The organism is Citrobacter sp. Cpa228, assembly GCF_030333085.1.
In the GTDB taxonomy this organism is placed as follows: Bacteria; Pseudomonadota; Gammaproteobacteria; order Enterobacterales; family Enterobacteriaceae; genus Citrobacter; species Citrobacter pasteurii.
The window spans coordinates 1-57,671 of the sequence record NZ_JAOWGQ010000032.1 but is presented as its reverse complement, the minus strand read 5'-3'; the positions used below and the strand labels follow the sequence as shown (position 1 = coordinate 57,671).

Genomic DNA, 57,671 nt, shown 5'->3' with positions numbered 1-57,671 from the left:
GGCAATGCAGCAATCAGAACCAGCATCATGATACGCGATGTTTGGCGCTGGTTATGGGTATAAGGGGAGCTAGCTATTCTGAATACCATTTATTCCTCGTTTACAACCTGCTGCTGTGCGGCTTTCTTGGCCTGAGCGCGTGCAATAGCGGCCGCAACGGCAGCTTTGCGCGGATCAACCGGTTCGACAGATTCCGTGGTGGCTTGTTGCTCAAGCTTGCGGGCTTTGGCGCGGGCAATAGCGGCTTCGACGGCGACTTTGCGTGGGTCAATCGGCTCGGCGGGTTCTGTGGCGGCTTGTTGTTCAAGCTTGCGGGCTTTGGCGCGGGCAATAGCGGCTTCGACGGCGGCTTTGCGTGGATCCGTACCCGCGCTGCTGCCTTCATCTTTTGACGAATTTTCACTGCGTGCGGCGCGAGCCTGCGCTTTTCGCGCTTCACGTGCGGCAATCACTGCGCTGTTGTCAGGTTGTTCACCCGCCTGGATTACAACCGGCTGCATAGCCTGGGCCTGTTTCTCTTTCACGCGAGCCAGCGCGGCGGCGATGGCATCATGATCTTTCGCTGCAGGCTGTACAACTGCGCTTTTATGCCGTTCAAGACGTGCCGCTTTTTCACGCTCCAGTCGGGCTTGTCGGGCCTCAAAACGGGCTTTTGCTTCCGCAGCGCGTTTTTCTTCCTGACTGATGGCATAAATCTCAGCCTTTTCCTGGCGGAAGTACTGCACCAGAGGAATATTGCTTGGGCATACCCATGCACATGCGCCGCATTCAATGCAGTCAGCAATGTTGTGGGTTGTCGCTTTATCATGCTGTTGGCCTTTACTGAACCAGTAAAGTTGTTGCGGCAGAAGATCGGCAGGGCAGGCATCGGCACAGGCGCTACAGCGAATACAGCCTTTTTCTTCCTGCGGTTCCCCCATTTCACTGGCAGAGGGCGCAAGCAGGCAGTTGCTGATCTTCACAATAGGGACATCCAGCCAGGGCAGGGTAAAGCCCATCAGCGGACCGCCCATGATCACCATCTGGTCAGTAGCAGGACAGAAACCTGCATCGTTGAGCAGGTGACGAACAGGTGTACCCAATCGCGCCCAAACGTTGCCCGGGCGGCTGACTGCTTCGCCCGTTAACGTGACCACACGCTCGGTGATTGGCTCGCCATCAATAACGGCCCGCTTGACAGCATAGGCAGTCCCCACGTTTTGCATCAGCACCCCGATATCGGAGGAACGTCCACCGTGAGGAACCTGCTTGCCGGTCAGGATTTGCGTAAGTTGTTTGGCGCCGCCTGACGGGTATTTCGTGGGGATGACTCGTAAGCTGATATCGTGAGAATCAGCCAACACTGCGCGCAGCATGGAGATAGCCTGCGGTTTGTTATCTTCAATACCCAGCAGGACTTCGCGCGGTTGAAGAATATGTGCAAGTATGCGGATACCTTCGACCACCTGGGCCGCGCAATCTTGCATTAAGCGGTCATCGGCGGTGATGTAGGGTTCACATTCAGCGGCGTTGATGATCAGTGTTTCAATTTTATCACCGCCACCCTGCAATTTGACGCCAGTTGGAAAACCTGCGCCGCCGAGTCCGGCAACACCGAATTGGTGAATACGGGCTATGAGCTCCTCGCGGCTGCGGGCACGATAATTTGCCCAGCCGTCACGCTCAATCCAGCGATCTTCGCCGTCCGCATCAATGATGACGCTAAGTTCAGCTAAAGCCGAAGGATGCGCGGTAGAGTGCGGGGCAATGGCAACAACGGTGCCGGAGGTCGGGGCGTGTACGGGCAACATTCTGCCGCGCCCACGGGTTAGCGCCTGACCACGCAGCACGGTGTCGCCCACATTGACACACAGTTCACCTTCAGCGCCAATATGCTGCTTCAACGGAATAATAAAGCGCGGAGCCAGCGGAACCTGCCGCAGCGGTGTCCCGTTAGACTGGGTTTTCATTTCAGGTGGGTGAATGCCGCCATCAAAGTCCCAGATTTTATTTTTTCTGAATGCGGAGAATAACTTAAGCATGTTGTTCCACAGGAATGATGCGCACAGGAATAGTGTTTAAATCCCACTTCCAGCTGTCAGGTGTCTCGGCTACCGGGCGTAATTCGATACATTGGGTCGGGCACGGATCAACGCACAAATTGCATCCGGTGCACAGATCGCTCATCACCGTGTGCATGGCACGCGTAGCGCCCACGATGGCATCGACCGGGCAGGCCTGAATGCATTTTGTGCAGCCGATACAGTTATTTTCATCAATCACCGCCAGCATACGAACGGGGGTAGCGTCCTGCTCATCACCATCAATAGGTTGCGGATCGACGTTCAACAGGGTCGCAATTTTTAGCATCACCGCTTCGCCACCAGGGGCGCATCGGTTGATTTTTTCGCCCTGACAGCCAATAGCTTCAGCATAAGGACGGCAGCCCGGATAACCGCACTGCCCACACTGGCTTTGCGGGAGAATTTCATCAATTTTCTCCACAACTGGATCATCCTCGACGGCAAATCGACGAGAGGCATAACCCAAAATAGCGCCGAATGCCAGACCCAGCAGACTCACTGCGGCAACGGCAATCCAGATAGCATTCATTACAACTTCACCAAACCACTAAAGCCCATAAAGGCCAAAGACATTAAACCAGCGGTAATCAGCGCAATTGCATTACCGCGGAACGGGGCAGGAACGTCTGCCACGGCGAGGCGTTCGCGAATTGCGGCGAACAGAACCATCACCAGTGAGAAGCCGACGGCGGCAGAAAAACCGTACAGCGCCGACTGTAAAAAATTATGCCCGAGGTTGATGTTCAGCAACGCTACACCTAATACCGCACAGTTAGTGGTGATCAGCGGTAAGAAGATCCCCAGCAGGCGATACAGCGCAGGGCTGGTTTTGCGTACAACCATCTCGGTAAATTGCACCACCACGGCGATGACCAGAATGAAGGCCAGCGTGCGCAGATAGATGAGATCGAGCGGGATGAGGATCCAGGTGTCAATCAGCCATGCGCAAATGGATGCCAGCGTCATTACAAAGGTCGTGGCGAGGCCCATACCCATTGCGGTTTCCAGTTTTTTGGAAACGCCCATAAAGGGGCATAAGCCCAGAAACTTGACCAGTACAAAGTTATTGACCAGTACAGTTCCGACAAACAGCAGCAGGTAATCAGTCATTTTTCGGCCTGAAATAAAAAAGCCGCCTATTATCTGACAATCTACAACAGGCGACAACAGGTTAACTGTAGGGTTATTACGGATTCACAAACGTCGTCTTAACGCGTTGCGAGCGTTTGAAATAGGGTACCAGCAACGCAGCCGCCAACAAAGGGAACAGCAGCTGACGCACGGCAAACGCATCCGGAACAGGTGAGAATGCAAACGCTTTAATTGCCAGTAACACCGAGATCAGCAGCCATATAATATAGTGTTTTGGCACACAGGCTCTGCGTTTGAAAAACGCGATGGTCAGCCACAGCGTGTAGTACCACATGGCGATAGCGGTAATAAAGGAGACGCCCCATAGCAGCAAATTCGTCGTACTTTGCTCGCTCAGCGTGTGGAATGTCTGCGGTGTGGCCAACGCAGTGACATACAGCAGTAACGCCAGCGAAGCACTTAACAACGCGACTAACAGCCAGGCCAATGGCCCGAGTAGCCAGCCTCCGATACGTTGTGCCGGTGTTGTAGTCATTTCATCTCCAGGTTTACGCGCGCGAACAGACATGCCGTTCATTTTGGGGCAATTATTATAAAGCTTTTAACGCCAGGCGCTACTTTCTTGTTTATTGCACGTAATGCCAGACGGACTTGGGCACCTGACCGACATCGAACAGGCGGCCTCCCGAAATGAGCTCAGCACGGCGGTGGTCTGCAGCGCGATACATATTGATAATGTCGCTATCGTCAGTAAGTGTGTAGTTAAGATGATCGAACAATTTTTCCAGACTTTCTAGAGAACTGATTTTGCGGAATTTTAATAAGTAATCCTGAACAGTCATAAAAGGCAATCCATATTAATAAAATAATACTAACGGAGTAGTAAATATTAAAAAACAACCAACGTTGTACAGGTAAACGCGAATTTGCGCGCAAATGTAAGAAGAGTTTTCAACCCTGTGGGAAACCTGGCGCTATTCTCGCCTGCGGAAAGGGTAACGCGCTTCACGATCGCAGGCAATACGCGCTGGAGCGGGATGCGGCATAATTCGCTTTTTTTTGACAAAAATTGATCTTTTACAGCCCTACCCAGCAACTATCGCGGAGTTAACTGCCAGGCTATAACGGGCTGCGTATATTTATTTTTTCTGTACTGCAGCGACGGGTTCCGGTGGTTGGTAGTTGTCAATATGATTGGCAACACCCAACAGGATCACGGAGACCACGAGAACAATCCAACCTGTTAACTCAATAAGACGATTCATTACTGACGACATTTGCTTTGATTTATCCATAAACACAGGTAGCAAATGTTACTTATCAATAAATAATACAGCAAGAGCATTGGGAACGATTTCGATGACTTTTTAGCGGCAAGTTAACTCTAAGTGGCATATGTTTGACTTAAGTTAAGCAACAACCTTTGTAGCGCAAAGGTTATTAAACTATTGTGGCGCTACTATCTATGGTGTGAAATAGGCCAGATCTGAATTGAGAGGCAAAAACATGAGTGACAACATCCGCGTTGGGCTAATCGGTTACGGTTATGCCAGTAAAACTTTCCATGCCCCCCTGATCGTGGGCACTCCGGGTCTGGAACTGGTAGCGGTGTCCAGTAGTGATGAAACAAAAGTGAAGGCGGACTGGCCTTCGGTGGCGGTTGTTACTGAGCCTAAACACCTGTTTAACGATCCGAGTATCGACCTGATTGTGATCCCTACACCCAATGATACACACTTTCCGCTGGCGAAAGCGGCGCTGGAAGCAGGTAAGCATGTGGTTGTTGATAAGCCTTTCACTGTGACACTGTCACAAGCACGCGAACTGGATGCGCTGGCCAGAAGCGTAGGGCGCCTGCTTTCTGTCTTCCATAACCGTCGCTGGGACAGCGATTTTCTGACGCTGAAAGCCTTGCTGGCTGATGGCGCGTTGGGTGAGGTGGCTTATTTTGAATCTCATTTCGATCGCTTCCGCCCGCAGGTCCGTGACCGCTGGCGTGAACAGGGTGGCCCGGGGAGTGGTATCTGGTATGACTTAGGGCCGCATCTTTTAGATCAGGCAATTAACCTGTTTGGCTTGCCCGTGAGCCTGACAGTCGATCTGGCGCAGCTCCGCCCGGGGGCGCAGTCGACAGATTACTTCCATGCCATCCTGACGTATCCGCAGCGTCGCGTGATTCTGCACGGAACGATGCTGGCAGCCGCAGAGTCTGCTCGTTATATCGTTCATGGATCGCGTGGCAGCTATGTGAAGTATGGTCTGGATCCACAAGAGGAACGTCTTAAAAATGGTGAGCGCCTGCCGCAGGAAGACTGGGGTTATGACATGCGTGATGGTGTACTGACACGCATTGAAGGTGATGAGCAGGTGGAAGAAACCTGGTTAACCGTTCCAGGCAATTATCCGGCTTACTATGCGGGTATCCGTGATGCGCTGAATGGTAACGGCGAGAACCCGGTTCCAGCCAGACAAGCCATTCAAATCATGGAACTGATTGAGCTGGGCATTGAATCGGCGAAACACCGATCGACGCTGTGCCTTGCCTGATAATGTCAATGTCGGATGTCGAGGCATCTTATCTGGCCAACAATGCAATGTCGGCCAGATAAGCGTTAGCGCCATCCGGCAATAAAGCCATTACGCTGCGGCGACTTTCTCACGCAGTGCTTGTTTCTCTTCATTGCTCAGGAACGCCATTTCCAGACCATTGATTTGCGCCTGGCGAATCTGTTCACGCGTCAATCCTGCAGCCGGGGCGGCTACGGTGTACTCGTGAATAATATCCACGCCCTGAACCGCCGGATCGTCCGTATTCAGACTCGCCAGCACACCATGCTCAAGGAACGTTTTCAGCGGATGCGTCGTCAGTGAGGCGACGGTACTGGTTTGAATATTCGATGTCAGGCAGGATTCAATGCCGATACGCTGCTCGGCGAGAAAATCCATCAGGGCGCGATCGTCGACGGCTTTTACGCCGTGGCCAATACGCTCTGCTCCCAGTTCTCTGATCGCTTGCCAGATGCTTTCCGGACCTGCCGCTTCACCTGCATGAACTGTGATATGCCAGCCAGCGTCGCGTGCACGGTTGAAATGGGACAGGAACAAACTGCCTGGGAAACCGAGTTCATCGCCGGCTAAATCCAGTGCTGTGATGTGATCACGGTGCGCTAACAGTGCATCCAGTTCCTGCAGACAGGCAGCTTCGCCGAAAGTACGGCTCATGATTCCAATTAAACGGGCTTCAACGCCGAAAGTCTTACAGCCTTCGCGTACGCCTGCAATAACGGCTTCAACCACACCTGCAACGGGGAGTTGATGCGCCATAGCCATGTAGCCTGGAGAAAAGCGTAGTTCAACGTAATGCAGACCATTACGTGCGGCATCCTCAATATTCTCAAATGCGACGCGACGGCAGGCATCCAGCGATGCCAGCACTTTGACACCCCAGTCAAGCTTTGACAAAAAACTGACCAAATCAGGTTCAGTTGACGTTACCTGCACGTGAGGGATCAGCGTTTCAAGTGTTTGAGCAGGAAGCGTTAAATTAAACTGACGACCAAGATCCAGGATCGTTTGGGCACGGATGTTCCCATCAAGGTGGCGATGGACGTCGGTTAAAGGAAGGGAAGTATCAATCATGGTCGCACTCATGTTTTTAGGTAAAGTGCGCCGTATTATAAGAATAAATCGGGATAAAAATCTATGTTGCGCAATGATTAATTTCATTGCGCAACTTTAGTTAGCGCAGAGAGCGCAGGGCGTTAATTAATCCCTGAACGCCTTTCTCAAGTTTTGAACGGGGACATCCGGTATTCAGGCGCACAAAACCGTACCCTTCCTCTCCGTAAGTCGATCCCGGCATGATCGCCACTTTTTGCTGATGGATAAGCGCATTTTGTAACGCCTGGTCATCAACCTTGAGCGGACGTAAGTCTATCCAGGCCAGATAGGTGGATTGTGGGATCTGCCAGTTAAGTTCAGGGAACGCAGTATTAAGTTCATCAGCAACGTAATGCAGATTGCCGGCAAGATAATCCCGTAAGGCATCCAACCAACGCTCACCTTGCTGATAGGCGGCAATATGTGCGGTGAGTGCCAGCACCGCAGGAGACGACAGTCCGTCGCGTCCCTTTAGCGCACGGAGATAATCGTTGCGGCTATTGGCGTCTTCGATGATCCCATACGCGCCGGTTAATGCCGGGATATTGAAACTCTTGGAACCGGATGTGAGCAGCGCCCAGCTGTCGCGCGCGACGTTACTCCACGGAATGTGCGGCTGTTCTCCCCATACCATATCCATATGGATTTCATCGGAAATGACGTTGACACCATGTCGCTGGCATAAGTCAGCCATGGTTTCCAGTTCCTCGTGCGTCCACACTTTGCCCGTTGGATTTTGTGGGCTACACAGCAGAAGAATTTTACTCTCTGGCCGTGACAGAGCGGCCTCCAGCTTTGCCATGTCGCAATACCAACCGTCGCTCCGCTTTTCCAGACCGACGGGAAGCACTGTGCGCTGGTTGCCTTCGATGGCCTTGTAGAATGCATCGTAAGCTGGCGTATGGACAACGACCGCGTCGCCCGCAGACGACCACTGGCGGATGAGTTCTGAGACCATATAGATAACGGAGGGGCCATATACCAGCGATTGAGGATCGATCCGGGTATTGTGACGAGTTTGAAACCAGTGGCTAATGGCCGCCAGAAATTCGTCATTTTTCCAGCGGCTGTATCCTAATACACCGTGTGACAGGCGCTGGGTCAGCGCCTCCAGAATGCAAGGGGCCGTAGCAAAATCCATATCAGAGATGGTGAACGGCAGCAGATCGGCAGTGCCAAAACGGTCAGCGACATAATCCCACTGGGTGCACCATGTTCCCTGCCTGTTCACAACCTTTGAAAAATCAAACATGTTGTTGTCCTCACGCCTGTACTGTATTCATCAGAACCGCGATTTCGTCTTTCACTGACTGGACCTGCGGGCCAATAACGACCTGAAGGTTATGTTGATTGAGCTGTACCACGCCAATGGCCCGGTTGTCTTTCAGTGCCTGGACATTTACGCGTGACATATCTTTGACCGACAAACGCAAACGCGTAATGCAGTTATCCAGACTAACGATATTCTCCGCGCCACCCAATGCCGCCAGAATTGCCGGGACATTGTAGCCAGATTTACCGGGTGTGCCTGCCATCACTTTCTCAATATTGCTGGCAACATCGACATCACGGCCCGGGGTCTTCAGATTAAAGCGGGTGATCGCGAAGCGGAAGATAACGTAGTACACCGCAAACCAGATGGCCGCGACAACAGGGACCAGGTACCACTTGGTGGACAACCCGTGCAGGATCCCGAACACCACGAAGTCAATCAGGTTACCGTCTGTGTTCACTGAAGTGTAATAGGTATAATTGATATTTGCCGATGTACACTGTGAACAATCAGGTTACTGCAATGTTGAAAATTACAGCTCCCACTCAACTGTGTATGCCGGAAGGAAGCCAAAGACAAGATTGTAAATCCCTTTGAATTTCTCCGTTGTTACCAACACCCCACACAATCATCATCCCTCTTTTATCAAGGCATGATTTCCGTTGCCCCCTTTCACTCCTTCTGATATGATAATGAGTTATTATAAATATTTCCGTAAACTTTGTTCCGTAGTATTTCTCTCCTCGAAAACATCCCCAACGTCAGATGCAAGGCGGCTTTGCACTATCGCGAATGCCATCGTTTTACCGTGGTTTTAGGTAGTAACTATGTAGGAGGTGTGATCTCTTTCTGAGTACAAAAAGGTTAATTTAACAATGATGCAACAATCACAAACCCTATTTGAATCGTCGATTTTATCGGCAACAAGTTTTCGTACCGTCTACCATGAACACGGACGTTACAAAACAATTAATGGCAACTCCTTTGTTCATGATGGTCATGAATACAGGATTAACACAAGAATCGGCTCTGGTGTTCGTCATGACATACTTATTTCAACAATCAACGAACTGAACGCAATCCTGAAGCTCTACAGTCGAGTGTTCCTGACCCGTTTTGATCTCCACCTCCCTGAGTTCACTTCTGTTGAAGCAGGTAACAAATACATACGCAACCTGTTCAAACGATTACGTGCTCGCCTGGAGTCAGGGAACAACGGTTTATCGGAACCTATTATCGATTTTGCGTACGGTTGGGTTTGCGAACAGGAAAAGGCATCACAGCCCCATTACCATTGCTGGATTGCACTTCCACATCGTTCGGTAAGGTGGTTTGGAACTCCTGAAAGAGGGATCGCTGGTATTATTACGGAAATCTGGATGAAACTGACAGGTGGTAAAGCAACGCTGGTAAACTTGTCTAAAGCTACGAAGGACTATCCCGATCACTACGTCATTCATCGTGAATATCCTTCATCACTTGAAGGTCCGATATTCTGGCTATCTTACCTGGCAAAAGAACGCGGTAAGTTGCAAACAGGGAAGGGAACACGCATGTACTCAACATCGAAATTGAGTAGTAAAGCACTGAATTCGTAAATGTCGCACAGGAAGCCCGTAGGGCGTTTTTCTTTCCAGGGCGCGCAATCCCATTACCCATATCATAAAAATCGCTTGCAGCCTCGCACAGGGCGTTTTAAAGCATGATTTGTACCTGATTAACTGTATGCTTCGATCAGTGGCTTGATAGCTCACCGGTAATTGCTTTGCTTAGAGAATCATACATTACTTCAAGATTCCGAGCGAAGCGAGGGACACGAACGTAGTGAGTGTCTAACTACATAACTACACTTTTAAATTTTTATATTTTATATATAGAGAAAAATGTAGTTTTTTGACTATTTCTTAACCAGTGTTCACTGTCCGTCTTCGCTTCGCTTGACGGAACTCGCTTCGCTCGTAATTCAGGACATAACTTCAAAAGTTGAAGTGAGTGTTTATGTTTTCACAAGTGGCAGAACGTTTTGTTCAATGATCATTGTCCGGTCAGAATCGAAGAAAAAGTATTAGATTTGGCCTGACACTGCTTTGGCGCAGATCCTCTCCCAATTTGACACTCCGCCCCGTGCCAGAAGCGGAAGTTGAACAACCATCTGAGCGATCAAAATATAACAATATTTTGATGGTGCAGCGGGTATCACTACCTTAAAACATGATATGTAAGAGGGATTGATTGCTGCCAGGAACCCAGACGGGATTTATCGTTGATGGAGCCAACTTGAGATATCCATTATGAAGAGAGCAATAGCGCACAAAAATGATCGTCTGCCAGCGCCGAGAATAAATCACTTTACCCCTGAAGCGAGGCAGCGTGTTATCAATGGACTTGTTGCGACGGCTAAAGCTGACTTTGTATCCTTAGTTTACTGGCTGAAAACAGGTAAACAGAATGGTGAACCTATTCCGTTAGATAAATGCGAAAGTCTTCGAACCGCTATTCTTAATCTTGGAACCCTTAAAGCTGGTGTGCAAACCGACTGGAAGCATGCGATCCAGTTGATGGAAAAAGAAATCAAAAAAAGCCATCAACTGCATGCCTCGGTTCCTGCTCCCTCGCAGCTTGTTACTGGTGTTTTAAGAAATCTTAATGATATCAGCGAGAAGATCGCTGCGGGTAAAGCTGTTCCCGAGATGCTTGGCAGGCTCGAAAATATGCAGCAAATGATTGCCAACCTCAAGGGTAATGAGGGTCTGATTAAAAGTATCAGCATTCTAACCCGAAGCGCACAGGATGCCTTGCGTGGCTATAGCAAGAAGCAGCCAAAATCAAAAGTTAGGAAGCCTGAAAAAGCAAATCCTCTCCTTCGTGACGAGCAATCCTTTCGTGCCGAGTGTGCTCCTCTAGTCGGGGAAAACGATATTTTCATAATCGCTAGTTGCCTTATTTCAATGTCGGCTCGGTTGGGGCAGTCCCCTATTAGCTTGGCTAAAAGAGCAGCCGCTTTAAAAGGTGTCATCAAAACTGAGCTTTTGACCGAACTGCTGGAGTTACTTCAACAGGATGTAGAGTTGAATGCCTTAGTACCGCTCCACAGAGACAAAGATGACAATACTCGTAGTGATGGTGGTAAGCTTGTTGGATTGACAGGGGTCGTTGAGGGGGGCTCCTCTATCGGTGTGGAAGCGCAGCGCATTATTACCGCAGAACTTAAAAAGCTCGCGTATATCTCCGCAGTTCAGCGCGTTTATCTGGATACAGCTCGTTTAGGACTGGCTTTGGAAAACGATACGTTTAAGGTTATCGAGGAGGTAAAACGTATTGCTGAGAAGCACAATTGGAGTCCATTATCGGTTGCGGTGTATGCGACTTACAAAACGCCTGGCATAAGACCGGATATCGCCGGAGATGTGATTACTTTACTGGCACAGGATGAGGTTCTTTCAGCGACCGTCAAACGATAACTTTATTTGTATTAGCTCAGATTTGGCCTGACTGAGGTGTGGCGCAGGGCCGGACTTAATCTGACAGTCCGCTCCGTGCCAGGAGCGGACGTTGCTAACATCGTGATATATTAATTCATGGATGGCAGTCCATGGGGATAAAATTATGAAGCACGAGCTGTGGACAAATGAAGCTGGTTTAGATTTGTTTTGTCTTGCCGGTCCACTGGGAGACTCTGCTCGGAAATTGCTGGATCTGGACTACAGATTAGTGTGGACATGTGATGCAGACTCGCACCTTGAAGCAATGAAAAAATATTATACGTTCCGTAATTGGGGTGAATATCAAACTGATTTCCCTGAACAGGATAGTAAGACCTACAAAGAAATGGGATGGGAGTAAAAAGCACAAAATCCACAACCTAGCCGCTCTTATTCTCATGTCTCTACGACGTCCGCTCCTCGCTCAGAGCGGACAGTCAGATTTGATTGTACTCTGTCTGCGGTAACTGTCAGTTCGAGTCCGAGCTGATACACTTACTTTGAACTAGCTTACCAATTCCTTTTTGATCCGGTAGAACGTTGCACGACTTATATCAGCAGCTTTCATTATGTGGGCTGGTTTAACGTTCTGTGCCAACATTTCGCGTACCACTTCACGGGCTTGCATATCCTTTTCTTTCCCCGTATACAAACCTGCCAGTTTTGCTCTTGCTATACCCTGTGCCTGGCGTTTACGTCGGGTTTCATAATCTTGTCTTGCCATTGTCGCAAGGATATCGATCAGCATTGCATTGACTGCCCTCAGAATGCCGCTGGTTAGGTCACTACCGGACATTTCAACCATCTGCCAACTGGTCGGTAAGTCCATTGATACGATCACCAGCCCTTTACTGTTCAGCGTAGCTTTGAGTTCAGCCCATTCTTCATGTTGAAGACGACTGAGACGGTCAATCGCTTCAATAAGAAGTAGATCACCAGGTTGTGCTTCCGCCAGTAGATGCATTAGTTCAACACGCTCCAGCTTCGCACCACTTGCATTCTCAATGTATTCTCCGGCAACCGACCAGCTTTTGCTTTGCGCAAATTCGCGCAAGCTAACTAATGCACGATCAGCATGTTGGCCTTCAGTAGATGCACGGCAGTAGATACGGACGTTCATTATGGATTATCTTTTAAGCATCACATTAATACCCATATGATACATTACGTTTTTTTGCTGTCAATAGAGTTAAATTTAACCCTATTGAGACTTTGTGTCATGGTCTTTATCAGGTATACCTTAATGAGATGTTAACGCTACTGAATTTATCTTCCGAGTAAGTAGGTCCTTAGTTTGCGTGATAACATGTATCTGTCACATTGAGTTTGAGGCACAGCATCGATGAACTCCCCCCATCGTTTTATGAATGGCGAAGATGATAAGACTGAAGAAATAATGAACATCATGCTTCATCTCGGAATGGATGAAGGAATACTTCGAAGAATAAGCGGGTTAATGATTTTGCAGCTTTATGCTTCTCATATGTCCGGACGAGAAAATCCTTTCATTATTGTTGATGAGATTTTTTGCCTAGAAGGTAAACCATTACGAGGAGAAAGCAGAACCAAACCACCGATGATGTTTAACCGGAAACCTTATCTTCGGGGTTTGTGGCACAAGCATTATCATGGCGCTGGATTAGATGTTATGGCTCGCAATATACAAATTGCGCTGAAAAATTATGGTTTACCACGACTGAAAGCGAAGGTGGAAGAGTCCATGAAATCTGGTGAAGAACGATTCTTTACTGCTGAGGACGCTGTTCTTATCGCTCATGAAGCCGTTACGGAAAACTGGAAGCGAAGAGCTGACGAGCAAAAAATGACTGGGCATTGGATCATCTATGCTATCTATGGTGGAAAAAATTATTACTTAAGTCTTGGTCGCCACACCGATGATGAAGCAGACCTTCGACGACAGATCGATATGATTTGCCTAGCCCAGTTTCCATTTTTGTCTGAGATATTGTCTTCAGTACCGGATTAATCCTTATATAACCATTTAAACCGGATTATAGCAAAGAGATAGGTAGCGCAGTGGGATAAGCCGCATTGGTTCTGGCTTGACCATTTCAGTGCAGAGAGCACAATTAAATCTGGTGCTGGTATGACTGGAAGGGATATGTTTCTGCATCTATAAGAGTAAGTGCCATTCTCTGATTAAAGAGTGCTGATTTGTTTTGAGAAGTTAAGGTTTCGTTAATAAAAAGGCATGATATTGATATGGACAACTAACCCTACAAAGAGGTTAAATTATGAACGAAAATTTACGTAATGCTCTTCCTCATAGAGACACACCATTTTTCCGAGTGCTGCATATCATCGTAGCTGTACTGATTTTATTGCAGATTATTAGTTCAAATCTTACTGAAAGCGATGCGCTTAGTGACTATACACTCACTGGGTTCGTCACATGGTTCCATATTGTCAGCGGATTATCACTTATTGCCCTTGGGGTCGTAATGCTTGTTTGGATGTTGACCCAACGAGGATTTCGTTATTATTTTGCCTGGCTGACCCTTAATTTTAGGGGGGTGATTGAAGATATCAAAATGCTGATGTCATTCCGTCTTCCTGAAGCTCATGCTGGTGGGATTGCTGCTTTGGTTCAGGGTCTTGGTGTACTTGCACTATTGGGTGTTGCGCTATGTGGTGGATTCTGGTTCGCTCTCAATACGATTCCCGGAGCATCACCTGTATTGACAGAAACTATCCTGCATTTACATAAGTTTCTGACTGTATTTATTGAAACCTATTTCTGGGTGCATGGTGCGATGGGGTTGCTGCATATATTCCTCACTATCCGTAGCCAAAGGAAAAATCCCGTAACCGAATAGTGTTGTAGGGTTATGATGGGTAAGGTGCCCTGTAATGGTTGGCTAAAACTGATTATAACCGCATCATTATCTGTCAATGCATTTTCTATTTATCCGTAATTCCGATGAGTATGCGTATTTCAAGGGAAAAATATATGCATATTGAACAGCATAGCATCGAAAAAGTGGGATGGTTGAGGGCGGCTGTACTGGGGGCAAATGACGGGATTGTTTCGACAGCGAGCCTTGTTCTTGGGGTTGCGTCTGCAAATAGCAATCCTTCCGGTGTTTTACTTGCAGGTGTTGCAGGATTGGTTGCCGGAGCTATGTCGATGGCTACAGGGGAATATGTTTCCGTCTCATCTCAGGCCGATACCGAAAATGCAGCACTTGTCCAGGAAAAAAGGGAGCTAGAAACTGATTATCAGGGAGAGGTGCGGGAACTGACTTCACTTTATATGCAACGTGGACTGGATCCAGCGCTTGCCCGGCAGGTTGCGGAGCAACTTATGGTCAAAGATGCCCTGGATGCTCATGCGCGTGAAGAACTGGGGCTGACAGATACAAATTCTGCACAGCCCCTACAGGCAGCTGTCTTCTCTGCCCTGAGTTTTTCCGCTGGTGCGCTGTTACCCTTAATCGTTGCATGGCTCTCCCCTCCGAAGCTGGTTTTTTTGTCTATTATCCTTTCCACCCTTTTTTCACTGGCGGTCCTTGGCTATATATCTGCGGCTGTGAGTAAAGCCTCTCCTGTCAGGGCGATCATTAGAATCACGTTCTGGAGTACCATGGCTATGCTACTATCTATGGTGATTGGTCATTTTGCTGGGCAGGCCATGCTTTAAGAAACTGCTCAATTATCCGTGTTGACTGACGCGGAAAATTATCAACAGCTTTGGAAGCGCGAGAAAATGCAATTGAATTAGTGATTCCATGGGATTGTCCCGTGCATTTGAAGATCGTCACTTATGACAAATCTCCCGATCATAAATTCCACCGTTTAAAGCCAGCATTTGCCTCTTCTTCTTTGAAACCATTTTTGTCATGATGTGCGAATCATCTAAAAAAATGTGCCCAAATGTTCCTGGTAGTGCATTCCATCCAGCAATAATCACTGTATCGCCCACGTTTAATGCTGCTACAGTATTGTTATCATAATCCGTATTTTCGAAAAAGAACTTTAAGCCTTCACTTGAATCAGGGATATGTAACGTTACTAACGGATTTTTACTGAAAGTGGCAGTGCTTATTCTTTTTATTTTTCCTGTAACCATCAATCGACACTTTTTGAAGTCGTTTGTTGCTCTGAACTCATGTTCCTGAAATCGTGCATAAACTTCTTCGGTTGTATACAGCCTTGGAAGTATATCGATTATCGATGATTTTGTTGATTGTTCGTTTTGTTGTAAAGATGCTGAACCTCCGTTCGAGAAATGTATTGATTCAGATGTTCTGGCTTGGCTGGGTGTTATTGCTATTCCGTTCAATATATAAAGTCCGAAGAAGAAGGCAACAATTGTCGTTGACTTTTTAAATTTTGAGGTCATTTTGTTTCTCCATAAATTCTATCTTAACAAGACGCTCTCCATTGCGATATATTTTAACCTCCTCAGGGGGGGATTTCACTGCTTTACGGATCTCATTCATTGTGTCTTTAGATAACATATCACAGCTTTCCATATACATAACCTTACGGGTCGTGATATCTGATATGTTAGTGAAACAGCTACTGACCCACGATTCGGGTATTTCGATTCCATGTAACAGCTTCATATATTGAACGATGAAGTAATCTGTCAAGTGAAATCGTCCGACTGTAAGTTTCCCCTTAAACATAAGGTCAGATGTGGAAGCTTTCCACTCATTTCTGTAAACTAAACTGGTTTCATTGTTTTGCATGTTATCATCATCCGCTAAAGGTATACGCCTATTCGTTGTCATGACTTTCATATGAAGTTTTAACACTCGCATCAAGAATCATTTGTAATGTACATGAAGCTTTGCTCCCGTCGATGTGTTAATTCAAACCCAAAAAATTCAAGTGCATTACAGCTTTAATGTTATTTGGTTGTTTATTATTTGAACATCGCATTATATTGTTTCAGGTTCCATTCATGGATTTCTGGAACTTTGGAGTAGTGATCCAGAAAGATTAACTGGACTTGCATTAGATTGGCGTGGCTCATTTCAAAAAGAAACTTCTGAGGAGAGGATATACACAGAAAATCTTCGGTGATTCCTCTGCTTGCGCTAAACTCCTTTGTTTCTCCACCATCGAATTTCGCATAAACGGTGGTAGAAAAGTATGGGGCGAAAATTTCACGCTTTTTATCGTTAGTAATCGCACTGAAACACACGTCTAAGAGCTTTCCTGTTCCTTCACGTCTGATTGTGAGCATTGTTCCTTTCGTGCGTCCCAGCACGCTTACAGAACGCGTGGTGACATCACCAAATGCGTTTGTGTAGTCGACCTTTTCAACGAATCCACTTTCACGACGATCCTGTAGCATTTTTTCGTGTTGGTCTTCTGCGGCTTGTATTGCGGCTTGTTCCGCTGCTTGCTTGATTACCTTATTCGGATCTCTTGATAGCCACGCGGATATTAATACTACTGCGGCTATCACTCCGAATATTGACCAACGTGCTGTTTCCGATAATTTCATGATCTACTTCCCTTTAGTAGGTTTAACATTAATGTTTGATGTACCCAGAAGCATCAAAGATGTCTTCTGGGACGTTGATGCTATTATCATAATGCAAAGTAGGTAAATCGAATTGACTTTGGTTTTGTTGTACATCATTTATGACGTAGGTGCGTTTTTCTTTCCATTATTCGATGATTGCATTATCTGCGAAGTACAATGGTCTAATATTGTCCTTTGTATCCTCTTTAGCCACAGAATGAAGTGAGCTGGTGTTTAAGGGTAATATTGATGGATTATTTTCCATTTTCAGATTCCAGTTCACGAATTCGATTTTCCGTCATGTGGGTAAGACATGCCTCTTCATTATTGCATTGGGATTTTTTCTTTATCCATTCTCTTTGCGCAGGGAGCAAGCGTTTACGTGTATCAGAGCTAAGATTTTTCCAGACTGAATTAAGTTTATCATCGCTTGCTTTAAAACTATGTGTATCGTCCTTTGATTTTTCTGCATTGTTTTTAGGGGCTTCGTGATTGGTATCATACAAAACGGGTGCCCTTACTCCCTGAGCGTAGTCTTTAGCTGCTTTTTCCCCCACGGCTTGCCCATTCGCAGTCAATACCTTTCCGAACTCTGTAGTGTCGAAATTGTAATTGCGGATCTCGCCATTGAAGTCCAGCTTCACGTTAACGGTTGTTGACTTCGAAATGGCAGTCAAGAAATCACCAGCTTCGGACCCGAAGGAACAAGCGACTTCTTTAGAATCACTGACATTAGGGCGTAACCCGTGCATCGTGAATCTGCCGTTATCAGTTGTAGCAGTGATATCTACCAGCGGAACGATTGATGATGATTGCTTTGTCATCGCGAAGCATATTCCCTTCAGATTTACATCCCTGTCCATCCCGAGAAACATCAGTGCGTTTTTGTCGCTGCTGGCGACACCCATTGATTTTGCCTCTGGCAAGAAATACACGGTACTGGAGGCGGTGGTTAAACCTGAAACGAAAACAACACCTGACGCCATGATTTTTAACGTTTTAATAAGAATTGTCATTCTGGATACCTTCTTTCTTTCGCACTCCATCGTGGACAGAGTATTCATTCCTTGAGTCTTGTTTACGAGAAACACTAACCGAAGAATCATGATCTTACATTGATCTATAAAATCTATCAATATTGTATAATTGATCTGTAAAAACGATCGATTAACATGGGGAGAAGAGGGGGAAGATGCGAAGGGTATTGTTTTTAAAGGGTTTTAAAATGGTTCATATGCTTGGTGTTAACCTCGGGCGGCGGGCAGCGGTTAGTCTTGAATACTGCGATTGAAAGACATAACAATCTACTTTGTGCGGGGTTTCCGGCAACCATAGAGGTGTTTCGATAAGGAGCGGTGCAATAAGTACAGTTCGTAGACAGAATGAATACGATGTAATTTTGAACCCTTGTTCTACAACGCTCTGTATCAAGTTTTACGGGGTTTTATATTGAACGATGCCTGAAGTCTGCTTTAATCGCTCTGACAAGATACAGAGCGATTCATGGCTATATAGCGATGGATTACGCTAACATTTCTGTGGGGCAATTTTACAATGGCACTAACACTTACCTTTATTCCGTCAGTTCATCGATCAGTGTTCGGGGATGATCTAGTCGTTTTTTCGCTTCCGTCATGAACTTGTCTCGGTTGATCAATATGTCAATATGGTCATGCAGTATCAAACCTTCAGATTCAAGAATTTGAATATCGTTGATAGTCTGCGCTTCAACATAAATCTTACCCTTCTTCCAGCCTGAGTTGTTTTCGATAACGATACGCTGTTTATGCTGATCGCGGTATGTGATGGTAAACAAGTTGTGTTTCTTATCTATTCTGGAGCAATCTACGCGCATAATAACGGTCTTAATGTTTGCCCTTATTTTTGTGCGTAAAGGGTTAAGTGCGTCATCAATGTCAAACTTCCTGAACTTGTCCCAACCTTCAGTGTTCATTTGCACGATTGATTCATCGTATAGTCTTTTTTCCACTATCAGACTTTGTTTTTCTTGTTCTAGTTGATCAATTTGCGAAGTGAGGCTATTAATGATCGCAGGGCTTTTAGCTGAACCTATAGCCAATACATAGTTCTCAATTTGCGATTGTATGTCCGCTATTTTCCCTTCTAAACCAGATGGTTGATATTTCGTCTGTAAGAATATTCTATCGGCTATCAGTTGTAAAATCGTCCTTTCAAGGGTGCTTGCCCTGAATCCCCACTTATTACAATCTTGATGTAAATCTCTGGATGCACATTGGTAACGGTAAGCATGTGGATGGTTTTTAAGGGTTGATTTAGCCTTAACCATGTAACATGAGCAGTGCGCACAGTGCAAAATACCAATACCGGAAAGTAATGGTATTTCTGGATTACTCTCGCGATTCGGGGCAAATCCTTTGTTTCCAACTTGGAGCTTTAACGCTTCATATTCATCTTTGCTGATGATCGCAGGGTAATAATCATCCAGAACGTATTCTGCATTGTTTACAGTGATTACTTTTCGTCCATAAATGGCAGGTTCAAGGATTCTGGAACAATGCTGCATATTCCATATACCTTTTGATTTTTTGTTGCCAATAACCGGTCCATCGTAGTTGTTTTTCAGATGTTGAAGGATCATCCGATTTGACCAACCGTCTTGTTTTAACTGGATAATTTTTTTTGCTATGGGGAACAGGACTGGATGCGGATTGACATATCCAGTACTTGAATCTGTCCACCATTTATCCGACCCTAACTCTTTAATTGCGACTACAGGATCACCTGGTTTCCGTTCCTGGTGACGTCTGATCTTGGACAGAGCACTTGCAATGGTGCGGTGTGATTTGGTTGAACTTTCTTCGTTTGCACGGCTGAACAACATCACGCTAAACATCAGTTGCTGCAATGTCTCGGTGTTTACTTCAGTCTGTCTGTAAACCTGTTTATCAATCCCGGTAATTACCGTGATGCCATTAAGTAATAAGCTGGTGAAAAGGTTAACCGCTTGCATGGCGTTCTGGCGTGAGAAGCGATCAAGGGATTCAATCAAGAGGAAAGACCCCTTTGGGATCAAACCGGATTCAACTTGGTCTATGAAATCCGATAAAGCTCCTTCCTGAACGTTTTTACCCTTGTACGCGGATACCCCTAAATCTTGGTATTCCTCGAAAATCTCCAGATCGTACTCAGTAGCAATCTGTTTTGCCATTTCAGCAATGTAGCTCTTCTGACGCTCAATCGAACTACCTTTACCTTGTCGTTCGCTGGAGTAACGGATATATGAATATAAGCGTGGACGATTCATGGTATTGAATTTCACTGGAAGTACTGTATTTCTTAAGATTGTAACATGTGCAGACATTGGTCATCACCTCCTTGGTAATCCATTGGGGCGACAGGTATAGCTGTTTTTACGCCTCAATTCTTAATGAGGTGCATTTTACTTTAGTGTTGCCGATAGTCACACCGAGTACCGCCATCACGGTAAAGCCGAGGCCGGTCAATAAGGCGTGGATCACGTACAGAACTGGGGCAACAAACAAGAACAAGAATTCCAGTGGTTCGGTGGTACCGCCAATGACGCAGGCAATCAGACCAGAAATTAATAACCCTTTAATTTTATGTCGATTCTCAGGACGAGCACAGTGATACATCGCTAATGCTGCACCCGGCAAACCGCCGAGGAATGCCGGCATTTTGCCCTGAGACAGGAAGCGTGTTGCGCTTTCAGAGAAGCCTTGCGTGGTTGGGCAACTCAGCTGCGCCTGGAAAATAGTGAGTGCGCCACTGACGCTATGACCACACACTTCCTGGGTACCGCCCGCTTCAGTAAAGCGAATGAGGGCCACCAGAATATGGTGCAGGCCAAAAGGCAGCAGAAGACGTTCGCCGGTACCAAACAGCATCGGACCAAATTCACCTGCGCTGTTGATGATATTGCCGAGCCCGGTAATACCCATCGCAAATACAGGCCAGATCAGAGGGATAACTAATCCAACCAGCCCCATGACCAGTGAAGAGATGATAGGGACAAAACGGGTGCCGCCGAAGAAAGCCAACGCATCCGGGAGGCGAATGTTATGGAAGCGCTCGTGCAGCATCCAGACAATGATCCCAGCGATGACTGCACCGAGGATCCCGGTGTCGATCGACTGGATCCCCAGGATGTTTTGTATGTTATTGGCCTTCAGGATTGCCGCATCAGTGGTAGGTAAAATCCCTTTCGCCGTCAACCAGAAGTTAACGGCAAGGTTCATGACCGCATAGCCAACAAACCCAGCAAATGCCGCCACACCTTTGTTCTCGCGTGCCAGACCGAGAGGAATAGCAATACAGAACATCACGGGTAAGAAACTAAATGCGAAAGAGCCGACTTTACTCATCCAGGTAAAAAGAGCCTGAAGCACCGGGTTACCCAATGCGGGGATCAGCGTTAAGACATCGTGACTGCTTAACGAACTGCCGATCCCCAACATGATTCCGCAGAAGGAGAGCAGAGCCACGGGCAACATAAAGGTTTTGCCCAACTGCTGGAAAAATTCCCATAACGTTATTTTTGGTGTGGTTCTCGTCGTCATCTAACGACTCCTCGTGAAAGCTCGGTGACTAATGAAGGCGAGAAGATAAAACGTTTTACCTAATTTTAGTGCGGTATAAATCACATTATCGAATGATAATACAGCGTATAACTATAACCGATTGATAAAACGTTTTATCTGTCACGTTATCAGGGAGTTTTCTGTTTTTATGGCTATAGCCAAAAAAATAACCATCCATGATGTTGCGCTGGCTGCCGGGGTTTCGGTCAGTACAGTCTCATTGGTGCTTAGTGGAAAAGGGCGTATCTCATCCGCAACCGGGGAGCGGGTAAACGCTGCCATTGAGCAGTTGGGGTTCGTACGTAATCGTCAGGCATCGGTGCTGCGTGGCGGTCAGAGTGGTGTGGTCGGGCTGATTGTACGCGATCTGTCTGCGCCATTTTATGCTGAACTGACGGCAGGCCTGACGGAAGCATTAGAAGCACAGGGTCGGATGGTCTTTCTTTTACACGGCGGCAAAGACGGTGAGCAATTGGCTCAGCGTTTCGCAATGCTACTTAATCAGGGCGTGGATGGCGTAGTCATTGCAGGTGCAGCTGACAGCAGTGATGCGCTGCGACAGTTGGCTGAAGAAAAAGGGATTCCGGTAGTATTTGCCTCACGAGCCAGTTACCTGGATGACGTCGACACGGTCCGACCCGACAACATGCAGGCAGCACAATTGTTGGTTGAGCATCTCATTCGGCACGGCCACCAGCGCATCGCGTGGCTGGGTGGACAGAGTTCTTCTTTAACCCGCGCAGAGCGTGTCGGCGGCTATTGTGCGACGCTGCTAAAATATGGTTTACCGTTTCATAGTGATTGGGTTCTGGAGTGTTCATCCAGTCAAAAGCAGGCTGCCGAAGCCGTTACTGCACTGTTACGCCGTAACCCGACGATCAGCGCCGTAGTGTGTTACAACGAAACCATCGCTGTTGGCGCCTGGTTTGGTCTGATGAGAGCGGGGCGTCAGAGCGGCGAAATTGGCGTCGATCGCTATTTTGAACAGCAAGTTTCACTGGCTGGATTTGCGGATGTGGCGGAAAACGCGCTGGATGATATTCCCATTATCTGGGCCAGTACCCCGGCACGCGAAATGGGTTATACCCTGGCTGAACGTATACTGCAGCGCATTGGTAATGATGACAGCCATTCCCGCAATCTGACGCTTTCCGCCCGACTGGTCACGCAGAAGTAGCTTGCCGAAATCAAAAGCCCGATAAGCGGTATTATCGGGCTTGGTTCAGAGAAGAATTACTGTTGTGGAACTGCCGGAACATCCGGCTCGCCAAGGGTCGGCATACCGAACATACCAACAAACTCATCCAGCGGCATTTTCTGCCCGTTGAGCGTTACCTGGCCATTGGTGTACTGCAGGCTGGAGCCGATGGTGTTGTCCTGCATCGTGGTAATGCGGAACATCTGCCCCATCGCAGCCAGACCATTGACCTGCTGTTTCGCCAGACCCGCGGCTTGCTCCTGCTGATAGCCTTCAATTTTGCCTATCTGTGTCATGAACTCAGTCGCCATATCCACAGGAATAGTCAGCTTCGCGTCCAGTGATTTGACGGAACGATCCACTTCCTGAGCCAGCGTTTGTGGCTCTTCTTTGGTCGCGGTTGGATCTTTGAGCAGCAGCGACAGGTTAAACGTCGTTTCGCCTTTCGCATTTTTCCAGCTTAACGGCGCAATGGTGATTACCGGTTCACCCTTCATCAGAATAGGCAGCGCATTAAAGAACGCTTCCGTGACTTTCTGCTGATACAGCTCTGGGTTTTGGACGACATCAATCTGCGACATCAGCGCCTTGGTTTGGGCACTGTACTGCTGGCTGAACTGATGCAGGGCTTCACCGTCAATCTGACCCACTTTCAGCGTCAGCTTACCGCTACCCAAATCCTGACCCTGTAATTTAAGGCTGTTCAGGGTGTAATCCAACTGACTGTTCACGGTTTTTCCATTGTTAGTCAGATCGGATTTACCATCAATTCCCATCCCTTCCAGCACGGCCAGCTCTTTGCCTTCGACCGATATCGACAGCTTATCGAGTGCCAGCTTTTGGTCGCCGATGCGTTCACCAAAACTGGCGACGCTGCTGGACCCTTCGGTTGTCAGGTTATTAAAGGTAATTTGTACCTTCTGATCGTATTCGTTGACTGCATTAACCTGACCGCTTTGCGCAGTGCCCGTCAGGGAAACCGCGTTACCGTCTTTATCTGCGGTGAACTGGAATTCGCCACCGCTAAAGGCCACTTTTTCGTCGCCTTTCTCGTAGTTCAACGGTTTGAGGGAGAGATCGGAACGGGTGTCGCCACTATAGCTAATACGGGAGTTGATGACGAAAGGAGACTCGCCTTTGGCTATATCAAACAATGGCTTAGTGACATCGTTATTCACCAGTGTGGTTCTCACCGAAGCCATAGCAGGAATGAGGTTCAATGACTTAAGCTGGGTTAACGGGAAGGGGCCGTGATCCACCGTTTCATCCAGAACGATAGTTTGGCCTGCTTTCAGCCATGCGTTTTCCTGTCCGGCGATGGGTTTCACTACCAGTTGCAGTTGGCTATTGAACACGCCGCGCTGGTAGTTTTGATAACTCAGTTCAATTCCTGCCTCAGGTGAGTAGCGTTTGATCTGATCATTTGCCTGCGTCACCATCTCGGCGAGATGCGTTTCCAGTTTCTTTCCGGTGTACCATGCGCCGCCCGTCCAGACGATACCCAGCGCAACCACCACACCCGCAGCTACCAGCGATTTTTTCATTTCGATATCCATAAAATAAAACCAGGCGTTTGAAGACGCCTGGAGGAGTGACATGTTTTTAACTCTCTACTAGCTTAGCAAGAGTTGTTAAAAATATCAGTATCTTGCTAGAGCTTGTTGTAAACACGCGCTAAACGGCCGACGCCGCTGACACTTATTGGCGATTCATTCGCACTAATAAATGCGGATTCTCCCGGTTTTAGTACCAGACGTTGATCGCCTTTGCTCAGTAGCGCTTCACCTTCTATGCAGAACAAAATTGCCGCGCTGTGCTGGCTAATTACGGCTTCCCCGGCAGACAGTTCATGCAGGGAGAAGGCGAAATCATCAACCGGGATCGGGAAGTCGAGTTCACCACCGGTTTTGACCGGCGTGGTCAACAGTTGGTTCGCCGGTTTTGCGACAAATTTAACGTTGGCCACCAGCTCCGGAATATCGATATATTTCGGTGTCAGCCCTGCACGCAGCACGTTATCTGAGTTTGCCATGACCTCAAGTGCCACACCTTGCAGATAGGCGTGCGGCGTTTCGGCGAACAGGAACATCGCTTCGCCAGGATTTAGCTTCACCACATTCAGCAGCAGTGGGGAGAAAAGACCGCTGTCGTTCGGGTAGACATCAGCGATAAGGCGAATAGTCTGCCACGGTTCGCCTTGCTGGCTGTTAAGGGCTGATTTCAGTATTGCCAGTGCATGCGATTTTTCCTGATCCTGCATATTTAACAGGCTGGCGAAAAGGTAGCTCAGGCGCTCGGCACCGGGTTCCTGCAAAAAGTGAGCAATGGCAGGATGCGCGCCCGCAACCGGTTGTAACAACGCAACGATGTCAGAGAACTCGCGAAACGCATTCATCGCCAGGAATGGCGTCAGGGCAAAAACCAGCTCTGGCTTGTGGTTCGGATCTTTGTAGTTACGCTCAGCGGCATCCATTGGGATCCCGGCTGCGTTTTCTTTGGCGAATCCTATCTCAGAGTTGTGTTTGTTCGGATGGACCTGAATCGAAAGGGGTTGCGCGGCGCAGAGCACTTTAAACAGGAAGGGCAGTTCGCCAAAGCGTTTTGCTACGGCATCGCCTAACAGTGCGGATTTATCGTGCTCGATAACATCGCGCAGAGCAACGGGTTGGCCATCGGCCCCTTGAACCTGCGAGCTGCTTTTCGGATGAGCCCCCATCCACAGTTCGGCCATTGGCTGCTGGGTTGGGTTGGCAATGCCATAAAGTTCCGTTAACGCAGTTTTACTTCCCCAGGCGTAGTGTTGCACTGAGTTGATCAGTTTTTGCATTATCAATGCCCTGTTTCAATGTTGAAAAATCTCTGGCTATTAAACCAAGAAACCCCGGACGAAGTAACCTGCACGTGCAAAAAGTCGTACTAGTCTCAGTTTTTGTTAAAAAATTGTGTAGGATATGGTGACTCGCTTTTAATACCCTGAGTAATTCTGGTTGCAGAAAGCCATACCTTCTACAACCCGATCTGCGGCAGGGAAGCAGGGCAATGGAACATCTGCCCAGAGAATAACCAGACCGAGCAGTAAGTGAGAGCACAATGTCAAACAAACCCTTTCATTATCAGCATCCTTTTCCCCTCAAAAAGGATGATACCGAATACTATCTGCTGACCAACGACCATGTTTCCGTTGCCGAATTTGAAGGGCAGGAGATTGTCAAAGTTGCGCCTGAGGCCTTAACTTTGCTGGCTCGCCAGGCGTTTCATGACGCATCGTTTATGTTGCGACCTGCACATCAGCAGCAGGTTGCAGACATTCTGCGTGATCCGGATGCCAGCGAAAACGATAAATATGTCGCCCTGCAATTCCTGCGTAACTCTGATATCGCGGCAAAGGGCATCCTGCCAACATGTCAGGACACTGGCACGGCGATTATCGTGGGTAAAAAAGGACAGCGTGTCTGGACCGGCGGCGGTGACGAAGCGGCGCTGGCGCGTGGGGTTTATAACACCTACATCGAAGATAACCTGCGCTATTCACAAAACGCCGCGCTGGATATGTACAAAGAGGTGAACACCGGTACCAATCTGCCAGCACAGATTGACTTGTATACCGTCGACGGCGATGAATACAAATTCCTGTGTATTGCCAAAGGCGGCGGTTCGGCGAACAAAACCTATCTGTACCAGGAAACCAAAGCGCTGCTCACGCCTGGCAAATTAAAAAATTACCTGGTGGAGAAGATGCGTACGCTGGGAACCGCAGCTTGCCCGCCGTACCACATCGCGTTTGTGATTGGCGGAACGTCCGCAGAAGCCACGCTGAAAACGGTGAAACTGGCTTCGGCGAAATACTACGATGAGCTGCCGACCGAAGGTAACGAGCACGGTCAGGCATTCCGTGATGTTGAACTGGAAAAAGAGTTGCTGATTGAAGCGCAGAACCTTGGTTTAGGTGCCCAGTTTGGCGGGAAATATTTCGCGCACGATATCCGTGTGATCCGCTTGCCGCGTCACGGCGCGTCGTGCCCGGTTGGCATGGGCGTTTCTTGTTCAGCGGATCGTAATATTAAAGCCAGGATCAACCGTGAAGGGATCTGGATTGAGAAGCTCGAACACAATCCTGGCAAATATATCCCGGAAGAACTGCGTCAGGCAGGTGAAGGCGAAGCCGTGCGCGTCGACCTGAACCGTCCGATGAAGGATATCCTGGCACAGTTGTCGCAATATCCGGTTTCTACCCGCTTGTCGCTGAATGGTACGATCATCGTTGGACGTGACATAGCGCATGCGAAACTGAAAGAACGTCTGGATAACGGTGAAAGTTTGCCGCAGTATGTTAAAGATCACCCAATCTATTACGCCGGACCGGCAAAAACGCCGGAAGGTTATGCATCTGGCTCGCTTGGTCCAACCACTGCCGGTCGCATGGATTCCTATGTTGATCAGCTTCAGGCCGCGGGCGGGAGTATGATCATGCTGGCAAAAGGAAACCGCAGCCAGCAGGTTACTGACGCTTGCCATAAGCATGGCGGTTTCTACTTAGGCAGCATTGGCGGGCCAGCGGCTGTGCTGGCTCAGGGCAGTATCAAGAGTCTGGAGTGCGTGGAATATCCCGAACTGGGGATGGAAGCCATCTGGAAAATTGAAGTGGAAGATTTCCCGGCGTTTATCCTGGTGGATGACAAAGGGAACGATTTCTTCCAGCAAATTCAGACGTCGCAGTGCGCACGCTGCGTTAAGTAACGTCAGCCGCCCTACGGGGCGGTTTTTTTTACCGCACGAACCACCAAACGACAGTTTTTTCCTCGTTAATACTCATAAGACCAATGCAAGTGGGCAATGTCGAAACATAACCTAATCAATCGTTAATATAAGGAGCAGGTAATGGTAACGGTACGCCGCGAGAATGATTCAATGGGTGCGATCGATGTTCCGGCCGATAAACTCTGGGGCGCGCAAACTCAACGATCGCTGGAGCATTTTCGCATTTCAACAGAGAAAATGCCGGTCTCGCTGATCCACGCGCTGGCGCTGACTAAGCGGGCCGCTGCGAAGGTTAACCAGGATTTGGGGTTGCTGGCTGCGGAGAAAGCCTCCGCCATCATGCAGGCTGCAGACGAGGTGCTGGCAGACAAACATCGTGATGAGTTTCCGCTGGCTATCTGGCAGACTGGCTCCGGCACGCAAAGCAATATGAATATGAATGAGGTGCTGGCAAACCGGGCCAGCGAATTGTTGGGTGGTGTGCGGGGGATGGAGCGAAAAATACATCCGAACGATGACGTCAATAAAAGCCAAAGTTCAAATGATGTTTTTCCCACGGCAATGCATGTCGCCGCGCTGTTGGCTTTGCGTGAGCATCTGATCCCTCAGCTGAATGTGTTGACCACCACGTTACGTGAAAAATCGCATGCCTTCGCCGACATTGTCAAAATCGGCAGAACCCATTTACAGGATGCGACGCCCCTGACGCTGGGACAGGAAATCTCAGGCTGGGTGGCAATGCTGGAACATAACCTGAAGCATATTGAACATAGTCTGCCGCACGTTGCTGAACTGGCGTTGGGCGGTACGGCGGTAGGGACCGGGCTGAACACCCACCCGGAATATGCCGGGCGGGTTGCGGATGAACTGGCTGTGTTGACTTCTGCACCTTTTGTTACCGCGCCGAATAAATTCGAAGCGCTAGCCACCTGTGATGCACTGGTACATGCCCACGGTGCGCTCAAAGGCCTGGCCGCATCGCTGATGAAAATCGCCAATGATGTACGCTGGCTGGCATCCGGTCCGCGCTGCGGCATTGGTGAAATTTCTATTCCTGAAAATGAACCGGGCAGTTCCATCATGCCGGGTAAGGTTAACCCGACACAATGTGAAGCCCTGACTATGTTGTGCTGTCAGGTCATGGGTAACGATGTTGCCGTTAATATTGGCGGGGCTTCAGGGAATTTTGAACTGAACGTCTATCGCCCGATGGTTATCCACAACTTCCTGCAATCGGTTCGCCTGTTGGCTGATGGTATGGAAAGCTTCAACGAACACTGTGCGACAGGGATCGAGCCAAATCGTGAACGCATTGATCAGTTGCTCAACGAGTCACTGATGCTGGTAACCGCGCTAAACACCCATATCGGTTACGATAAAGCGGCTGAGATTGCTAAAAAGGCGCATAAAGAAGGACTGACTTTAAAAGCGTCAGCCCTGGCGCTGGGATATTTAACCGAGGCCGAATTCGACAGTTGGGTCCGCCCGGAACTGATGGTCGGTAGCATGCGACCAGGTCGTTAATCCGCTACATACAGGTGCAGCCGTGGGATAATCAGTCTTAACGGTTGCGCCTGAGGTTTAAAACGGTGCTGAACATTATCAGCATCGTAGTTCAGTAATCCTCCGATATCCGGCACCGTCATGCCGTTTTCGTTATTTATTAGCGCAATTAATGGCGTCGGGCAGGCATATTGCACCTGTTTTTGCTGCCCTTTGTACCAGACACGAGCGATGGGTTGTACTTTGACCGGGCGTTTGATCTTCAATTTTGCCTGCTGTGGCAGGGCAGCAATGTCCTGATATTCGCGCTCAAGCCTGGCCTGCCACTCTTCGCGAGTCCACGGATGCACGCTGCGCGGTGATGTCAGGCTCTTTTCCAGTTGTTGCAGTACCTCATCACGTGTCAGGTTCTTAATAATATGCTTGTTGGCCCAGCCAAATCGCAGGGTAGCCGGATCTCTGACGACCGTTAGCGTTCGATAGGCGTTCAACGTAATCAGCCCCGGCAGGTGGCGGTGCACCCATTCAAAACGCGCCGCCGATGGCAGACCAGAATCTACGGTGACAATACGCTCAAAGGTGGTTTTAAGCTGATTAATACGTTGTATTTGCTCTTCCAGCACGGCTTGTGTGCCGGTATTCACCTGATAGCAGAGTACCCCCGGCAGGCGGACAGCCGCTTTGCTACTGCGATTCTCGGACTGCTGTTGAATAAACAGGTGGCGAAAGTGGCGTAGTGCCAGGGTTTCCGCCTCTTTACCCAGGCGCTGTTTAACGTCGATGGTTTCCAGTGGCGCGTGTTCTGCCTCTTTCACCACCTCCGGCAAAGAGAACACGCGAGCAACCAGCAGCGTCTGCTGTTGCAATTGCCCGGTGAGGTGTGCCAGTTCTTGTTCCATCTGGCGAAAGGTTCCGTTTAAGCGTTCGACAAGATCATAGCGAGCCATAGGTTTACCATTTTAGTTACAACATACTTTTTTATAGCACAAGACACTCAGCCTGACCACCGAGCGGTGTAGGTCAGGCAGCTGAAAATTCAGGTATGTTATGCCAGACAGGCCAACTGAAGGAGAAGCGGGCACCACCCAGTTCACTTTCATCACAGATCACAGTACCGCCCATAGCCAGAGCGATGGAGTGGACGATGGCGAGGCCAAGTCCGCAGCCACCTGTCGCCCGGTCACGGCTGGGATCCAGACGTACAAACGGTTCAAAAATTTGCTCGCGCGCAGCTGGCGCGATGCCGGGGCCATCATCTTCGACGATCAGCGTTGCCTGACTCCCATTGAGTTGCAGGCTGGCTTGCACAGTAGACTGGCAGTAACGCAGCGCGTTGTTTAATAAATTATCCAGCACACGCTCCATCAAACGCATATCCAGCGCGCCGTAGTCTCCGATCTGAAGATGGCGCAGGCGTACCGAACGATCGGGATTGACGCTTTGTACATCTTCCAGATGGGTTGTTAGCCACATGGGCAGGTCCGGAACACTGAGTTTTAGCTCATTTTGCGGCCGATCCAGACGAGCATAGGTGAGCAATTCTTCAATTAACGCTTCCAGTTGACCAATATCGCGGTTTAGCGCCTGCGATTCCTGCTCGGTGAGGTTATCGCTCATTTCCAGCCGATAACGTAAACGTACCAGTGGGGTACGAAGCTCATGGGCAATGCCGTCTATCAGCTGTTTTTTACTGGCAATCAGGGCATTGATATTGTCTGCCATTTGGTTAAACGCCACGCCCAGACGCTCAAAGCTTGATCCGCTGTCAAAGTGCAACCGCTCATTAAGATGCCCTTCACCAAAACGCTGCGCAGCGGCCTCCAGTCTGAGCATCTCTTGCCAGTGTGGGCGCATCCAGATCAGCACAGGGAAGGCCAATGAAATAGCAATGAAGGCCATCAGCGCGACGTCCAGCAAGCGCATCTGGTGCAGGAAATAGAGATAAGGTACCGGGCCGACGGCTAGTACATAGTGGCTTCGCGGAATCCGTTGAATAAAGGTGTACTGATCGTCGAGCGCAACGATATCGCCTTCCCGCAAGCGCTGCATGGTGGGAGCATCCAGATGGTATTTATTCAACGGTTCTACGCGAAGATCAAAAGACAGATTTAAATCCATCTCTTTCAGGGTTTTCCCCCAGTCACGCGGTGGGATTTCGCGTAATTCGCTGCGCATCAGGTACAACGAGCTTTTCATCAAGTCGTCGAGCGACTGTCTGCCTGCACGTTCTGCGGTGAATTTGTACACCAGGCCAACCAGCAGGGTCATCACCAGAAAACAGACAAACAACAAGAGATAAAACTGCACAAACAGCTTTTTCATCAAAATCACCAGACGCTCAAAGGGTTAGCAAATCTCATGGAAAATGTGCGGATGCGGATAACTTTCCGAATGCCATCAAACACACTCAGTGGAGCAGATTACACTGTATCCACTATTTCTGCATTGCCATGCTCCGCTCGGCGCTTTGCATGTATGACGTATAATGCGGCTTTGATGCATTCTGATCTATTCCACAACGAATAAAATGAACCTCAATCGTTTCTGTTACTTGCTACTGATTTTGGCTGCGTCAGGCAGTATGTTCACCTCACATTCCTTTGTCATGTGGTGCCTGCTTGCTAATGTTTTGACGCTGGTGATTTACGGCGCAGATAAAATGGCGGCGCGTAAGGCCTGGCACAGAGTGCCAGAATCCACTTTGCTGGTGTTTGGCGTGGTGGGCGGGTGGCCTGGTGCGATTGCGGGCCAACAACTCTTTCGCCATAAAACACAAAAACAGCCATTTAAAACCTATTTCATAATCAGTATCTTACTGAGTGTTTCAGCGATGGCAGCTGTTTATTGGCTCTTTGCATTTTCATCTTCCTGAGCATCAATCACGAGCATTAAAAACAGCGGAGACAGGATGATATGAAGATCTATATTATCGACCAGAATGGCGATTTAGCCTTACAAAACGGTCGCAGTATTGTTGTTGAGTTTGCTGATGGCAAATCGCTTGAACTGGCTGGTAGCCCACAACCGTTACCGGAGGGAATCCCTGACGGGATCCATATTTGGGGCGGCAGAATTCCGTATCAAACGTCAGAAGAAGTGAAGACCTCGCAACTGGATTTCAAACCGGTAGCGGCCAATGGCATGATTGTTTCACCGCTCCCGATCAAAGAATCTGATTTCTGTATAACAGGGATGTTTATTGCAGATGATGACGGTTCTCTGCAACTGCTAAAAGTGAGCAGGGTGGTTATCGCGCTTGATAATGGCAAAACCCTGGAGTTCATGGAACATTATGCCAACAATGGGCTGCTGGTATGGGGAGGACGTGAGCCCGATCTGCAACGTCCTCTTGAAGAAGTTAAGCAAAGAACCGAGAGCCTTGGATTGTATCTACTGGCAGGCAACGTTGTTCATGTATTTCCCTATAAAGTGGAGTAACAATATGTTTTATCGCCTCAAGGCTCAATCAAATAAGAGGCCGCATTGGATAAATCTGTAGTCAATGGCTGGCTATCGATCCCAAAGGACTGGTGGGTGAGCGCGGGTTTGATTACGCCAATATCTTTACCAATCCGGATTTTGCCGATCCCGCCAGGCCTGTCGCCATTGAGCCTGAAATATTCACGCAACGCGTGAATATCGTGCGCGAAACTGCCGGGATAGAACGGCAACGTTTGTTGATGTGGATTATTGCCTGGTGTGGACTATCGTCCGCCAGGTTTATGCAAGAGGGGGACAGTGCGACGGTCCCCCTGCGTGTCGCAGAGTTAGCGATTGCGGAACTCGCCTCAGGTAGTCATCAACTTTGATCTACGACACTGGGCTGGTAATTCTTAAGGGTTATCATTAGTCTGGTAAACGTTTTAATAATCAATCAGTGAACGGCGGTGTGTTGGTGAGTTCAAATTTAACGGGCCGTGAACGATGAGCCCATTGCTTTCATTATTAAAAAAACGCCCGAACATTCTTTTGTTGATGGTTATACTCATTGGGGCAAACATCGTCGCGTGGCTATGGGCTTTCACCGCGTTTAGCAACAACACTTCGTTACTGGCGCTGAGCCTGATCGCGTGGTGTTATGGTTTGCGTCATGCAGTCGATGCCGACCATATCGCCGCTATCGATAACGCGACGCGAAAGCTCATGCAGCAGAACAAACGAGCCCTGACGACGGGAGCCTGGTTTTCCCTCGGGCACTCCACCATCGTCGTGCTGGCAAGCATTGGTATTGCTCTGACCACCAGCGTGTTTAAGCAGCATATGGTATGGTTTCAGAATATTGGTGGAATTATCGGAACCACCGTTTCTGCCGCATTTCTGCTTATTCTGGCTACCATCAACCTCATCATTTTCTGTCAGGTCTGGAAGGCGTTCCGCCATCTGAAACGTTCCGGTATTTATGATCTCTCCACGGAAGATGCCACGGTTTCAGGTCCGCTGAATTGGCTATTCCGCTCAGCCTTCAGGTTGGTTGGGAAAGACTGGCACATGTATTTTGTTGGTTTCTTATTTGGCCTGGGCTTTGACACCGCGACTGAAATCTCGTTATTGGGCATATCGGCTTCAAGCGCCTCCAACGGGATGTCTGTCTGGTCCATTTTAGTATTCCCGGCGCTGTTTACTTGCGGTATGGCGCTGATTGACTGCCTCGACAGTATTCTGATGGTTGAGGCCTACGGATGGGCGTTCAATAAGCCGCAGCGTAAGCTCTATTACAATATGACCATTACCGGGACTTCCGTGATCGTTGCGCTATTTATTGGCGGAGTGGAGGCGCTGGGGCTTCTTTCGCAGGCGTTTTCACTGCAGGGAGGGTTGTGGGATGCCGTCAGTGATTTGAGTGACCATATGGGGAATGTCGGGTTTGCCATTATTGGCCTCTTTATCGGCTGCTGGATTATTTCTGCAGTAAATTACCGTTGGAAAAAATACGACGGACTGACGTTTAGTTAATGCAAAAAAGCCTTCCTGTTCACAGAAGGCTTTAATCATACAGAAAGACTGACTAACTCGCGTTGACGCGTTGCGGTTCTTCAGCTCGCTTGTTCAGGAACCTGTTTGCCAGCACGCCTGACATCATAGAACCATTCACGTTTAATGCCGTTCTGGCCATATCGACAACAGGCTCGATGGCGATGAAAATCCCCACCAGTGCAACCGGGAAATTAAGCGTTGAAAGGACGATCAGCGCAGCGAATGTTCCGCCGCCGCCTACGCCAGCAACGCCGATAGAGCCCAGCGCAATTGCAGGCAGCATGGCGAGTAGAAAATGAACCGATAGCGGATCAATCCCAATTGTTGGCGCAATCATCGCTACCATAATGGCAGGGTAGATCCCTGCGCAGCCGTTTTGACCCATGCTTGAGCCAAATGAGGCCGCGATATTGGCAATTGTATTTTGCACGCCAAACTTTTCCTGAGCGGAAATAGCCAGCGGAATAGATGCCGCACTGCTGCGTGAAACAAATGCAAAGGTTAATACCGGCCAGACGGTTTTAAAATAGTGAACAGGATTATTGCCACTCAGCACCAGTATTAGCGCATGAACAATAAACATCACCAGAATTGCAAGATAACAGGCGGCGATAAAGCCTAACAGACTGGCAAATTGCTCCAGGCGATATGCTGAAAATACGCCAGCCATTAATGCCATCACGCCATAAGGGGTGAGGGCAATAACGATGCGTACCATCTTCATCACCCAAATCTGAATGGCGTTAATGCCAGCACTTAATTTTTCACCTTCTTGCGGGGCGTCTTGTTTGACCTTTAATAATGCCACGCCAGCCAGTAGCGTGAAGATAACTATGCCAATAACGGAAACGCTTCTGGCGCCAGTCAGGTCGAGAAAAATGTTGGTAGGTATCAGCGATGTAATTAGTTTTGGCAGCGAAATGGCAGCCGTTTTACTCACATCATCAGCCGTCAGCGTGGACTGCATATGAACAAACGCGCTGGCGTCCAGACCTAATACATGCGCTGTCAGTAGCCCAACAAATCCGGCAATCATCACCAGACAGAGCATACATCCGACGATGGTTAATGACATTTTCCCAATGCCTGCATTGTTTTCAAGCTTATTAATGGCCGAGAGAATAGAGATGAATATCAGCGGAACCGCAACCAGCTTCAGTAAATTCACATAGCCGTTGCCAATAACGTTATACCAGTCGATAACCGTTTTACTGTCGTCAGTTGCAATGAGATGCAGGGATAAGCCGATAATGGCACCTAAAAAAATAGCGATGAAGACACTTTTTGAAAGGGAGTGATTTTTTTGGTTGATTCTGAAAATAGCCCATGAACAAACCAAAAAAAACGCGATATACGCGAACGTAACGAACATAGTGTAGCCTCTTGCCTCATTCAGCACCTGAAATGCCGGAAAGAGAGTTGTCATTGCGAAATAAACCTATGAACCCTAAGGGTTCAGGACCGGAACGGATTATAGGGAGCGAGGAGGTGAGCGGCCATACAAAAAATGTGTAATGGAACTGGATGGCGTTTGTATGCCTGTTATGTAGCCGATTGCATGTGACAGTGTAACGTGAAAGGGTGAGTTTGGCCGATCAACGTGACCGGCCCGGCGGATTACTTCTGAGTCTCGTCGTCCCAGGCGTGCGGCGCGAACAAATAACCTTTGTTGCGTACCGTTTTGATTCGGTAGGGTTCCGTCGCGTTATCGAGCAGTTTTTTACGTAACCGGGAGATCGCGACATCCACGCTGCGATCCATGCCGTCATAACTTACGCCGCGCAGATTCTTTAGCAACGCATCGCGGTCCATAATCTGCCCGGCATGGGTTGCCAGTTCCCAAAGTAACTCAAAATCCGCCGTAGAGAGGGCGACTTGTTCACCGCCGAGCAGCACAGACCGATTTGTTGGATCAATGGTCAGGGTGCCAAAACGCAGCGTGGTGTGCGGGGTGATGGTGGCAGCCTGAATCCCTTTAGCCTGGGCTGAATGTTCGTTTTGGCGTAAATGCAGGCGCAGGCGAGCGAGCAGCACCGCCGGTGGTGTGGTTTTCAGGATATAATCGCAGGCACCCATTTCGAGGGCCAGAATATGGTTCATGTCACTGTCCAGCGAAGTCAGCAGGACAATTGGACCTTGCCAGCGCCCACGCAAATCACGGCAAATAGTCATACCGTCCTTACCTGGAAGCATAATATCTAACAACACCAGATCGGGTTGCACTTGCAGAATTTTCTCTTCGGCCAAATCACCACGAGGTTCAACGATAACCTCAATATCATGCCGGGCCAGATAGGCCGCAATCAGCGAACCGACTTCGGGATCATCTTCAACAAATACGATGGTGTTCATATCATTCATTTTGAATATAAAACGCCAACATACACCGCCATCGTTTTTCCTTCCATTAATCTTTTCTAAACGAGAACGCTTCCGTTATGCTAGAGGCTGATGTTATTGATGTGTTAAGGCAAAACGATGGGGCTCGTAGTAAAAGCGGCGCTGGGCGCGCTGGTAGTGGTGCTGATTGGTTTACTGGCTAAAACAAAGAATTATTATATTGCGGGGTTAATTCCACTGTTCCCGACCTTTGCGCTGATAGCTCACTATATTGTGGCCAGTGAGCGTGGAATAGAGGCATTACGTACAACTATCGTCTTCAGCATGTGGTCGATTATTCCCTATTTTGTCTACCTCATTTCACTGTGGTACTTCACTGGTTTTATGCGTTTACCCGTCGCGCTCATTGGCTCGGTAGTCTGCTGGAGCTTGAGCGCGTGGTTGCTGATCTTTTGTTGGATAAAACTGCACTAGCGCAGGTGGCGACCACCGTCAACGGCAAAGCTGCGGCCGGTGACAAAGCAACTGGTAAACAGGTAGTCTATTAAATCAATGACTTCTTTTTCACCGGGCGCTGTTTTCATCAATGATTTATTCAGCGCCTGCTGACGATATTCTGCATCGTCACCCTCGTTAAACAGGATTAGCGAGGGGGCGATTGCGTTAACTTTCACTTCCGGAGCCAGTTTGCGGGCGAATGAACGGGTCATGTTATCCAGAGCAGCTTTACTGGCAGCATACGCAATATGCTTGTCGCTGCCACGCTCTACGACGTAATCAGTAAAATGGATAATATCGCTGGCCGCATGCCCATGTCCGCGCAGCAGGCCTTCCAGCGCGTGATTAAGCAGGTAAGGGGTATTCACGTGGATCTGCATCATACTGGACAGCACCTCAGAAAGCGGTAGCCCCGGTTTTTCGGCAAGCCAGGCGCTGGCATTATGCACAATAGCGCGTAAACCTTCGGTACGGGCTTTCACTTCATTGGCAAAAGCGAGTACACCTTCGTCGGTCGCGAAGTCAGCCTGAATACACAGTGCACCCGCCTCTTGCAGGCCATCAATCGCCGGGTAGTGTGTCCGGTAGCTGACGATCACTGGCTGCTTTTGATTCAGAAAATGCCACGCGATGGCGAGACCGATGCGACGGCCCCCTCCGGTGATAAGTATTGGCAAAGCGGGCTTTTTACCCATCGAGTTCTCCAAGAGTCGCAAACGATGGGTCAACTATTTAACCCATCAGCATCCAGGTCGCTGGAACAGCTGCTACAAGAAGCAGGCCGATCAAAGCCATTTCCTGGCGTTTTAATACGTTGTCATGCGCGTGAGTTTTGCGGGCATAAAGGAAAACCAGCAACCCCGGAGCATACAGTACCACGGACAACAACAGGTGCATCGGACCTGACGCGTACAGTAACCATAAGCCATAAATGCATGCACCGACACCAACAGCCTGATGAATTGGGCGGGTCGCTATTTTCAGCAAAAATGCGCCGACGAGGAAATAGGGCACCAGAATCATCTCTGAGGCAATAGTCAGCAACGTATTGTAGTCAGAACCTGTGAGCCAGATCAGCACCAGACAGACCTGTACGCAGATGTTAGTCAGCCACAGTGATGCAGAAGGCGCACCTTGCGCATTCTGACGGGCAAAAATACGCGGGAATGCTTTGTGCGTGGATGCCAGAAACGGGACTTCCGCCGCCATAATCGTCCAGCTCAAATAGGCGCCACAGACAGAGACAATTAAACCCGCGGCGATAATGATTTCGCCCCATGGCCCCATCATTTTAACCATCAGGCCAGCCATTGATGGGTTGCGGATTTCAGCCAGTTCCGGGCGAGCGACCACGCCAAGAGAAAGCAAGGTCACCAGCAGGTAGACGCCAAGCGCGGCAAGTACTGCCAGCAACGTCGCGCGCCCGACATCGCGTTTGTTCCGCGCCCGCGCGGACACCACGACAGCGCCTTCCACACCGATAAACACCCACAGGGTGATAAGCATGGTGTTTTTAACTTGTTCCCAGACAGGAATACCCAGTTTCACACCGGTAAAGTCCAGGCTAAAGGTGTCGAGCTTAAATAACATAAATGCCAGAACGATAAACAGGCCAAGCGGCAGTAGCTTCGCCAGCGTCGCCACCAGATTAATGCTGGCGGCTGTCTGTACACCACGTAACACCAGAAAATGCACGATCCACAGCAGTACCGATGCGCCAACAATAGACTGCCAGGTATTCCCGTCGCCAAACAGACGCAACGCAGGTGTATCGGTAAAGAAGCTAAGTGCGGAAAAGACGATAACCAGATAGGAAACGTTAGCGATAACGGCGCACAGCCAATATCCCCACGCGGAACAGAAACCGATCAGCTCTCCGAAGCCTTCACGCGCGTAGGTAAAGATACCGCCGTCCAGTTCCGGGCGGATACGCGTCAGGATAAGCATGGCAAACGCGAGCAGCAGGATCCCCGCACCCGTAATCGCCCAACCAATCAATAACGCTGCCGGGCTGGCTACCGCAGCCATATTTTGTGGCAGGCTGAAAACACCGGCACCAAGCATGGAGCTTAGAACCAGCGCTGTCAGTGCGCTCAGACCCAATTTCTTTTCCATTTGTATCCAGTTACAAAAACGAGAGTGAGAGAATAATTATTTTGGCAAATCGCATAAAAATGGTGAAAGCGACTCAAGGCGCGGGATTTTACGGAGAGAAGACAACGCATGCAATGGGGATAGGCAGATTTGTGACTAAAAATGCTAAAGGCGGCATAAAGCCGCCTTTTATTGTTACAACTGTCTGTTACTTATACAGGTCGGCGCTGATGGTCATGTTGTTACCACGTTCCGACCACTGGCGGGTAATGTGGTAGTACTTGGCACCTTTTTTCGCTGCACGTTTCGCAACCTGGTAAGATACTTCGGTCATGTTGCCATAGTTACCGGTGAACTTGATGCTGTCGAACGGCACCATCATCGCGGCGGTAGCTTTGTTCAACTCTTCAACTTTAGTACCGTCAGGCAGGGTGACAGTGTAACGTCCGCCTTTAGTTGACTGAGTTTCGAAGAAACGACCCACTTCGGCACTCGGAGACGCGGTTGTTGCCACGCCTGGGATTTCAACTTTCTTCGCGGCTTCGCCGCCGGCTGCTAACGCGGCACGTCCGGCATCAGAATCGGCAGGGATCGCATCAGGGCTTTGAACAACACGTTTTTTCGCATCTTCTTTGTAGATGAATGCGGTAATACGTTGGTTACCCCCCTGGTTGGCATCAACCTGGCGTACGATATAAAAAGAGTAAGCCCCTTTTTCTTTCGCCACTTTGGTGATGGCATCATTTACTTCAGGCTGGCTGCGGTAGAAACCCTGAACCGTAACGGTATCGAAAGGTTCAATCAGAACAGCCTGGTCTTTCGGTAATTCCATAACGCCGTTGATGACGCGATTTTTGGTGACTTCTGCTTTTTCAGCGTCGGCTTTATAGATATCGGCGACGACGCGCCAGTTACCGCCACTGCCAAAATCTGAGGTATCAACAACATAAAAGGAGGCTGCACCGTCTTTATCTGCACGACGGGATACGGCGTCTACCGCATCACCGATAGCATTAAAACGACCGGTAACCACAATGCGGTCATAGGGTTTCAGGGCCGCTGCTTGCTCCGGCGTCAATTCTGTCGCTGCATTTACAGAAAAAGCAGTCGCAGAAAGAAGAGCGGACGCCAGGAGAGTGTTCTTAAGCTTCATAAAAATAATCCTTCGCCTTGCGCAAACCAGGTACTGGTATTGTTATTGACTAGAAACGTGGCTGATTATTGCATTTAAATTGTGTCAGTGTCTGCGTGATTTTTCACTCATCGTGCCACCCATGCTAACAACATCGATAACATTTAGTGATATGTCTAAAAATTCGGCGTTTGGCGGCTAAAACTGATAAAGCAGTTGAATTTTATAAGTTAATTTAATGTTAATCAATTGTTCTATGGTGGCGCTTAATCATGTTTTGCCGCTTCGCTTGAGCGAATTATCAGCCTTTGCGGGCTATTTAAAGGGCATTATCCCTGCTTGCGAGTGAATTCATTCCTGTTTTGCAAATTTCATAATAAATACTGTTTTTTGGCGCTAGATCACAGGCGTCATTTTCAGTAGCTTATACAGAGTTTGTTACTGTTTTATTTTATTGAGGTAACACTGAGCTCTCTCGGGAGTGTGCGCATGCCTCTTGCGAACATTGATAAACCATCATCAAAAATACAGATGGAAGGGAACATTATGCGAATTGGCATACCAAAAGAACGGTTAACCAATGAAACCCGTGTTGCAGCCACACCGAAAACGGTTGAGCAGCTGCTGAAGCTGGGTTTTAGCGTCGCGGTTGAAAGCGGCGCAGGTCAACTGGCTAGTTTTGACGATAAGGCGTTTGTGCAAGCAGGCGCAGAAATTGTTGACGGGAATACTGTCTGGCAGTCAGAGATTATCCTGAAGGTCAATGCGCCAGAAGCGTTTGAGATTCCGTTGCTTAATCCGGGTACCACGCTGGTGAGTTTTCTCTGGCCTGCGCAGAACCCTGAACTACTGCAAAAACTCGCAGAGCGAAATGTGACGGTCATGGCGATGGATTCCGTGCCGCGAATTTCGCGCGCGCAGTCACTGGATGCCTTAAGCTCGATGGCCAACATTGCCGGGTATCGTGCAATTGTTGAAGCGGCACATGAGTTCGGACGGTTCTTTACCGGGCAAATTACCGCGGCGGGTAAAGTGCCTCCTGCCAAGGTGATGGTGATCGGTGCTGGCGTGGCGGGATTGGCTGCTATCGGTGCGGCAAACAGTCTCGGGGCGATTGTTCGCGCCTTTGACACACGCCCGGAAGTAAAAGAACAAGTTCAGAGTATGGGCGCTGAGTTCCTCGAACTGGACTTTAAAGAAGAAGCGGGCAGCGGCGATGGCTACGCCAAAGTGATGTCCGAAGCGTTTATAAAAGCGGAGATGGAACTGTTCGCCGCTCAGGCAAAAGACGTCGACATCATCGTTACCACCGCGCTGATCCCGGGGAAACCAGCGCCGAAACTGATCACGCGTGAGATGGTTGATTCGATGAAGCCCGGCAGCGTGATTGTCGATCTCGCCGCGCAAAATGGGGGTAACTGCGAGTATACCGTTGCCAATCAGGTGACCACCACCGAGAACGGCGTCAAGGTTATCGGCTATACCGATTTGCCGGGTCGTTTGCCGACTCAGTCTTCACAATTGTATGGCACCAACCTTGTCAACTTGCTGAAACTGTTATGCAAAGAGAAAGACGGCAACATCACCGTTGATTTTGACGATGTAGTGGTGCGCGGCGTGACAGTGGTTCGCGATGGTGAAATTACGTGGCCTGCACCACCCATCCAGGTTTCTGCTCAGCCACAAGCGGCGCCTAAAGCTGCTCCTGCACCACAGGAAGAGAAAAAACCTGCATCCCCATGGCGCAAATATGCGCTGATGGCGTTGGTGGTGATTCTGTTTGGCTGGCTAGCCGATGTTGCGCCAAAAGAGTTCCTCGGACATTTTACGGTGTTCGCTCTTTCTTGCGTGGTGGGTTACTACGTGGTGTGGAATGTCTCGCATGCGTTGCATACCCCGCTGATGTCCGTGACTAACGCTATCTCCGGGATCATCGTCGTGGGGGCATTATTACAAATTGGCCAGGGCGGCTGGGTGAGTTTCCTGAGTTTTATCGCGGTGCTTATTGCCAGCATTAATATTTTCGGTGGCTTCACCGTGACTCAGCGCATGCTGAAAATGTTCCGGAAAAACTAAGGGGTAACATATGTCTGGAGGATTAGTTACAGCTGCATACATTGTTGCCGCAATCCTGTTTATTTTTAGTCTGGCGGGGCTTTCCAAACACGAAACGTCTCAACAGGGTAACAACTACGGCATCGCCGGGATGGCGATTGCGTTGATTGCCACGATTTTTGGCCCGGATACCGGCAACGTCGCCTGGATTCTGGTTGCAATGATCATTGGTGGCGCAATTGGTATTCGTCTGGCGAAAAGAGTCGAGATGACCGAGATGCCGGAGCTGGTGGCGATTCTGCACAGCTTCGTCGGTCTGGCAGCCGTACTGGTTGGTTTCAACAGCTATCTGTATCACGATACCGGTCTGGAACCGATCCTGGTGAACATTCACCTGACTGAAGTGTTCCTCGGCATCTTTATCGGTGCAGTAACCTTCACCGGTTCTATCGTGGCGTTTGGTAAACTGCGCGGCAAGATCTCATCTAAGCCGCTGATGCTGCCGAACCGCCATAAATTGAACCTGGCGGCGCTGGTGGTTTCTTTCCTGCTGCTGGTGGTGTTTGTTCGTACCGAGAGCGTGGGCCTGCAGGTTCTGGCGCTGCTGGTGATGACCATTATCGCACTGGCGTTTGGTTGGCACCTGGTTGCATCCATCGGTGGGGCCGATATGCCGGTCGTCGTCTCTATGCTGAACTCCTATTCAGGATGGGCAGCAGCAGCAGCAGGCTTTATGCTGAGCAATGATCTACTGATCGTTACGGGTGCGCTGGTCGGTTCCTCGGGTGCGATCCTGTCTTACATTATGTGTAAGGCCATGAACCGTTCTTTCATCAGCGTTATTGCGGGTGGGTTTGGTACTGACGGTTCCTCAACCGGTGATACCGAAGAAGCAGGTGAACATCGCGAGATTAATGCTGAAGATACCGCTGAAATGCTGAAAAACTCGCATTCTGTGATTATCACCCCGGGCTACGGTATGGCGGTGGCGCAGGCGCAGTATCCGGTGGCGGAAATTACTGAGAAACTGCGCGCCCGTGGTATCAAAGTCCGCTTTGGTATTCACCCGGTAGCAGGGCGTTTGCCTGGTCATATGAACGTGCTGTTGGCGGAAGCCAAAGTGCCGTATGACATCGTGTTGGAAATGGATGAGATCAACGATGATTTCGCCGACACCGATACCGTTCTGGTTATTGGCGCGAACGATACGGTGAACCCGGCAGCGCAGGATGATCCGCGCAGCCCGATAGCCGGAATGCCGGTGCTGGAAGTGTGGAAAGCGCAGAATGTTATCGTGTTCAAACGCTCAATGAACACCGGTTATGCAGGTGTGCAGAACCCGCTGTTCTTTAAAGAAAACACCCATATGTTGTTTGGCGATGCCAAAGCCAGCGTGGATGCGATCCTGAAAGCGCTGTAACCGTCAGCAAAAACTGAAACGGCCTCTGCGGAGGCCGTTTTGCATTTTACTCTTTGTTGAGATCGCTCAGTAGTACGGCAATGCTTTGACCGCCATTGGTTTGCTCAAGCGCGATTTTCACAATGATGGTTAGCGGAACAGAAAGCAGCATCCCAACAGGGCCGAGCAGCCAGCCCCAAAAAATCAGCGACAGGAATACCACCAGCGTAGAAAGTCCCAGCCCACGCCCCATGATGCGGGGTTCGAGGATATTGCCGAATACCAGGTTAATCACAAGATAACCAGCCAGCACGAGCAACGCGTCGTAAAAACCACTGAATACCAGTACCTGAGCAATAGGGGGAATCGCTGCCAGCACCGAACCGATGTTAGGGATATAATTCAGGGCAAAGGCCAGTAGTCCCCAGACAAACGCGAAGCGGACATCCAGTGCGGCAAGCATGCCCCAGGCAGCCAGGCCGGTGACGATACTGATGGCGGTTTTTAGCACCAGATAGTGTGAGACACTGTCGATAGCGCGTTGGATTGCGGCCATTCCCTCAAGAGGGCGGCTCATCATTTGTTTTAGTTTTCCGGGGAGTTGCGGTACTTCCAGCAGCATAAAAACCACAGTCAGCAACAGTAGAAATATCGAGGACATCGCATTAGAGAGTTGTGTCAATAAATTGGTGACCAGCGTCATCGCAGCGTTCGGATCGACATATTTCACCAACTCGTCTACGGAAACACCGATCCCCGCACGTTGTAGCCACGGTTCGATATTTTTCAGTGGGATAACCAATGACGAACGATATTGCGGCAGTGTCCGTGCCAGCTCATTTAAGGATGTACCTAAATAAGCCAGAAGCAGCACCATTAGCATGACAATAATAACAACCAGCAATGACACGGCGAATACACGCGGTATGCGGAGCTTAACCATGCGCTGTACTACGGGATTAAGCACGACGGCGATAAATAATGCCAGAATAAACGGTACGATGATATCGGCGGCAAATCGGATACCGGTTAAAATGATAACCAACATGCCAAGCATAATAACTATTTTTAGGCCGTTAAGCGTGATGATCGGTTTTGCCATGTGAATCCCTGAGTTTTTTATCAATATAATAATGTGATCTGCCTCGAGCCGTTATAACAAAAATCAAACGAGCCGGGTAAAGAAGTGAAAAGATTTTGAGTTCGCATTGAACCTATGATACAAATCATCTGTGTTTAACTACCGAGGACAATTATCATCCGCGATGATGAGAAGCAACACTGCGGATAATTGTAATATTATGGACAATACGTTCAGGATGTTTTTGCGTTTACCTACACTTCTTCGTACCTCCTCCACTTTCTTGCTTGCGGGTGAGCAACACTGGCGCAACGCGCTTTAGTCCCTTCTTCTGCCTGAGCTGGCGTTATGCGCTGAGCTATCTGATTCTATTTTTTGGTTTACTGCATGCAGTAGGCCCAAAGGACTATATTCTCAAGCAGGAGAAGCATCATGTTTTACTGGATATTATTAGGTCTGGCCATTGCGGCTGAAATTACCGGTACGCTGTCAATGAAATGGGCCAGCGTAGGCCATGGTAATGCGGGCTTTATTTTAATGCTGGTAATGATCGCCTTATCGTATATTTTTCTCAGTTTTGCCGTTAAAAAAATTGCCCTTGGTGTGGCCTATGCCTTATGGGAAGGTATCGGAATTTTATTTATTACGTTGTTTAGCGTGTTGTTATTTGACGAAACCTTGACCACGATGAAAGTTGCTGGACTGGTCTCGCTGGTGTTAGGCATTGTGTTGATCAAATCGGGTACACGCAAGCCGGCAAAAGCGAGGAGGGAGGTGACCCATGCAGCAGTTTGAGTGGGTTCACGGCGCCTGGCTTGGAATGGCCATCGTTCTTGAAATCGTTGCTAACGTCTTCTTAAAATTTTCCGATGGTTTCCGCCGTAAGGCTTATGGCGTGTTGTCGCTGGTGGCGGTGTTAGCGGCCTTTAGTGCGCTGTCCCAGGCGGTAAAGGGGATCGACCTTTCTGTCGCCTACGCTCTGTGGGGAGGATTCGGGATCGCCGCAACGTTAGCCGCAGGATGGGTGCTTTTTGGTCAGCGCCTGAATAACAAAGGCTGGATTGGCGTCGCCTTGCTTCTGGCCGGAATGATAATGATCAAACTTGCCTAATCTACGTGCTGCCCGCAAACGTGGGCAGCATGCGTCATCCCTTCGCCAGTGCTTCGAGTTTATCGCGAAAACCCGTCACAGAAATGGCGCGATTATCCGCCCGCCAGCGATCTTTTGCTGCTGGAGCGGAGCTTTGCACACCAATCAATTGCCAGCCTGAATCTGTCTTTAACATCAATGGGGAGCCGCTGTCGCCAGGGAGCGTATCGCACTGATGCGACAAGACTGTATTTTGCGCCCAGCCAGTTACCGCGCAATCCTGATGCGTGTACAGGTCATCCAGGTGATCTTCCGGGTACCCCGACTGAGTCACTTTACGGTCCGCAGCTTTTAGCGCAGCGGTTAACGCGGCTTTATCACCGTCAAATAAAGGTAGCGGCGTGATCCCGGAGGGGGGATAACGTAACACCACGAGACCAAAATCCCACGGGGCTGCAGAAGGTGGGACAATCCAGCCGTCACCATCTGCTTTTAAACGCTTGCCGAGAGAGGGATCAACCCGTCCTTCAATGCCGTGAATTTCATAGCGCCAGATACCCTTTTTCGACACAAAACGTAGCGCGACGGCTTTATCCGGCTTGCCTTTTGGTGGGGTGAGTAAGCAGTGCCCGGCGGTCAGGGCCAGGTGGGGTGAAATGAGCGTAGCCGTACACAGGTTACCGCTGGCGGTTTCCAGTTGCCCGATAGCGTCCCACGGTGATTGCGTTGGGTCAGTCACCCTCACACGATCGTCATGACCAAAAAACAGCGTTTTTATGTTATCGGCTTCAGCAATGGTCGTTGCAGGCTGCTCCGCGTGTGCAACGACAGGAAATAGACAAATTGAACCCAGTAATACCGCAATGGTTTTATGCATATCACACTCTGGTGGGGAATTATGATTATTAACAGCAAACCCTCAGTTAATACTATAGACGGGACGGCGGGAAAGTGGGAGTAAAATCAGAGAACTACACTCAGGAAAGATAAAAATGCATGGCGATAAGAGCGCAAATTATCAGGGTAATAAGAATGAACTCAAAGCGGTAATGTGACACCATTTTACCCTCCGAAAAGCGGCGCTAAATCAGTCTGATTTAGCGCCGTATGCTATGGCGTGGGGGACGCCATGGTTGCTACAGATGTTTTATGCAGCCGGTTGAGCAGCTGATTTAGCGGTTTCGTGTTTTACTGCTTTTTTGGTGTGTTTTTTAGCAGCCTGAGCTTTCTGCTCTGCGGCTGGTTTGGTTGCAACTGGTTTAGTTGCTGCTTTTTTGGTGTGTTTTTTAGCAGCCTGAGCTTTCTGCTCTACAGCTGGCTTGGTTGCTGCTTTTTTGGTGTGTTTCTTCGCAGCCTGAGCTTTCTGCTCTACAGCCGGTGTAGCTGCGGATTTTTTAGCGTGCTTTTTAGCGGCCTGTGCTTTCTGCGGAGCTGCTTTGTGCTGTTTTTTATGATGAGTGGTTTTTGCCGGTGCGGCTTTCGTGGTCGCAGCCGCAGTCGGAGCGGTAGTAGCAGTTGTTTCAGCAGCAAATGCAGCGGAAGACAGACCCATAGCAGCGGCAACAACCAGAGCTAATACTTTTTTCATTCTCATACCCTCGATTTGGTTTTTCATTCAACCCCACTGCGGGGCCGTTGAAATAACTATATCGCTGTAATCTCTGGGCTTCCGTGAGTCATTGGTTTCGGCGTGTAACCGTTTGTACAATGACTCACGGTATACGATTACAGATAGCGGGCTTCCAGATGGGCGCGGAAATAGCGGCTGCTCAGCGGCTCTCCGGTTGCCTGGGTAATGAGCTGTTCGGTCGTGAAACGACTGCCATGTTGCCAGATATTCTGGCGCAACCAGTCAAACAAGGCGCTAAAGTCTCCTTGCGCAATGGCGTGGTTTAAGTCTGGCAATGCACGGTTAGCTGCACTGAAAAGCTGGGCTGCATACATCGCCCCCAATGTGTACGAAGGGAAGTAGCCAAAACCACCATCGGTCCAGTGGATATCCTGCATACAGCCGTTACGGTAGTTCCCGATCGTAGAAAGCCCTAACCAGGCCTGCATTTTTTCATTCCACAAGGCAGGAATATCATCAACCTCAATGTCGCCGTTAATCAACGCACGCTCAATTTCATAACGCAGGATCACGTGAGCAGGATAGCTAACTTCGTCAGCGTCAACGCGGATAAAGCCCGGTTTGACCTGCTGGTTCCAGGCGATGAAATTGCTTTCCTCAAAGGCGGGTTGATCGCCAAAATGCCGGGTTACTGCGGGAATTAACCGTTTCAGAAACGCCGGGCTGCGGCCTAATTGCATTTCAAAGAACAGGCTCTGAGATTCATGGATGGCGGTTGATCGTGCCAGAGCAATAGGTTGTCCTGCCCAGTTCTGAGGTAAATTTTGCTCATAACGCGCATGACCTGTCTCATGAATGACGCCAAATAACGCGCTGAGCAGTTCGTTTTCATCATAGCGGGTGGTAATCCGGACATCTTGCGGTACGCCACCGCAGAACGGATGTGTACTGATGTCCAGGCGCCCCGCGGTAAAATCAAAACCTAACTGCGCCATGGTTTCAAGACCGAGCTCACGCTGAACTGCAGTCGGGAAGGGGCCTGTCGGGGCGATAAGTGATTGCTGTGATTGTTTTGCCACCACCTTATTGAGCAATTCGGGTAGCCAGCTCTTGATGTCGGCAAAGAGAATATCCAGCCGGGCGCTGGTCATCTCTGGTTCAAAGACATCCAGCAATGCGTCGTAGGGCGAACATCCTTTCGCTTCTGCACGCAGTCGGGCTTCTTCGCGGCTGTACTTAACCACCTCTTTCAGGTTTTCAGCAAAACCTTCCCAGTCATTGGCCGGGCGTTGGCTGCGCCAGGCATGTTCGCAACGACTGCCCGCCAGTGATTTCGCTTCTACCAGTAATTCGGGTAGCAAGGACGCTTGATGATGTAGCCGTGACATTTCGCGCAGATTGGCCTGCTCGACATCGTTCAGGTCTTCCTGCTGTGCGGCGGCGATCCACTTTGCCACGTTGGCATCGGTTAACAGTTGATGTTCAAGCACGCTCAGTTCAGCCAGCGCTTCACCCCGGGCTTTGCTACCGCCAGGCGGCATCATGGTAAACATGTCCCAACTGGCAATAGCCGAGAGGTGGGAAAAGCGAGAGAGGCGCTGGAACGTGCGGGTAAGTTGATGGTAATTATCACTGTTACTCATTTTTTGTTCTCGTTCTGTTGGACCAGATTTCAGAGTCTAACGCGATTTCGCAAATTAACCCATTCATCATAGGTGATGGGAATTTTGGTAGCTTGTAAATGATAATGATACTTTTTATCATGATTGTGTGTTGTTCAGATAACGAGAACATTTCATTTTATCCAAGGAGCAGGTGTGCAACAGGAAGTCAGTAGCGAATATATCGCAAGGACAAAAGCGGTGGCTGGTTGTTTCTCTATGTTTTTGTTGATGTTCGGCCTCACATTTTCCCCATTATTTTTCCCTGCCAGTCACGACTTGCTCGCCAAAGGATTACTTTTCCCGCTGCTGTTTACACTGGAATTCGTCGTCCTGGTGCCGTTGTATTACGTTTTCTTCAGAAAAAGAGACGGTCTCGGGAAAGGAACATTCAACGCCCGGTGGTTTGCCATATTGTTTGTTGCGCTGCTGATTGTGCAGCTAGTCCTGCCCTGGGTATTGGGGATCAGAAAGACCGAAGAATGGGTGACAAGCCAGGTCTCACTGAACAGCTACGCGCTTTGGTTATCCAGTCTAACGCTGATATTGCTTGCACCCGTGTATGAAGAAATCATCTTCAGGGGCTGCCTGTTCAATGCCTTTCAGTACTGGTTCAATAATAAAACAGGATTGTCGTCAGTGGTGGTGTCGGCTATTTTCGCCGTGATGCATACACAGTATGTGGATCTGAGAACGTTATTGATGTTGTTTATTGTGTCCCAGGTTTTGATCCTGGCGAGGCTGAAAAGTAACGGTTTACTGATGCCGATTATGCTACATATTTTGATGAACGGTACGGTAATTGCTCTGCAGATTAGCGCCCAGACGTTTATGTTATCGTGAGATGTTTATAATGCCCGGTCTTCGGGCATCATTGATTATGCGTGCAGACGTTGGTGCAAACGGGCACCAACCAATAGCGCCAGCACCAACATCAGTGCGATAAACCCGCCCACGCCATTCCAGCCATAGCTATGCCAGAAAACACCCCCTAGTGTACCGGCAATGCTTGAGCCCAGGTAATAGCTGAACAGGTACAGTGAAGAGGCCTGGCCTTTAGCGCGTTTGGCTCGCGGTCCGATCCAACTACTGGCAACGGAATGCGCCGCAAAAAAGCCGGCTGAAAAGAGCAACATACCGGCAAAAATCAGCCATAACGAGGTAAACAGAGTCATTATTAGCCCGAACAACATCACGCCTGTCGAGAACAACATTACCGGGCCGCGCCCATAACGGGTGGTCATGGAACCGGCTTTTGGTGAGCTCCAGGTGCCGGTAAGATAAGCCACAGACAACAAACCGACGACAGCCTGGCTCAGCGCCCAGGGGGACAGCATCAGACGGTAGCCGATGTAGTTAAACAGTGTGACAAACGACCCCATCAGCAAGAACCCTTCTGCGAACAACAGCGGAAGTCCTCTGTCACGCCAGTGCAAACGGAAGTTGATAAATAACGTTTTAGGCCGTAACGATGTTGGTCTGAAGTGCCGTGATTCCGGTAAGATCTTCCAGAACATTAGCGCGGAGGCGAGGGCAAAGCAGCCAATAGCCGCCAGAGCGATTCGCCAGTTAAAAAAGTCAGTAAACACGCCGCTAATCAAACGACCACTCATACCACCAATCGAGTTTCCGCTGATGTATAAACCCATTGAGAATGCAACAAAGCTCGGGTGAATTTCTTCACTCAAATAGGTCATTCCCACGGCCGCTACGCCGCTCAGTGACAGTCCGATCAGCGCACGCATGATTAAAATACCGTGCCAACTGGTCATCATTGTAGAAAGCAGCGTACAGCAGGAGGCCAACAGCAGCGCGGTTACCATTACCGGTTTACGCCCTATGGCGTCGGAAAGTGGGCCGGTAAACAGTAAGCCGATTGCCAGCATGGCCGTTGAGATGGAAAGCGAAATACTGCTGCTGGCAGGCGATACGCCAAACTCATGCGACAGCACGGGCAGTATGGGCTGTACGCAATAAAGAAGGGCAAATGTCGCCAGACCGGCAGAAAAAAGCGCCAGCGTGACGCGCATAAAAGGGGATGTACCGCGTTTAATAAAACCATCCGGCACAGTGACTATCTGTTCGTCAACATCGCTCGCCGGAGCGGTATCGACAGTTGTTGTACGGCTCACTTGAAATCCTTGCTCATCCAATTACGTCTACAGGACCAGCCTTAAGAGTATGAAAATCACAATATTCTGTCTAATATATTAATAATCTCAAATAATATTTTATAAATATGAATATTGAACTGCGTCACCTACGTTACTTTGTGGCAGTTGCGGAAGAGCTGCATTTTGGTCGTGCAGCGGCACGACTGAATATTTCGCAACCTCCGTTGAGTCAGCAGATCCAGATCCTCGAACAGCAGGTGGGTGCACGGCTACTGGCGCGGACTAACCGCAGCGTGGCGCTTACCGCTGCCGGAAAACAGTTTCTGGCGGACAGCCGGCAAATCCTGGGGCTGGTAAATGAGGCTGCCGCCCGTGCTGAACGATTACATCTGGGAGAGTCAGGGGAACTGCGCATCGGTTTTACGTCATCAGCCCCGTTTATTAAGGCAGTGTCCGATACGCTGTCTTTTTTTCGCCAATGCTATCCTGCGGTGCATCTGCAAACCCGTGAAATGAATACGCGCGAGCAAATTGCCCCGCTCAACGAGGGAACACTGGATTTTGGGCTCCTGCGCAATACGCAACTACCGGACACGCTGGCGCGGGAGGTCATTTTGCATGAGCCGCTGATGGCGATGATCCCACGCGCACATCCTCTGGCGCAAAAGCCGGTGGTGACGCTGGCGGAGCTGGCAAACGAGCCGTTTGTCTTTTTTGATCCGCATGTTGGAACGGGGTTGTATGACGATATTCTCGGCCTGATGCGCCGTTATGATCTGAAACCAACCATCGCCCAGGAGGTCGGTGAGGCGATGACCATCATTGGACTGGTGGCAGCAGGGTTGGGGGTTTCCATTTTGCCAGCCTCTTTTAAGCGGGTGCAATTGTATGAAATGTGTTGGATCCCTATTGCCGAAGACGATGCGGTCTCCGAAATGTGGTTGGTGTGGCCGAAGCATCATGAACAAAGCCACGCAGCGCAACGTTTTCGCCAGCAGCTTTTAGCCGCGGTGCAGCGCGGTTAATTTAGTTTAAAAACGGTCGAAAATGTGCAGTAAATCACAAGGCTAAGCAAAAAGTTGACGGAAGCCATTGAAGTGCTTCACCATAGTCTACAGATTATTTCGGAGCGCGAAAATAAAGGGAGTAAGTGGTGGTTGCTGATAGTCAGCCTGGGCATATCGATCAAATTAAGCAGACCAATGCGGGCGCGGTTTATCGTCTGATTGATCAGCTGGGACCGGTATCGCGTATTGATCTCTCTCGCCTGGCACAATTGGCACCTGCCAGTATTACCAAAATTGTCCGAGAAATGCTGGAAGCGCATTTGGTGCAGGAGCTGGAAATAAAAGAAGCCGGTAACCGCGGACGTCCGGCGGTTGGGCTGGTTGTCGAAACGGAAGCCTGGCATTACCTTTCTATTCGTATTAGTCGTGGCGAGATTTTCCTGGCGCTGCGCGATCTGAGCAGCAAACTTGTGGTAGAGGATTGTCTTGAAATGGCGCTGATCAGCGAGACATCGTTACTGGAACGGGTTGTTGCGCAAGTCGATCAGTTTTTTATTCGTCACCAGCAAAAACTCGAACGCCTGACTTCCATCGCAATTACATTACCCGGCATTATTGATACCGAGAACGGTATCGTACATCGTATGCCGTTCTATGATGACGTCAAAGAGATGCCGCTCGGCGAAACGCTGGAGCGGCATACCGGCGTGCCGGTATACATTCAGCACGATATCAGCGCCTGGACCATGGCCGAAGCGCTGTTTGGTGCATCACGCGGGGCGCGTGATGTTATTCAGGTGGTCATCGATCACAACGTGGGTGCAGGGGTGATCACTGATGGTCATTTACTGCATGCAGGCAGCAGCAGCCTGGTCGAAATAGGTCATACGCAGGTGGACCCTTACGGCAAACGTTGCTACTGCGGTAATCATGGGTGTCTGGAAACGATCGCCAGCGTCGACAGCGTGCTGGAACTGGCGCAGGTGCGACTGAAGCAGTCAATGAGCTCCTCTCTGCACGGACAACCGTTGACAGTAGACGCACTGTGTCAGGCGGCCATGCAGGGCGATTTATTGGCGAAAGATATTATTAACGGCGTTGGAACTCATGTCGGTCGTATCCTGGCCATCATGGTGAATTTGTTCAACCCGCAAAAGATATTGATAGGATCTCCACTCAGTAAAGCCGCTGACATTTTGTTCCCGACGATTGCTGACAGCATTCGTCAACAGGCGCTTCCGGCCTACAGCCAGCACATTGTTGTCGAAAGTACGCAATTTTCTAATCAGGGGACGATGGCGGGGGCAGCCCTCGTGAAAGACGCGATGTATAACGGTTCTTTGTTGATTCGTCTATTACAGGGTTAACATTTTTTAACTGTTGTACGAAAAATTGCGCTATCTCAAGCTGGTTCTGGCCGTCATACCTTAGACTTTCTCCACTGTTTTATTTTCCTGACTTATATTTTCAGAGCATACGGTGGAGTTAGTGATGCTGAAGCGTTTCTTTATTACAGGTACAGACACTTCTGTTGGGAAGACCGTGGTTTCCCGCGCATTACTACAAGCGTTAGCGTCAGGGGGTAAACGTGTGGCGGGTTACAAACCCGTCGCCAAAGGCAGCAAAGAGACACCGGAAGGTATGCGCAATAAAGATGCACTGGTGCTGCAAAGCGTGTCATCCATCGAACTGCCGTACGAGGCGATTAACCCTATCGCGCTGAGCGAAGACGAAAGTAGCGTGGCACATAGCGGTCCTGTTAACTACACCCTGTTATCCAATGGACTTGCCAGCCTGAGTGAGAAGGTTGATCACGTTGTTGTTGAAGGCACCGGTGGCTGGCGTAGTTTGATGAACGATCTGCGTCCGTTATCGGAGTGGGTGGTACAGGAGCAACTCCCGGTTCTGATGGTGGTGGGTATTCAGGAAGGCTGTATTAACCATGCCATTCTTACCGCACAGGCGATTGCCAGTGACGGGCTGCCGTTGATTGGCTGGGTAGCGAACCGTATTAACCCAGGATTGGCGCATTATGCCGAAATCATCGACGTGCTAAGCAAAAAATTACCGGCACCGTTGATGGGGGAATTGCCTTATTTGCCACGTGCAGAGCAGCGCGAGCTTTCTCAGTATATTCGTCTGTCAATGCTCGGCAGCGTGTTGTCTGTAGATAGAGTCATGGCGTAACGTTCGCGACAGCACTGACGCCACGACGCAAGCAATCAACAGGCCGGGGAGCAGTCGATACTCCCCGGTCATTTCACAGACCATCAATGTCGACATAATGGGAGCATGGGTCGTCGCCGCCAGCAGTGTGGCCATTCCTGTTAAACCCAACAGTACCGCTATTTCATCCGTCCCCGGAAGCCAGAATCCCCATACCCGACCCAGTAACATACCGATCGATAAACCGACGAACAGCGTTGGTGTAAACACGCCGCCGGGTGCTCCTGAACCGCTACTGGCGAGTACGGCCAACAATTTGCAAATGAAAATCCCACTGACGACGGCGAGCAAAGGAGGAGAGAGTAAATACGATTGTACCACGCTGTAGCCGTTGCCCCACACCGCAGGCGTAAGTAGCGACAACAGGCCAACGATCAGCCCGCCCAGGGCTAACTGGCCTGGTGGTGCGAGTTTTAAGCGTAAAAAGCCGTTGTGGCTGGTGGTCATAAGCCACATAAAGAGAGGTCCGCAGAGACCCGCTAACAGGCCAGTACTGATAATCATCACATATTCCAGCACATGCAGTTCCCGTGTCAGATGAACGGTATACAGCAGCGCGTTGCTGTCGCTAAGCGCATTGGTGGTTAACAATGCGACGACGGCGGAGACAACCACCGGCCCTAATGAGGCGAGGATCAACGTGCCAAACAGCACTTCGGCAATAAATAAGCTACCCGCCAACGGAGCGTGATACGCACCAGCCATACCCGCAGCCGCCCCGCAGGCAATCCATAATTTCCATTCCGAACGCGGTGTGAAGCGTTGTGCGAAGCATGAGGCCGCCAATGCGGCCAATAAAATCATTGCTCCTTCACGACCAATGGCGCTACCGCTCGCCACCACCACCAAAGAGGCCAGCGATTTCACCAGACTTGCGCTGACGTCGAACTGTCCGTCAGTCTGCAGGGCTTCCATATAATCTGTGGGGGCCTGTGGGCGTAAGCGATTAAATTTTTGCCAGCCCCAGAGCAAAAGTCCAGCCGCCAGACCACCGAGCGCGGGTGTCAGCATGCGTCTGAACGGCGGCAGATTTGTCGCGGCGTTGACCAGACTTCCCGTATCGTTACTCAGGAACAGCCATTCAAGCAATTGCATCGCATGACGAAATCCTGCAACGGCCAGGGCTGAAAGGATACCAATCAGTGCGGCGATCAGTAGACGCCGAAACAGAGTACGCAGATCAGGATAAGCATGTAAACGATGCATGGGTTGCCAGACAGGAAAATTCAGACGGCCTATTTTGCGGGTAATTAGCCGCAGAAGCAAAAGCTCAGCGTGCGAAACTCAGTGGGAAATGGGCAGGAAATATCCTGCCCGTGGGTGACATTAACGGAACAATGGTTTATCTGCCACCGGAACTAATAACTGCGACTGCCATTGCGCCAGCGTCAGGCGTGCCAGTTTACCCAACGCCTGGTAGAATGGATGGTTTGCCTTCTCGATAAAAACGTCGAGGAAGCGAGCCGACCACGGCAGCAGATGCCAGGCCAGCAATTGTTCACATTCGGTGTGGCGGCCATTTTCGGCAAGCCAGGCGGTTAGCAGTAACAGCGAACCAAAGTGATCTTCTGGCTCATTCTGTTGCAGCGCAAACTGAATGCCGTTGTCGCGCATCCATTGACGTAACGCCAGCGTGGAATCACCAAACAACACGTTTTCGCGATCCAGCCAGACCGAACCCCAGGGAGGGGATGGCAAAGCGTAGGGGCCGATAAACAAACGTTGCCAGGCTTGTGGGAGCGTTTCATCGCTATCTGTCTGCATCTGTGCAGCCAGTGGCGACAACGTAGCATCCGGCAGCGGCCACTGTGCTTGCCAGCCATCAGCTTTTAACGCACTGACCATCGCAGATGCTTCAGCGCTATCTGGCGCATAGTAGAACAATGCGCCCAGAACGCGCGCAGCGGTTGAAAAGTTGTCACATTGTGAAAAATGGGTCATGCAAACAATCCTGAACAGTGCGGGTTGCCCCGCACCCGAGAGTTAACCTGCAACAGCCATTCCGACTGTCATATGCAAACCATAAAATAAACCACGACCAATGATTTCACCGGCCAGGACTAAAATTAAACCTAACGCCAGCCCAGCGGCATGCGGGTCTTTACGGCGGATAAGCGGGCATATCCAGCACCTAAGACCTGCGGCCAATAAGACGATGCGCCACACCTGTAAGCGGCCGTAGTCAGGTACCAGCGCATTGGCGAATTGCACCGAACTGTGGATTGTGCCGAGGGAAAGTCCCTGCAGGACAATCACACCCGCACTAACCAGCAACGCCAGCACACTTATCCCCGCGAACACGTTGGCATTAAAAGGAACACCAGCCGCACGCAGCAGCAGACCGGCAAAGAGTGGCCCGCTCAGAAGCATGGTCATGAAAAAGGCCACCGTAGTGTAACCATTATACCAGGTCGGGACGGTATCTATCTGGTAAACGTTAGTCATCGCCCAGACAAACACCACGCCCAGCAGCATGCTTACCAGCAGCCATATTTTACCTAATACAGCAGGCATTTTACCGAGAACAGCGACCAGCCACCATAAACCACCGACGGCAAAAAATAGCGAACCGCTGGCAATTTCATTACTTAGCGCTGACTCACCGACTCTGTTCAGCGAATTAAATGCGCGTAACGGAGACCCCAAATGCATAACCGAGGCCAGGAATGCGATGCCCATTACCAGCCAAAGAAAAAACATACTGCGAACAATGCGCTGCCTTACAACATCGTCTTTGGCGGCAAACCAACCCAGCCCACTGACGATTAGCGCGCCTGCCACGCATTGGCCCAGAACCGTGAACAGTACCAACGGCCATTCATGCCATCCACTTCCCATCTTACACCTCCTTCGGATTAGCCAGATAACCCGTGGTATCCCCGGTCGGGCGGCTATTGGCATTTGGTTTGATGACGATGCTCGGTTTGGTAAAGTGCGCGCCAGGGAGCGGCGCAACCGCGGCCAGGGTGCCGTGTTTTTTACGCAGTTCCTCTATCGGGCCGAAGTCCAGCGCACGCAGCGGGCAGGATTCGACACAGATGGGTTTCTTACCCTCAGCAACACGTTCATGACAGCCATCGCACTTGGTCATGTGTCCTTTGGCGGCATTGTATTGCGGTGCGCCATACGGGCAGGCCATGTGGCAATAGCGACAGCCAATGCACACGTCTTCATCCACGACCACAAAACCATCTTCACGTTTGTGCATCGCGCCGCTTGGACACACCTTGGTACAGGCCGGGTCTTCACAGTGGTTACACGCAATGGAGAGGTAGTAGGCGAAAACGTTCTGGTGCCAGACACCGTTATCTTCCTGCCAGT

General features: G+C 49.5%; 56 protein-coding genes and 3 pseudogenes (1 of these 59 running past the window's edge). 24 read left to right on the top strand and 35 right to left on the bottom strand.

Annotated features, from left to right (window positions below):
- The 7 genes from rsxD to blr all read right to left on the bottom strand — a co-directional run.
- A protein-coding gene (gene rsxD, locus OGX91_RS03555; RefSeq protein ID WP_040233846.1) for an electron transport complex subunit RsxD crosses the window boundary here: on the bottom strand, positions 1-89 show its beginning. 964 nt of this gene lie to the left of the window's left edge; the window shows 89 of its 1,053 coding nt (coding positions 1-89); it begins with the start codon at positions 87-89; the stop codon falls past the left edge of the window.
- Positions 90-2,021 (bottom strand): electron transport complex subunit RsxC, encoded by a 1,932-nt coding sequence (gene rsxC / locus OGX91_RS03550; RefSeq protein WP_149691581.1) that lies wholly within the window; start codon positions 2,019-2,021, stop codon positions 90-92.
- Positions 2,014-2,592: an electron transport complex subunit RsxB gene (gene rsxB, locus OGX91_RS03545; RefSeq protein WP_005121200.1), complete on the bottom strand. Its 579-nt coding sequence runs from the start codon at positions 2,590-2,592 to the stop codon at positions 2,014-2,016. The genes rsxC and rsxB overlap by 8 nt, the downstream gene beginning before the upstream one ends.
- Complete coding sequence (rsxA, locus tag OGX91_RS03540; RefSeq protein WP_005121199.1) at positions 2,592-3,173, bottom strand: electron transport complex subunit RsxA; 582 nt, start codon at positions 3,171-3,173, stop codon at positions 2,592-2,594. Before rsxA ends, rsxB begins: the two co-directional genes overlap by 1 nt.
- Positions 3,174-3,249: 76 nt before the next feature.
- On the bottom strand, positions 3,250-3,690 hold the full coding sequence (locus OGX91_RS03535; protein ID WP_040233903.1) for a DUF2569 domain-containing protein: 441 nt from the start codon (positions 3,688-3,690) through the stop codon (positions 3,250-3,252).
- A 91-nt stretch (positions 3,691-3,781) separates the two neighbouring features.
- Positions 3,782-3,997: a transcription modulator YdgT gene (gene ydgT, locus OGX91_RS03530; protein ID WP_003832804.1), complete on the bottom strand. Its 216-nt coding sequence runs from the start codon at positions 3,995-3,997 to the stop codon at positions 3,782-3,784.
- Positions 3,998-4,294: 297 nt separating this feature from the next.
- A complete protein-coding gene (gene blr / locus OGX91_RS03525; protein WP_040233850.1) occupies positions 4,295-4,420 on the bottom strand; it encodes a division septum protein Blr in 126 nt (41 codons plus the stop codon).
- A gap of 241 nt (positions 4,421-4,661) precedes the next feature.
- Between blr and OGX91_RS03520 the strand changes: the two genes are divergently transcribed.
- Entirely contained in the window at positions 4,662-5,702 is a 1,041-nt protein-coding gene (locus OGX91_RS03520; RefSeq protein WP_005121196.1) for an oxidoreductase, read from the top strand.
- A 90-nt stretch (positions 5,703-5,792) separates the two neighbouring features.
- Here the strand turns inward: OGX91_RS03520 and add are convergent, their stop codons facing one another.
- The 3 genes and pseudogenes from add to OGX91_RS03505 all read right to left on the bottom strand — a co-directional run.
- Positions 5,793-6,794, bottom strand: coding sequence for an adenosine deaminase (gene add / locus OGX91_RS03515; protein WP_286625472.1), 1,002 nt, complete (start codon positions 6,792-6,794; stop codon positions 5,793-5,795).
- 100 nt (positions 6,795-6,894) lie between these two features.
- The gene (locus tag OGX91_RS03510) at positions 6,895-8,067 is read right to left on the bottom strand and encodes a MalY/PatB family protein (protein WP_005121194.1); all 1,173 of its coding nucleotides are present in this window, start codon (positions 8,065-8,067) and stop codon (positions 6,895-6,897) included.
- Between the two features lie 10 nt (positions 8,068-8,077).
- Positions 8,078-8,545: pseudogene (locus OGX91_RS03505) on the bottom strand (glucose PTS transporter subunit EIIB); the annotation flags it as partial.
- 418 nt (positions 8,546-8,963) lie between these two features.
- On the opposite strand from OGX91_RS03505, the gene OGX91_RS03500 reads away from it, so the two are divergent.
- The 3 genes from OGX91_RS03500 to OGX91_RS03490 all read left to right on the top strand — a co-directional run bounded on the left by OGX91_RS03500 (position 8,964) and on the right by OGX91_RS03490 (position 11,931).
- Positions 8,964-9,686: a YagK/YfjJ domain-containing protein gene (locus OGX91_RS03500; protein WP_286625470.1), complete on the top strand. Its 723-nt coding sequence runs from the start codon at positions 8,964-8,966 to the stop codon at positions 9,684-9,686.
- A gap of 693 nt (positions 9,687-10,379) precedes the next feature.
- A complete protein-coding gene (locus OGX91_RS03495) occupies positions 10,380-11,549 on the top strand; it encodes a hypothetical protein (protein WP_286625469.1) in 1,170 nt (389 codons plus the stop codon).
- A gap of 145 nt (positions 11,550-11,694) precedes the next feature.
- Positions 11,695-11,931 (top strand): hypothetical protein, encoded by a 237-nt coding sequence (locus OGX91_RS03490; protein ID WP_044702835.1) that lies wholly within the window; start codon positions 11,695-11,697, stop codon positions 11,929-11,931.
- A gap of 144 nt (positions 11,932-12,075) precedes the next feature.
- Here the strand turns inward: OGX91_RS03490 and OGX91_RS03485 are convergent, their stop codons facing one another.
- Entirely contained in the window at positions 12,076-12,690 is a 615-nt protein-coding gene (locus tag OGX91_RS03485) for a recombinase family protein (RefSeq protein ID WP_192468786.1), read from the bottom strand.
- A gap of 222 nt (positions 12,691-12,912) precedes the next feature.
- On the opposite strand from OGX91_RS03485, the gene OGX91_RS03480 reads away from it, so the two are divergent.
- The 3 genes from OGX91_RS03480 (at position 12,913) to OGX91_RS03470 (ending at position 15,231) form a co-directional block, all read left to right on the top strand.
- Positions 12,913-13,557, top strand: a complete 645-nt coding sequence (locus OGX91_RS03480; RefSeq protein WP_286625467.1) for a hypothetical protein — start codon at positions 12,913-12,915, stop codon at positions 13,555-13,557.
- A gap of 268 nt (positions 13,558-13,825) precedes the next feature.
- A complete protein-coding gene (locus tag OGX91_RS03475) occupies positions 13,826-14,407 on the top strand; it encodes a cytochrome b/b6 domain-containing protein (RefSeq protein ID WP_126542506.1) in 582 nt (193 codons plus the stop codon).
- Positions 14,408-14,541: 134 nt separating this feature from the next.
- Positions 14,542-15,231: a VIT1/CCC1 transporter family protein gene (locus OGX91_RS03470; RefSeq protein WP_286625501.1), complete on the top strand. Its 690-nt coding sequence runs from the start codon at positions 14,542-14,544 to the stop codon at positions 15,229-15,231.
- A gap of 117 nt (positions 15,232-15,348) precedes the next feature.
- On the opposite strand, the gene OGX91_RS03465 is transcribed toward OGX91_RS03470, so the two are convergent.
- The 5 genes and pseudogenes from OGX91_RS03465 to malX form a co-directional block, all read right to left on the bottom strand.
- Positions 15,349-15,933: a hypothetical protein gene (locus tag OGX91_RS03465; protein ID WP_286625463.1), complete on the bottom strand. Its 585-nt coding sequence runs from the start codon at positions 15,931-15,933 to the stop codon at positions 15,349-15,351.
- 528 nt (positions 15,934-16,461) lie between these two features.
- The gene (locus OGX91_RS03460) at positions 16,462-17,049 is read right to left on the bottom strand and encodes a hypothetical protein (RefSeq protein WP_286625461.1); all 588 of its coding nucleotides are present in this window, start codon (positions 17,047-17,049) and stop codon (positions 16,462-16,464) included.
- Positions 17,050-17,324: 275 nt separating this feature from the next.
- Positions 17,325-18,086, bottom strand: a complete 762-nt coding sequence (locus tag OGX91_RS03455) for a lysozyme inhibitor LprI family protein (protein WP_286625459.1) — start codon at positions 18,084-18,086, stop codon at positions 17,325-17,327.
- Positions 18,087-18,643: 557 nt separating this feature from the next.
- Positions 18,644-20,413: a recombinase family protein gene (locus OGX91_RS03450; protein WP_214623872.1), complete on the bottom strand. Its 1,770-nt coding sequence runs from the start codon at positions 20,411-20,413 to the stop codon at positions 18,644-18,646.
- A gap of 85 nt (positions 20,414-20,498) precedes the next feature.
- A pseudogene (malX, locus tag OGX91_RS03445) lies at positions 20,499-21,629 on the bottom strand (PTS maltose transporter subunit IICB); the annotation flags it as partial.
- Between the two features lie 169 nt (positions 21,630-21,798).
- Here malX and OGX91_RS03440 point away from each other — a divergent pair.
- Positions 21,799-22,827, top strand: coding sequence for a Mal regulon transcriptional regulator MalI (locus OGX91_RS03440; RefSeq protein ID WP_040233854.1), 1,029 nt, complete (start codon positions 21,799-21,801; stop codon positions 22,825-22,827).
- Positions 22,828-22,883: 56 nt separating this feature from the next.
- Here the strand turns inward: OGX91_RS03440 and OGX91_RS03435 are convergent, their stop codons facing one another.
- Both OGX91_RS03435 and manA read right to left on the bottom strand, forming a co-directional pair.
- Entirely contained in the window at positions 22,884-24,392 is a 1,509-nt protein-coding gene (locus tag OGX91_RS03435) for a YdgA family protein (RefSeq protein WP_286625455.1), read from the bottom strand.
- Between the two features lie 107 nt (positions 24,393-24,499).
- Positions 24,500-25,675 (bottom strand): mannose-6-phosphate isomerase, encoded by a 1,176-nt coding sequence (manA, locus tag OGX91_RS03430; RefSeq protein ID WP_005121190.1) that lies wholly within the window; start codon positions 25,673-25,675, stop codon positions 24,500-24,502.
- A 263-nt stretch (positions 25,676-25,938) separates the two neighbouring features.
- Here manA and fumB point away from each other — a divergent pair, with 263 nt between their 5' ends.
- Together fumB and fumC are read left to right on the top strand one after the other, a co-directional pair.
- A complete protein-coding gene (gene fumB, locus OGX91_RS03425) occupies positions 25,939-27,585 on the top strand; it encodes a class I fumarate hydratase (RefSeq protein ID WP_005121189.1) in 1,647 nt (548 codons plus the stop codon).
- A 141-nt stretch (positions 27,586-27,726) separates the two neighbouring features.
- Positions 27,727-29,130, top strand: coding sequence for a class II fumarate hydratase (gene fumC, locus OGX91_RS03420; protein WP_155021026.1), 1,404 nt, complete (start codon positions 27,727-27,729; stop codon positions 29,128-29,130).
- Here fumC and tus read toward each other — a convergent pair.
- Positions 29,127-30,056, bottom strand: coding sequence for a DNA replication terminus site-binding protein (gene tus / locus OGX91_RS03415; RefSeq protein ID WP_286625454.1), 930 nt, complete (start codon positions 30,054-30,056; stop codon positions 29,127-29,129). The two genes, fumC and tus, sit on opposite strands and share 4 nt — an antisense overlap.
- A 73-nt stretch (positions 30,057-30,129) precedes the next feature.
- Positions 30,130-31,431, bottom strand: coding sequence for a two-component system sensor histidine kinase RstB (gene rstB / locus OGX91_RS03410; protein ID WP_149691584.1), 1,302 nt, complete (start codon positions 31,429-31,431; stop codon positions 30,130-30,132).
- Between the two features lie 205 nt (positions 31,432-31,636).
- On the opposite strand from rstB, the gene OGX91_RS03405 reads away from it, so the two are divergent.
- The 4 genes and pseudogenes from OGX91_RS03405 to OGX91_RS03390 all read left to right on the top strand — a co-directional run bounded on the left by OGX91_RS03405 (position 31,637) and on the right by OGX91_RS03390 (position 34,062).
- Positions 31,637-31,981, top strand: a complete 345-nt coding sequence (locus OGX91_RS03405) for a DUF1294 domain-containing protein (protein ID WP_188232213.1) — start codon at positions 31,637-31,639, stop codon at positions 31,979-31,981.
- Between the two features lie 41 nt (positions 31,982-32,022).
- Positions 32,023-32,547 carry a hypothetical protein gene (locus tag OGX91_RS03400; protein WP_005121183.1) on the top strand — a complete coding sequence of 175 codons (525 nt, stop codon included), beginning with the start codon at positions 32,023-32,025 and terminating at the stop codon, positions 32,545-32,547.
- Between the two features lie 65 nt (positions 32,548-32,612).
- Positions 32,613-32,918 (top strand): annotated as a pseudogene (locus OGX91_RS03395) (aminoglycoside phosphotransferase family protein); the annotation flags it as partial.
- Positions 32,919-33,033: 115 nt separating this feature from the next.
- Positions 33,034-34,062: a HoxN/HupN/NixA family nickel/cobalt transporter gene (locus OGX91_RS03390; RefSeq protein WP_149691587.1), complete on the top strand. Its 1,029-nt coding sequence runs from the start codon at positions 33,034-33,036 to the stop codon at positions 34,060-34,062.
- Between the two features lie 52 nt (positions 34,063-34,114).
- Here the strand turns inward: OGX91_RS03390 and OGX91_RS03385 are convergent, their stop codons facing one another.
- Together OGX91_RS03385 and rstA are read right to left on the bottom strand one after the other, a co-directional pair.
- Positions 34,115-35,455, bottom strand: a complete 1,341-nt coding sequence (locus OGX91_RS03385) for an L-cystine transporter (protein WP_040233863.1) — start codon at positions 35,453-35,455, stop codon at positions 34,115-34,117.
- Between the two features lie 245 nt (positions 35,456-35,700).
- Positions 35,701-36,435 (bottom strand): two-component system response regulator RstA, encoded by a 735-nt coding sequence (gene rstA / locus OGX91_RS03380; RefSeq protein WP_182290500.1) that lies wholly within the window; start codon positions 36,433-36,435, stop codon positions 35,701-35,703.
- Positions 36,436-36,561: 126 nt separating this feature from the next.
- On the opposite strand from rstA, the gene OGX91_RS03375 reads away from it, so the two are divergent.
- Positions 36,562-36,897 carry a GlpM family protein gene (locus OGX91_RS03375; RefSeq protein WP_005121178.1) on the top strand — a complete coding sequence of 112 codons (336 nt, stop codon included), beginning with the start codon at positions 36,562-36,564 and terminating at the stop codon, positions 36,895-36,897.
- Here OGX91_RS03375 and folM read toward each other — a convergent pair.
- The 3 genes from folM to ydgH all read right to left on the bottom strand — a co-directional run bounded on the left by folM (position 36,894) and on the right by ydgH (position 40,168).
- A complete protein-coding gene (gene folM / locus OGX91_RS03370) occupies positions 36,894-37,616 on the bottom strand; it encodes a dihydromonapterin reductase (RefSeq protein ID WP_005121177.1) in 723 nt (240 codons plus the stop codon). The two genes, OGX91_RS03375 and folM, sit on opposite strands and share 4 nt — an antisense overlap.
- Before the next feature lie 37 nt (positions 37,617-37,653).
- Positions 37,654-39,036 (bottom strand): amino acid permease, encoded by a 1,383-nt coding sequence (locus OGX91_RS03365; RefSeq protein ID WP_005121176.1) that lies wholly within the window; start codon positions 39,034-39,036, stop codon positions 37,654-37,656.
- Positions 39,037-39,223: 187 nt separating this feature from the next.
- Positions 39,224-40,168: a DUF1471 family protein YdgH gene (ydgH, locus tag OGX91_RS03360; RefSeq protein WP_005121175.1), complete on the bottom strand. Its 945-nt coding sequence runs from the start codon at positions 40,166-40,168 to the stop codon at positions 39,224-39,226.
- 525 nt (positions 40,169-40,693) lie between these two features.
- Here ydgH and pntA point away from each other — a divergent pair.
- Together pntA and pntB are read left to right on the top strand one after the other, a co-directional pair.
- Positions 40,694-42,223: a Re/Si-specific NAD(P)(+) transhydrogenase subunit alpha gene (pntA, locus tag OGX91_RS03355; RefSeq protein ID WP_005121174.1), complete on the top strand. Its 1,530-nt coding sequence runs from the start codon at positions 40,694-40,696 to the stop codon at positions 42,221-42,223.
- Positions 42,224-42,233: 10 nt separating this feature from the next.
- Positions 42,234-43,622: a Re/Si-specific NAD(P)(+) transhydrogenase subunit beta gene (gene pntB / locus OGX91_RS03350; protein ID WP_005121173.1), complete on the top strand. Its 1,389-nt coding sequence runs from the start codon at positions 42,234-42,236 to the stop codon at positions 43,620-43,622.
- Positions 43,623-43,668: 46 nt separating this feature from the next.
- Here the strand turns inward: pntB and OGX91_RS03345 are convergent, their stop codons facing one another.
- The gene (locus tag OGX91_RS03345; RefSeq protein WP_005121172.1) at positions 43,669-44,703 is read right to left on the bottom strand and encodes an AI-2E family transporter; all 1,035 of its coding nucleotides are present in this window, start codon (positions 44,701-44,703) and stop codon (positions 43,669-43,671) included.
- Positions 44,704-44,833: 130 nt separating this feature from the next.
- Between OGX91_RS03345 and OGX91_RS24160 the strand changes: the two genes are divergently transcribed.
- From OGX91_RS24160 to mdtI, 3 genes are all read left to right on the top strand, one after another.
- Complete coding sequence (locus OGX91_RS24160) at positions 44,834-45,004, top strand: protein YdgV (protein WP_086523670.1); 171 nt, start codon at positions 44,834-44,836, stop codon at positions 45,002-45,004.
- A gap of 107 nt (positions 45,005-45,111) precedes the next feature.
- Entirely contained in the window at positions 45,112-45,477 is a 366-nt protein-coding gene (mdtJ, locus tag OGX91_RS03340; protein ID WP_161958620.1) for a multidrug/spermidine efflux SMR transporter subunit MdtJ, read from the top strand.
- A complete protein-coding gene (gene mdtI, locus OGX91_RS03335) occupies positions 45,464-45,793 on the top strand; it encodes a multidrug/spermidine efflux SMR transporter subunit MdtI (protein ID WP_040233868.1) in 330 nt (109 codons plus the stop codon). Before mdtJ ends, mdtI begins: the two co-directional genes overlap by 14 nt.
- Before the next feature lie 34 nt (positions 45,794-45,827).
- Here the strand turns inward: mdtI and OGX91_RS03330 are convergent, their stop codons facing one another.
- From OGX91_RS03330 to OGX91_RS03320, 4 genes are all read right to left on the bottom strand, one after another.
- The gene (locus OGX91_RS03330) at positions 45,828-46,649 is read right to left on the bottom strand and encodes a trypsin-like serine peptidase (RefSeq protein ID WP_005121169.1); all 822 of its coding nucleotides are present in this window, start codon (positions 46,647-46,649) and stop codon (positions 45,828-45,830) included.
- A 100-nt stretch (positions 46,650-46,749) separates the two neighbouring features.
- Positions 46,750-46,833, bottom strand: a complete 84-nt coding sequence (gene ydgU, locus OGX91_RS24155) for a small membrane protein YdgU (RefSeq protein ID WP_049259791.1) — start codon at positions 46,831-46,833, stop codon at positions 46,750-46,752.
- 86 nt (positions 46,834-46,919) lie between these two features.
- On the bottom strand, positions 46,920-47,360 hold the full coding sequence (asr, locus tag OGX91_RS03325) for an acid resistance repetitive basic protein Asr (RefSeq protein WP_286625499.1): 441 nt from the start codon (positions 47,358-47,360) through the stop codon (positions 46,920-46,922).
- Positions 47,361-47,497: 137 nt separating this feature from the next.
- Positions 47,498-48,985, bottom strand: a complete 1,488-nt coding sequence (locus OGX91_RS03320; RefSeq protein ID WP_286625452.1) for a carboxypeptidase M32 — start codon at positions 48,983-48,985, stop codon at positions 47,498-47,500.
- Positions 48,986-49,159: 174 nt separating this feature from the next.
- Between OGX91_RS03320 and OGX91_RS03315 the strand changes: the two genes are divergently transcribed.
- On the top strand, positions 49,160-49,846 hold the full coding sequence (locus tag OGX91_RS03315) for a CPBP family intramembrane glutamic endopeptidase (protein ID WP_040233872.1): 687 nt from the start codon (positions 49,160-49,162) through the stop codon (positions 49,844-49,846).
- A gap of 35 nt (positions 49,847-49,881) precedes the next feature.
- On the opposite strand, the gene ynfM is transcribed toward OGX91_RS03315, so the two are convergent.
- Positions 49,882-51,135, bottom strand: a complete 1,254-nt coding sequence (ynfM, locus tag OGX91_RS03310) for a multidrug efflux MFS transporter YnfM/SxtP(Kp) (protein WP_005121165.1) — start codon at positions 51,133-51,135, stop codon at positions 49,882-49,884.
- Between the two features lie 107 nt (positions 51,136-51,242).
- On the opposite strand from ynfM, the gene ynfL reads away from it, so the two are divergent.
- The 3 genes from ynfL (at position 51,243) to bioD (ending at position 54,311) form a co-directional block, all read left to right on the top strand.
- The gene (gene ynfL / locus OGX91_RS03305) at positions 51,243-52,142 is read left to right on the top strand and encodes a multidrug efflux transcriptional activator YnfL/SxtR(Kp) (protein ID WP_149691592.1); all 900 of its coding nucleotides are present in this window, start codon (positions 51,243-51,245) and stop codon (positions 52,140-52,142) included.
- 128 nt (positions 52,143-52,270) lie between these two features.
- Positions 52,271-53,491 (top strand): sugar metabolism global transcriptional regulator Mlc, encoded by a 1,221-nt coding sequence (gene mlc, locus OGX91_RS03300; protein ID WP_005121162.1) that lies wholly within the window; start codon positions 52,271-52,273, stop codon positions 53,489-53,491.
- Between the two features lie 124 nt (positions 53,492-53,615).
- On the top strand, positions 53,616-54,311 hold the full coding sequence (gene bioD / locus OGX91_RS03295; protein ID WP_005121161.1) for a dethiobiotin synthase: 696 nt from the start codon (positions 53,616-53,618) through the stop codon (positions 54,309-54,311).
- Here the strand turns inward: bioD and clcB are convergent.
- The 4 genes from clcB to OGX91_RS03275 all read right to left on the bottom strand — a co-directional run.
- Entirely contained in the window at positions 54,267-55,556 is a 1,290-nt protein-coding gene (clcB, locus tag OGX91_RS03290) for a voltage-gated ClC-type chloride channel ClcB (protein WP_005121160.1), read from the bottom strand. The two genes, bioD and clcB, sit on opposite strands and share 45 nt — an antisense overlap.
- A gap of 120 nt (positions 55,557-55,676) precedes the next feature.
- Positions 55,677-56,291 (bottom strand): Tat proofreading chaperone DmsD, encoded by a 615-nt coding sequence (gene dmsD / locus OGX91_RS03285; protein WP_005121159.1) that lies wholly within the window; start codon positions 56,289-56,291, stop codon positions 55,677-55,679.
- A 42-nt stretch (positions 56,292-56,333) separates the two neighbouring features.
- The gene (locus OGX91_RS03280) at positions 56,334-57,188 is read right to left on the bottom strand and encodes a dimethyl sulfoxide reductase anchor subunit family protein (RefSeq protein WP_286625451.1); all 855 of its coding nucleotides are present in this window, start codon (positions 57,186-57,188) and stop codon (positions 56,334-56,336) included.
- A 1-nt stretch (position 57,189) separates the two neighbouring features.
- The coding region (locus OGX91_RS03275) for a 4Fe-4S dicluster domain-containing protein (RefSeq protein ID WP_155022056.1) at positions 57,190-57,671 on the bottom strand (482 nt) is incomplete at its 5' end.

Coding starts and splice junctions, on each gene's coding strand:
- OGX91_RS03365 (WP_005121176.1), bottom strand. CDS start 39,036: ATGGAAAAGAAATTGGGTCTGAGCGCACTGACAGCGCTGGTTCTAAGC.
- OGX91_RS03400 (WP_005121183.1), top strand. CDS start 32,023: ATGAAGATCTATATTATCGACCAGAATGGCGATTTAGCCTTACAAAAC.
- OGX91_RS03405 (WP_188232213.1), top strand. CDS start 31,637: ATGAACCTCAATCGTTTCTGTTACTTGCTACTGATTTTGGCTGCGTCA.
- rsxC (WP_149691581.1), bottom strand. CDS start 2,021: ATGCTTAAGTTATTCTCCGCATTCAGAAAAAATAAAATCTGGGACTTT.
- rstA (WP_182290500.1), bottom strand. CDS start 36,435: ATGAACACCATCGTATTTGTTGAAGATGATCCCGAAGTCGGTTCGCTG.
- ydgH (WP_005121175.1), bottom strand. CDS start 40,168: ATGAAGCTTAAGAACACTCTCCTGGCGTCCGCTCTTCTTTCTGCGACT.
- OGX91_RS03475 (WP_126542506.1), top strand. CDS start 13,826: ATGAACGAAAATTTACGTAATGCTCTTCCTCATAGAGACACACCATTT.
- manA (WP_005121190.1), bottom strand. CDS start 25,675: ATGCAAAAACTGATCAACTCAGTGCAACACTACGCCTGGGGAAGTAAA.
- OGX91_RS03280 (WP_286625451.1), bottom strand. CDS start 57,188: ATGGGAAGTGGATGGCATGAATGGCCGTTGGTACTGTTCACGGTTCTG.
- OGX91_RS03330 (WP_005121169.1), bottom strand. CDS start 46,649: ATGCATAAAACCATTGCGGTATTACTGGGTTCAATTTGTCTATTTCCT.
- OGX91_RS03510 (WP_005121194.1), bottom strand. CDS start 8,067: ATGTTTGATTTTTCAAAGGTTGTGAACAGGCAGGGAACATGGTGCACC.
- OGX91_RS03465 (WP_286625463.1), bottom strand. CDS start 15,933: ATGACCTCAAAATTTAAAAAGTCAACGACAATTGTTGCCTTCTTCTTC.
- OGX91_RS03450 (WP_214623872.1), bottom strand. CDS start 20,413: ATGTCTGCACATGTTACAATCTTAAGAAATACAGTACTTCCAGTGAAA.
- dmsD (WP_005121159.1), bottom strand. CDS start 56,291: ATGACCCATTTTTCACAATGTGACAACTTTTCAACCGCTGCGCGCGTT.
- fumC (WP_155021026.1), top strand. CDS start 27,727: ATGGTAACGGTACGCCGCGAGAATGATTCAATGGGTGCGATCGATGTT.
- tus (WP_286625454.1), bottom strand. CDS start 30,056: ATGGCTCGCTATGATCTTGTCGAACGCTTAAACGGAACCTTTCGCCAG.
- OGX91_RS03345 (WP_005121172.1), bottom strand. CDS start 44,703: ATGGCAAAACCGATCATCACGCTTAACGGCCTAAAAATAGTTATTATG.
- add (WP_286625472.1), bottom strand. CDS start 6,794: ATGATTGATACTTCCCTTCCTTTAACCGACGTCCATCGCCACCTTGAT.
- ydgU (WP_049259791.1), bottom strand. CDS start 46,833: ATGGTGTCACATTACCGCTTTGAGTTCATTCTTATTACCCTGATAATT.
- OGX91_RS03460 (WP_286625461.1), bottom strand. CDS start 17,049: ATGAAATTATCGGAAACAGCACGTTGGTCAATATTCGGAGTGATAGCC.
- OGX91_RS03440 (WP_040233854.1), top strand. CDS start 21,799: ATGGCTATAGCCAAAAAAATAACCATCCATGATGTTGCGCTGGCTGCC.
- OGX91_RS03375 (WP_005121178.1), top strand. CDS start 36,562: ATGGGGCTCGTAGTAAAAGCGGCGCTGGGCGCGCTGGTAGTGGTGCTG.
- pntB (WP_005121173.1), top strand. CDS start 42,234: ATGTCTGGAGGATTAGTTACAGCTGCATACATTGTTGCCGCAATCCTG.
- rsxB (WP_005121200.1), bottom strand. CDS start 2,592: ATGAATGCTATCTGGATTGCCGTTGCCGCAGTGAGTCTGCTGGGTCTG.
- OGX91_RS03495 (WP_286625469.1), top strand. CDS start 10,380: ATGAAGAGAGCAATAGCGCACAAAAATGATCGTCTGCCAGCGCCGAGA.
- OGX91_RS03470 (WP_286625501.1), top strand. CDS start 14,542: ATGCATATTGAACAGCATAGCATCGAAAAAGTGGGATGGTTGAGGGCG.
- clcB (WP_005121160.1), bottom strand. CDS start 55,556: ATGCATCGTTTACATGCTTATCCTGATCTGCGTACTCTGTTTCGGCGT.
- asr (WP_286625499.1), bottom strand. CDS start 47,360: ATGAAAAAAGTATTAGCTCTGGTTGTTGCCGCTGCTATGGGTCTGTCT.
- OGX91_RS03490 (WP_044702835.1), top strand. CDS start 11,695: ATGAAGCACGAGCTGTGGACAAATGAAGCTGGTTTAGATTTGTTTTGT.
- OGX91_RS03390 (WP_149691587.1), top strand. CDS start 33,034: ATGAGCCCATTGCTTTCATTATTAAAAAAACGCCCGAACATTCTTTTG.
- OGX91_RS03320 (WP_286625452.1), bottom strand. CDS start 48,985: ATGAGTAACAGTGATAATTACCATCAACTTACCCGCACGTTCCAGCGC.
- blr (WP_040233850.1), bottom strand. CDS start 4,420: ATGAATCGTCTTATTGAGTTAACAGGTTGGATTGTTCTCGTGGTCTCC.
- OGX91_RS03520 (WP_005121196.1), top strand. CDS start 4,662: ATGAGTGACAACATCCGCGTTGGGCTAATCGGTTACGGTTATGCCAGT.
- mdtI (WP_040233868.1), top strand. CDS start 45,464: ATGCAGCAGTTTGAGTGGGTTCACGGCGCCTGGCTTGGAATGGCCATC.
- OGX91_RS03500 (WP_286625470.1), top strand. CDS start 8,964: ATGATGCAACAATCACAAACCCTATTTGAATCGTCGATTTTATCGGCA.
- OGX91_RS03535 (WP_040233903.1), bottom strand. CDS start 3,690: ATGACTACAACACCGGCACAACGTATCGGAGGCTGGCTACTCGGGCCA.
- bioD (WP_005121161.1), top strand. CDS start 53,616: ATGCTGAAGCGTTTCTTTATTACAGGTACAGACACTTCTGTTGGGAAG.
- OGX91_RS03455 (WP_286625459.1), bottom strand. CDS start 18,086: ATGACAATTCTTATTAAAACGTTAAAAATCATGGCGTCAGGTGTTGTT.
- ynfL (WP_149691592.1), top strand. CDS start 51,243: ATGAATATTGAACTGCGTCACCTACGTTACTTTGTGGCAGTTGCGGAA.
- rstB (WP_149691584.1), bottom strand. CDS start 31,431: ATGAAAAAGCTGTTTGTGCAGTTTTATCTCTTGTTGTTTGTCTGTTTT.
- pntA (WP_005121174.1), top strand. CDS start 40,694: ATGCGAATTGGCATACCAAAAGAACGGTTAACCAATGAAACCCGTGTT.
- rsxA (WP_005121199.1), bottom strand. CDS start 3,173: ATGACTGATTACCTGCTGCTGTTTGTCGGAACTGTACTGGTCAATAAC.
- folM (WP_005121177.1), bottom strand. CDS start 37,616: ATGGGTAAAAAGCCCGCTTTGCCAATACTTATCACCGGAGGGGGCCGT.
- ydgT (WP_003832804.1), bottom strand. CDS start 3,997: ATGACTGTTCAGGATTACTTATTAAAATTCCGCAAAATCAGTTCTCTA.
- OGX91_RS03480 (WP_286625467.1), top strand. CDS start 12,913: ATGAACTCCCCCCATCGTTTTATGAATGGCGAAGATGATAAGACTGAA.
- OGX91_RS03485 (WP_192468786.1), bottom strand. CDS start 12,690: ATGAACGTCCGTATCTACTGCCGTGCATCTACTGAAGGCCAACATGCT.
- OGX91_RS03385 (WP_040233863.1), bottom strand. CDS start 35,455: ATGTTCGTTACGTTCGCGTATATCGCGTTTTTTTTGGTTTGTTCATGG.
- fumB (WP_005121189.1), top strand. CDS start 25,939: ATGTCAAACAAACCCTTTCATTATCAGCATCCTTTTCCCCTCAAAAAG.
- OGX91_RS03435 (WP_286625455.1), bottom strand. CDS start 24,392: ATGAAAAAATCGCTGGTAGCTGCGGGTGTGGTGGTTGCGCTGGGTATC.